The sequence below is a fragment of the Streptomyces sp. NPDC053367 genome (assembly GCF_044545925.1).
Taxonomy (GTDB): domain Bacteria; phylum Actinomycetota; class Actinomycetes; order Streptomycetales; family Streptomycetaceae; genus Streptomyces.
The window spans coordinates 459,590-517,260 of sequence record NZ_JBITYN010000006.1 but is presented as its reverse complement, the minus strand read 5'-3'; the positions used below and the strand labels follow the sequence as shown (position 1 = coordinate 517,260).

General features: G+C 70.5%; 32 protein-coding genes and 12 pseudogenes (2 of these 44 running past the window's edge). 20 read left to right on the top strand and 24 right to left on the bottom strand.

Translation table 11 applies throughout. The features are described from left to right. A pseudogene (locus ACIGXJ_RS19940) lies at positions 1-725 on the top strand (IS5 family transposase); it begins 63 nt to the left of the window's first position. Here ACIGXJ_RS19940 and ACIGXJ_RS19935 read toward each other — a convergent pair. Beyond that, on the bottom strand, positions 625-840 hold the full coding sequence (locus tag ACIGXJ_RS19935) for a hypothetical protein (RefSeq protein ID WP_399646915.1): 216 nt from the start codon (positions 838-840) through the stop codon (positions 625-627). The pseudogene ACIGXJ_RS19940 and the gene ACIGXJ_RS19935 sit on opposite strands and share 101 nt — an antisense overlap. Before the next feature lie 102 nt (positions 841-942). Here ACIGXJ_RS19935 and ACIGXJ_RS19930 point away from each other — a divergent pair. Next, positions 943-1,278, top strand: a pseudogene (locus tag ACIGXJ_RS19930) (transposase); the annotation flags it as partial. 450 nt (positions 1,279-1,728) lie between these two features. Here ACIGXJ_RS19930 and ACIGXJ_RS19925 read toward each other — a convergent pair. Further along, positions 1,729-1,860 carry a hypothetical protein gene (locus tag ACIGXJ_RS19925; protein WP_399646913.1) on the bottom strand — a complete coding sequence of 44 codons (132 nt, stop codon included), beginning with the start codon at positions 1,858-1,860 and terminating at the stop codon, positions 1,729-1,731. A gap of 225 nt (positions 1,861-2,085) precedes the next feature. Between ACIGXJ_RS19925 and ACIGXJ_RS19920 the strand changes: the two genes are divergently transcribed. Continuing rightward, positions 2,086-4,758 carry a tetratricopeptide repeat protein gene (locus tag ACIGXJ_RS19920; RefSeq protein ID WP_399646910.1) on the top strand — a complete coding sequence of 891 codons (2,673 nt, stop codon included), beginning with the start codon at positions 2,086-2,088 and terminating at the stop codon, positions 4,756-4,758. 261 nt (positions 4,759-5,019) lie between these two features. Here ACIGXJ_RS19920 and tpg read toward each other — a convergent pair whose 3' ends face one another. After that, positions 5,020-5,577 carry a telomere-protecting terminal protein Tpg gene (tpg, locus tag ACIGXJ_RS19915; protein ID WP_399646908.1) on the bottom strand — a complete coding sequence of 186 codons (558 nt, stop codon included), beginning with the start codon at positions 5,575-5,577 and terminating at the stop codon, positions 5,020-5,022. Positions 5,578-5,589: 12 nt separating this feature from the next. Continuing rightward, a complete protein-coding gene (tap, locus tag ACIGXJ_RS19910; RefSeq protein ID WP_399646906.1) occupies positions 5,590-7,812 on the bottom strand; it encodes a telomere-associated protein Tap in 2,223 nt (740 codons plus the stop codon). Positions 7,813-8,245: 433 nt separating this feature from the next. Between tap and ACIGXJ_RS19905 the strand changes: the two genes are divergently transcribed. The 4 genes and pseudogenes from ACIGXJ_RS19905 (at position 8,246) to ACIGXJ_RS19890 (ending at position 12,585) form a co-directional block, all read left to right on the top strand. Further along, positions 8,246-8,599 carry a hypothetical protein gene (locus tag ACIGXJ_RS19905; protein ID WP_399646904.1) on the top strand — a complete coding sequence of 118 codons (354 nt, stop codon included), beginning with the start codon at positions 8,246-8,248 and terminating at the stop codon, positions 8,597-8,599. Positions 8,600-9,039: 440 nt separating this feature from the next. Beyond that, positions 9,040-10,992 carry a YncE family protein gene (locus tag ACIGXJ_RS19900; RefSeq protein ID WP_399646902.1) on the top strand — a complete coding sequence of 651 codons (1,953 nt, stop codon included), beginning with the start codon at positions 9,040-9,042 and terminating at the stop codon, positions 10,990-10,992. A gap of 368 nt (positions 10,993-11,360) precedes the next feature. Beyond that, positions 11,361-11,696, top strand: a pseudogene (locus ACIGXJ_RS19895) (hypothetical protein); the annotation flags it as partial. Between the two features lie 82 nt (positions 11,697-11,778). After that, positions 11,779-12,585, top strand: coding sequence for a hypothetical protein (locus tag ACIGXJ_RS19890; protein ID WP_399646899.1), 807 nt, complete (start codon positions 11,779-11,781; stop codon positions 12,583-12,585). Between the two features lie 556 nt (positions 12,586-13,141). Here ACIGXJ_RS19890 and ACIGXJ_RS19885 read toward each other — a convergent pair. Then, positions 13,142-14,524: a hypothetical protein gene (locus ACIGXJ_RS19885; protein WP_399646897.1), complete on the bottom strand. Its 1,383-nt coding sequence runs from the start codon at positions 14,522-14,524 to the stop codon at positions 13,142-13,144. A 432-nt stretch (positions 14,525-14,956) separates the two neighbouring features. On the opposite strand from ACIGXJ_RS19885, the gene ACIGXJ_RS19880 reads away from it, so the two are divergent. Next, positions 14,957-15,952 carry a hypothetical protein gene (locus tag ACIGXJ_RS19880; protein ID WP_399646894.1) on the top strand — a complete coding sequence of 332 codons (996 nt, stop codon included), beginning with the start codon at positions 14,957-14,959 and terminating at the stop codon, positions 15,950-15,952. A 45-nt stretch (positions 15,953-15,997) separates the two neighbouring features. Here the strand turns inward: ACIGXJ_RS19880 and ACIGXJ_RS19875 are convergent, their stop codons facing one another. From ACIGXJ_RS19875 to ACIGXJ_RS19850, 6 genes are all read right to left on the bottom strand, one after another. Next, a complete protein-coding gene (locus ACIGXJ_RS19875; protein WP_399646891.1) occupies positions 15,998-17,203 on the bottom strand; it encodes a hypothetical protein in 1,206 nt (401 codons plus the stop codon). A 947-nt stretch (positions 17,204-18,150) separates the two neighbouring features. Beyond that, complete coding sequence (locus ACIGXJ_RS19870; RefSeq protein ID WP_399646889.1) at positions 18,151-18,621, bottom strand: hypothetical protein; 471 nt, start codon at positions 18,619-18,621, stop codon at positions 18,151-18,153. Positions 18,622-19,914: 1,293 nt separating this feature from the next. After that, positions 19,915-20,037 carry a hypothetical protein gene (locus ACIGXJ_RS19865; protein WP_399646887.1) on the bottom strand — a complete coding sequence of 41 codons (123 nt, stop codon included), beginning with the start codon at positions 20,035-20,037 and terminating at the stop codon, positions 19,915-19,917. Positions 20,038-20,159: 122 nt separating this feature from the next. Beyond that, positions 20,160-20,423: a hypothetical protein gene (locus ACIGXJ_RS19860; protein ID WP_399646885.1), complete on the bottom strand. Its 264-nt coding sequence runs from the start codon at positions 20,421-20,423 to the stop codon at positions 20,160-20,162. A gap of 146 nt (positions 20,424-20,569) precedes the next feature. Then, complete coding sequence (locus ACIGXJ_RS19855) at positions 20,570-21,250, bottom strand: ABC transporter ATP-binding protein (protein WP_399646882.1); 681 nt, start codon at positions 21,248-21,250, stop codon at positions 20,570-20,572. Next, positions 21,247-22,335, bottom strand: a complete 1,089-nt coding sequence (locus ACIGXJ_RS19850) for an ABC transporter permease (RefSeq protein ID WP_399646879.1) — start codon at positions 22,333-22,335, stop codon at positions 21,247-21,249. The genes ACIGXJ_RS19855 and ACIGXJ_RS19850 overlap by 4 nt, the downstream gene beginning before the upstream one ends. 170 nt (positions 22,336-22,505) lie before the next feature. Between ACIGXJ_RS19850 and ACIGXJ_RS19845 the strand changes: the two genes are divergently transcribed. From ACIGXJ_RS19845 to ACIGXJ_RS19830, 4 genes and pseudogenes are all read left to right on the top strand, one after another. Next, a complete protein-coding gene (locus ACIGXJ_RS19845; RefSeq protein WP_399646877.1) occupies positions 22,506-23,732 on the top strand; it encodes a sensor histidine kinase in 1,227 nt (408 codons plus the stop codon). Positions 23,733-23,734: 2 nt separating this feature from the next. Beyond that, the gene (locus ACIGXJ_RS19840; protein WP_399646874.1) at positions 23,735-24,373 is read left to right on the top strand and encodes a response regulator; all 639 of its coding nucleotides are present in this window, start codon (positions 23,735-23,737) and stop codon (positions 24,371-24,373) included. Positions 24,374-24,506: 133 nt separating this feature from the next. Next, positions 24,507-24,605, top strand: a pseudogene (locus tag ACIGXJ_RS19835) (IS5/IS1182 family transposase); the annotation flags it as partial. Between the two features lie 56 nt (positions 24,606-24,661). Beyond that, positions 24,662-25,193 (top strand): annotated as a pseudogene (locus ACIGXJ_RS19830) (GNAT family N-acetyltransferase); the annotation flags it as partial. On the opposite strand, the pseudogene ACIGXJ_RS19825 reads toward ACIGXJ_RS19830, so the two are convergent. After that, a pseudogene (locus ACIGXJ_RS19825) lies at positions 25,163-25,538 on the bottom strand (hypothetical protein); the annotation flags it as partial. The pseudogenes ACIGXJ_RS19830 and ACIGXJ_RS19825 sit on opposite strands and share 31 nt — an antisense overlap. On the opposite strand from ACIGXJ_RS19825, the gene ACIGXJ_RS19820 reads away from it, so the two are divergent. After that, positions 25,450-26,028, top strand: coding sequence for a DUF6896 domain-containing protein (locus tag ACIGXJ_RS19820; protein WP_399646871.1), 579 nt, complete (start codon positions 25,450-25,452; stop codon positions 26,026-26,028). The pseudogene ACIGXJ_RS19825 and the gene ACIGXJ_RS19820 overlap by 89 nt on opposite strands. A gap of 5 nt (positions 26,029-26,033) precedes the next feature. On the opposite strand, the pseudogene ACIGXJ_RS19815 reads toward ACIGXJ_RS19820, so the two are convergent. Continuing rightward, positions 26,034-26,824 (bottom strand): annotated as a pseudogene (locus tag ACIGXJ_RS19815) (IS5 family transposase). On the opposite strand from ACIGXJ_RS19815, the pseudogene ACIGXJ_RS19810 reads away from it, so the two are divergent. Next, positions 26,816-27,267, top strand: a pseudogene (locus ACIGXJ_RS19810) (ADP-ribosylglycohydrolase family protein); the annotation flags it as partial. The pseudogenes ACIGXJ_RS19815 and ACIGXJ_RS19810 sit on opposite strands and share 9 nt — an antisense overlap. A 152-nt stretch (positions 27,268-27,419) precedes the next feature. Here the strand turns inward: ACIGXJ_RS19810 and ACIGXJ_RS19805 are convergent. Further along, positions 27,420-27,911 carry a DUF5949 family protein gene (locus tag ACIGXJ_RS19805; RefSeq protein ID WP_399646869.1) on the bottom strand — a complete coding sequence of 164 codons (492 nt, stop codon included), beginning with the start codon at positions 27,909-27,911 and terminating at the stop codon, positions 27,420-27,422. A gap of 72 nt (positions 27,912-27,983) precedes the next feature. Here ACIGXJ_RS19805 and ACIGXJ_RS19800 point away from each other — a divergent pair. Beyond that, positions 27,984-28,570: pseudogene (locus ACIGXJ_RS19800) on the top strand (ATP-binding protein). A 22-nt stretch (positions 28,571-28,592) separates the two neighbouring features. Further along, entirely contained in the window at positions 28,593-29,189 is a 597-nt protein-coding gene (locus ACIGXJ_RS19795; RefSeq protein ID WP_399646983.1) for a hypothetical protein, read from the top strand. Between the two features lie 399 nt (positions 29,190-29,588). Here the strand turns inward: ACIGXJ_RS19795 and ACIGXJ_RS19790 are convergent. Further along, positions 29,589-29,669 (bottom strand): annotated as a pseudogene (locus tag ACIGXJ_RS19790) (IS5/IS1182 family transposase); the annotation flags it as partial. A gap of 430 nt (positions 29,670-30,099) precedes the next feature. Here ACIGXJ_RS19790 and ACIGXJ_RS19785 point away from each other — a divergent pair. Next, a complete protein-coding gene (locus tag ACIGXJ_RS19785; protein WP_399646866.1) occupies positions 30,100-32,598 on the top strand; it encodes a SpoIIE family protein phosphatase in 2,499 nt (832 codons plus the stop codon). A gap of 211 nt (positions 32,599-32,809) precedes the next feature. Next, positions 32,810-32,932 (top strand): hypothetical protein, encoded by a 123-nt coding sequence (locus ACIGXJ_RS19780; protein WP_399646994.1) that lies wholly within the window; start codon positions 32,810-32,812, stop codon positions 32,930-32,932. An 81-nt stretch (positions 32,933-33,013) separates the two neighbouring features. On the opposite strand, the pseudogene ACIGXJ_RS19775 reads toward ACIGXJ_RS19780, so the two are convergent. Both ACIGXJ_RS19775 and ACIGXJ_RS19770 read right to left on the bottom strand, forming a co-directional pair. Next, positions 33,014-33,224: pseudogene (locus ACIGXJ_RS19775) on the bottom strand (transposase); the annotation flags it as partial. Positions 33,225-33,238: 14 nt separating this feature from the next. Continuing rightward, complete coding sequence (locus ACIGXJ_RS19770) at positions 33,239-34,453, bottom strand: MFS transporter (protein WP_399646863.1); 1,215 nt, start codon at positions 34,451-34,453, stop codon at positions 33,239-33,241. Between the two features lie 103 nt (positions 34,454-34,556). Between ACIGXJ_RS19770 and ACIGXJ_RS19765 the strand changes: the two are divergent. Beyond that, positions 34,557-34,941: pseudogene (locus ACIGXJ_RS19765) on the top strand (transposase); the annotation flags it as partial. Positions 34,942-35,132: 191 nt separating this feature from the next. On the opposite strand, the gene ACIGXJ_RS19760 reads toward ACIGXJ_RS19765, so the two are convergent. The 4 genes from ACIGXJ_RS19760 to ACIGXJ_RS19745 all read right to left on the bottom strand — a co-directional run bounded on the left by ACIGXJ_RS19760 (position 35,133) and on the right by ACIGXJ_RS19745 (position 42,132). After that, on the bottom strand, positions 35,133-35,525 hold the full coding sequence (locus ACIGXJ_RS19760) for a hypothetical protein (protein ID WP_399646861.1): 393 nt from the start codon (positions 35,523-35,525) through the stop codon (positions 35,133-35,135). 221 nt (positions 35,526-35,746) lie between these two features. Next, positions 35,747-36,598 carry a hypothetical protein gene (locus ACIGXJ_RS19755; RefSeq protein ID WP_399646858.1) on the bottom strand — a complete coding sequence of 284 codons (852 nt, stop codon included), beginning with the start codon at positions 36,596-36,598 and terminating at the stop codon, positions 35,747-35,749. 261 nt (positions 36,599-36,859) lie between these two features. Further along, a complete protein-coding gene (locus ACIGXJ_RS19750; protein WP_399646855.1) occupies positions 36,860-37,336 on the bottom strand; it encodes a helix-turn-helix domain-containing protein in 477 nt (158 codons plus the stop codon). A 599-nt stretch (positions 37,337-37,935) separates the two neighbouring features. After that, positions 37,936-42,132 (bottom strand): CHAT domain-containing protein, encoded by a 4,197-nt coding sequence (locus tag ACIGXJ_RS19745; protein ID WP_399646852.1) that lies wholly within the window; start codon positions 42,130-42,132, stop codon positions 37,936-37,938. 206 nt (positions 42,133-42,338) lie between these two features. On the opposite strand from ACIGXJ_RS19745, the gene ACIGXJ_RS19740 reads away from it, so the two are divergent. After that, on the top strand, positions 42,339-42,572 hold the full coding sequence (locus ACIGXJ_RS19740) for a hypothetical protein (RefSeq protein ID WP_399646849.1): 234 nt from the start codon (positions 42,339-42,341) through the stop codon (positions 42,570-42,572). Here the strand turns inward: ACIGXJ_RS19740 and ACIGXJ_RS19735 are convergent. The 3 genes from ACIGXJ_RS19735 to ACIGXJ_RS19725 form a co-directional block, all read right to left on the bottom strand. After that, positions 42,552-43,136, bottom strand: a complete 585-nt coding sequence (locus ACIGXJ_RS19735) for a GNAT family N-acetyltransferase (protein ID WP_399646846.1) — start codon at positions 43,134-43,136, stop codon at positions 42,552-42,554. The genes ACIGXJ_RS19740 and ACIGXJ_RS19735 overlap by 21 nt on opposite strands. 102 nt (positions 43,137-43,238) lie before the next feature. Beyond that, complete coding sequence (locus ACIGXJ_RS19730; protein ID WP_043505857.1) at positions 43,239-43,442, bottom strand: MbtH family NRPS accessory protein; 204 nt, start codon at positions 43,440-43,442, stop codon at positions 43,239-43,241. Between the two features lie 106 nt (positions 43,443-43,548). Next, positions 43,549-57,671, bottom strand: partial view of a non-ribosomal peptide synthase/polyketide synthase gene (locus tag ACIGXJ_RS19725; protein ID WP_399646842.1) — the 3' portion only. It continues 6,121 nt past the right edge of the window; 14,123 of the gene's 20,244 nt are visible here — the last part of the coding sequence; its start codon lies off the right edge, out of view; its stop codon occupies positions 43,549-43,551.

Genomic DNA, 57,671 nt, shown 5'->3' with positions numbered 1-57,671 from the left:
AGGGGTGGGCGGTGGCGAGATCACCGGCAGGTGATCGACGCGATCGTGTTCAAGTACCGCACCGCACGCAGTGGATGGACTTGCCCGAACACTTCGGCTCCTGGAAGGGCGCCCACAACCGGCTACGGATGTGGGCGGCCGACGGCACCTGGGAGAAGGTGTTCACCGCCCTGCTGGCCCAGGCCGACGCCGAAGACGACCTCGACTGGGTCGTCGCGGTGGACTCCACCATCGTCCGTGCTCATCAGCACGCCGCCTGAGCCCGCAAAAAAGGGGCCCCGGCCGGCGAGCCGGACGACCATGCCCTCGGACGGTCCCTCGGCGGACTGACCACGAAGATTCACCTCGCTGCTGACGGACGTTGTCGGCCTCTCGCATTCGTCATCACACCTGGCCAGGCCGGTGACGCGCCCGCATTCGAGCAGGTAATGACACGCGACAAGGCTTATTCGTCCCGGGCGATCCGCTGTCATCTGCGGCGGCGCGGGATCCGGGCGGTGATCCCGCAACCCTCCGACCAGGCGGCGAACCGCAAGCGCCTCGGCCGCCTCGGCGGCCGCCCACCAGCCTTTGACCGCGAGGCCTACAAGCAGCGCAACACGGTCGAGCGCTGCATCAACAAGCTCAAGCAGTGGCGCGGCCTGGCCACCCGGTACGACAAGACGGCCACCATCTACCTCGCCGGACTTCACCTCGCCGCCATCTGCATCTGGTCGGCGAGGTGATCCGAAGGAAAGGCCCTAGGTCGGGTTCGTGGGCGGCAGGATCGTCCGCCGCCAGGCGTCGGCAGATATCCGTGGCCTTCTCGGCGGCGGCGAGGGCTTCGGCCCGCCGCCCCACGTCCGCCAGGTAGATGCCGAGGTTGGACAGCGAGGTGGCGAGGTCGGGTTCGTGGGCGGCAGGGTTGCCGGCCGCCAGGCGACGCCGAATTTCTGTGGCCTCTTCACCGACTGGACCGAAGCCCGGGTGTGGGCCAAGCTCCACCGTCTGGTCCTGGACGAACTCGGTGCCCGGGGCGAACTGGACTGGTCGCGGTGCGCGATCGACTCTTTCAGCGTCCGCGCCCTCAAAGGGGGCAGCTGACGGGACCGAATCCGACCGACCGTGGCAAAAGCGGATCGAAAATCCACCTCATCGTCGACCGCCGCGGCCTGCCCCTGTCCGTCGACATCTCCGCGCCAACCTCCACGACAGCCAGGCCCTCATCCCACTGGTCCGCGGCATCCCGCCCATCCGCTCACGTCGGGCCCGCGACGTCGACGCTCCGGCAAGCTGCACGAACGTCTAAGCGGGTGCGTCGATCCCCCGGGGACGCAGCAGACCCAGCTTGCGGGCCGTCCGTGATGAACGGGGCAGTGGTGGCGAGGCGTGTGTGGAGCGGCATGCTGGAGCAGACCGAGCCCGGCAATGGGGACGAAGCCGCCCGGGACGAACTCACGCGGCAAGCCGGCGGGTATGTGCAGGCCGACGTCGACGGCTGGGGCTCACCCCCGCCCTGGCCGCGCGCCTCGGGCGCACCTGGAGCTCACAGGCGTCAGCCGCAACCTGGGCGTCCTTTACGGCGGCCGACCATGCCCTTCGCCCGACGCCGTACGACGCGGCGGCCGATGCGGGCCGGATCGACCGGCTCGCAGGGGCGCGGTGACGCGCGGGGTGACAAGGACGCACCCGACTCGACGGACAGTGCGGGGTGGCCCGGACCGGAGGGCCGGCCCGGGCCACCCCTACTCAACGGCTTTGGATCCACCAGGTGATCCAGGTCAAGAACGCAGCCCCCGCCGCCGAAGCCAAACCGCGTACGGCACTGAACATCGCTGCTCGGCCGAGCCGTCGAACGGTGCTGTTCTTGTTCTGTTTCATGGGTACCTCCTGAAGTCTGCCCGGCCCGTTTGCCGAGGCGCAGGAGAGAGACTCCGGAGGAAGCCAGCCGCCCGTCCGAAAGGGCGGGCAGAGCGGGCAGAAACGTCCTAGTCTGCTGGTCAGAGGCCATGCCCGCAGTGCCCGCAGCGGGCACGAGGAGGCCCGGGCAGCAGCAAGGAGGCCATCATCGTTGCCACAGGTGACGCCCGCAGGCTGTACGACGAGTTGCGTGCGCTGAGAGGGCGAGCCAAGACTCGCAGGCGCGATGAGGACAAGCTGTTCTCGCAGCGCGAGATCGAGAAGGCGCTCGGACGGCCGCCCTACTCCGTCTCGTTTCGGGGTAAGGCGCTCAGTGAGTGGCTTCCGGATGACGTGGAGAAGGCCCAGGTTCCTCACGACGCTGATGTGGTGTGGGCGCTGGTGCGGTTGTGGTGCGACTGGGCCGGAGAAGCGCAGCCGGACGAGCGTCACTGGCGCAACCTCGTCGAGCGAGCTCAGCCAGTTCGGGCTCCGCAGCCCGGGCAGAGACCTGTGGGGCGGCTGATAGCCGAGTATGCCGACCATTTCGTCCTTGACGACTTGGAGGTCCATCCCTGCATCGAAGTCGGCGAAGGGACCCAACTTGGTCCGCTCCCGGCTTACGTAGAACGCGAGCACGACGCACGGCTGTGCGCGGTAGTCGATGCTGCCAGGACCGGGAAGAGCGGCATTGCGCTGCTGGTCGGCGGATCCTCCACGGGTAAGTCGCGGTCCTGCTGGGAAGCAGTAAAGACCTTGCCGGACGGATGGCGGTTGTGGCATCCGATCGAGCCGGAACCCCCAACTGCCTTGACCGGGAACCTGAAGCAGGTGGCGCCGAAGACCGTGGTATGGCTTGGCGAAGCCCAGCACTACCTACTAGACCAGGACCACAGCGTACAGGTCGCCTCTGGCCTCCGTGAGCTGCTGAACGATGCGGAGCGGGCCCCGGTGCTGGTCCTTGGAACTATGTGGCGCGAGCAATGGGACGCACTCACCGCCATTCCCGCCTCCTGGGACGGGTCGGAACCGGACCCTTATGCGCAGGCCCGCCAACTGGTCAAGAACAAGAGCATCGCCGTGCCTGACGTCTTCACTGCCGATGAGCTGAAGGCCGCGCAGACGGCAGCCCTCGGAGACCCCCGTCTGTCCGAGGCGCTGCAGCGTGCGGAGCAGGGACAGATCACCCAGTACCTGGCCAGTGCCCCGGCCCTGATCGAGCGGTACAACACCGCACCTCCGGGGGCAAAGGCCCTCATAGAGGCCGCCATGGATGCCCTCCGCATCGGCCACGGCCGCGCCCTCCCCCTGACTCTTCTGGAAGCCGCAGCTGAGTGCTATCTCACTGACATCCAGTGCGATCTACTCGACGATGACTGGTTCGGGCAAGCACTCGCCTACACGACCCGCCCCCTGCGTGGCGCCCGCGGCCCACTCACGCGTATCCGCCCTCGGCGCGCTCAGCCCGCACCCGCTATGCCCTCCTACCGGCTCGCCGACTACCTTGAGCAATACGGCCGCAGCCACAGACGCTTTACCCGTTCCCCCGCGCCCCTATGGGACGCTCTCCTCCATTACGTCTCCCCCACGAGCCTTGGGGTTCTCGGGTCAGCGGCCGAGGACCGGGGACTTCTCCACGTTGCTGCCCGCTTCTATATCGCCGCTGCCGAGACCGGCGACGCTACTGGAATGAGACACCTAGCTGGCCTTTTGGAACAGGCGGGGCGTACCAAGGAAGCCATCTACTGGTGGCAGCGGGCCGCCGACGGCGAGCACACCGGCGCCATCGCGGAGCACGTGGCTTCGATGCTGGAGAAGGAGGAGCTCACCGCGGAGGCGCTTCGATGGTGGCAACGCGCAGCTGACGCCGGCAGTTCCGTCGCCCTGGACCGGACCGGTGAACTGCTGGAGGAGCTGGGGCATATCGAGGAGGCCATCTGCTGGTGGCAGCACGCAGTCGACATCACCATCGGCGATGATGCCGTGCGCAGCGCGTACATCGGGCAAGGGGCTCGACTCCTGGCAAAATCGGGCCGAGTGGAGGAAGCCATGGACCGGTGGATGCGTGCCGTCCAAACCGACCACTTCATGGGCTTGCTGACGGGTGTGCCCGATGAGTTGGTTGCGATAGGTCGTGATGAGGAGGCGCTTAACTGGTTGCGCCCTCGCGCGAAGGCCGGAGACGCCAACGCCTTGACGGCCCTGCGCCAACTGCAGGACGCCAGCAACCGCGCCTCCAGAAACGTGCTGCATGAGTCGGTGGAGGAAGACCAGACCAAGGACACGATCCGCCCAGGTCAGGCCACCGACATGACCGACGAACTCTCCGCCGCGCGGCAGGCAGCCGAGCAGTTGCTAGAGGGAGGCCGTATTACCGAGGAGGCCATCGGCAAACTCCACCGTGCTGGCGTCGCCGGCAACAGCCGTGCCCTGGAGTTGGGCAGCGCCGTGCTCTGGTCGTCAGGCAAGACGGACGAAGCCATCCGCTGGTGGCAGTGCGCGGCTGAGCAGCGCGATACCCCTGGCGCCTCCTACACATCTTCCGCCCACTACGCCGCCAGCTACGCAGCCAAACTCATGGATGAGGCGGGTCGCACCGAGGAAGCCATCCGCTGGCTGCAAAACCGTGCCGAGACCGGGGACGCCAACGCAGCGAAGGAGGCAACCCGAATGCTGGTACAAGCTGGCCACCTCACGCGTGCCCTCCACTGGCTGGAGGAATGTGCTGCGGCCGGCCAACGCTACGCGCTCGCCATATCGGTTCAATTGCTGGCAGAAGTAGGCCGCGTCGACGAGAGCAGGCAACTGAAGCTGTACGGCTGGGAGCCCGACGGTTCCATTGCAAAGCCCTGGGAAGCCAAGCCGCAGATCGCCATCTGATCGAGGTTGATCTTTTCAGCAAGCTGCGGGTCCAGGAGCCGCAGGATTTGCTTGACCGTGGGCTCTGCGCGATGCAGCTGCTCATACAGCGCCGCATCCCAGGGCCAGGTCGTCGAACGCCTCAAGCCGCCGACGCATCCAGTCTCGATCCACTGCTGCATCCTAGGGACGGAGTCTGACAGTCCCTGTCTCACGGGCTCGGCAAGGCCAGGAGCAGCAAGGGCCCGAAGATGGCAGTTCGGGCCCTTGCTGCTGGGAGATTTACAGCTCGAACTCCATGTGCTGGACGTCCGTGAAGCGGACCTCCTCGAGGTTGCCGGCGCGGCGCCCGCCGTCCTGGAAGTACACCTCCTTGAGCCCTTCGGCCACGATGCGCTGGAGCTGCTGGTCGCTGGCGCCGGTCTCCCGGGCGTCGAAGAGGCGGGCGGCGTACTGCGGGGGCAGGGCGACGGTCAGGTGCCGGACGCGGTCCTCGTCCGTCGAGCCGATCGGCGCGGTGTAGCCCATGCGGGCGCGGGTGTCGATGACGATGCCGCCGGTGGTGGCCGCCTTCTGCCGGGCCATGGCCCGGATCTGCGGCTGCCACCGCCTCTTCACCTCGCGCTCCAGGCGCGCGGCGAGGTCGGGGCGCGGCTTTTTGATCTGGTCCTTCACGTACCGCTCGACGGTGCGCTGGGAGATGCGCAGCATCTGGGCGACTGCTCTGGTGCTCTTGAGCTGTTTGACCAGGTAGCGCATCTGTGCGGGTGCGCTTTTGGGTGCCGGGCGGGTGAACGCCTTCTGCACTGCGGCGTCGAGTCCGTCCCCGAGCAGGCTCATCGTCGCCTTCTCCTACTCTCCGTTGTCGACGTCGGTGACGGTGCCGTCCTTGATGTACCGGGCGAGGTTGAGCTCCGGGGCGTTGAACCGCTCGCGGACCTCCTCGCCCCACAGCACGTCCTGGGTGCCTTCGTGTTTGACCAGGCCGGGGTTGATGCCGAGCTTGAAGCCGCCGGGCAGCGGCTTGCCGTCCCGGTAGGGCAGGAAGTCGAGCGGTGAGGGCCCGCCTGCGGCGTAGACGACGCAGTCGGACAGGATCGCGATGGGGTACTGGCCGGTGAACACCGCGTGCTTGACGATCTTGCGGTGGAGGTTGATCCGGGTGCGGGAGATGACCGCCGCGCGGATGTCCGGCCGCCACGTCGGACGGGACAGCGCCCGCCATGGCTTGCCGGGCCGCCAGCCTTCGCCGCGTGGGCGCTCGCGCAGCTTGCCGATGCCGCCCTTGACCGTTGCCTTGATCGCCGAGACGACGATCGCCAGCTCCGGGTCGCGCTCCCTGTAGTCGTCCATGGCGGCGAGGAAGTCGGCCGGGGCGAGGTCGGCGTGGACGCCGAGGTCGGCCATCGTGGCGAGGTAGGCGTCGCGCAGGCGCTGGTACCAGCCGTCCAGGTAGCGGCCGTTCTCGTACCGGACGTACGCCTCCAGCGGGCGCACCTCGTAGCCCAGTTCCTGGGCGTAGGCGACGGTGGGGGTCGCGTACCAGGCGGGCCCCTCGGGACGCTCGCCCTTCGGTGTGAACGGGCTGGGCAGCAGCGAGCCGTCCAGCTCCACCCACTCCTTGGCGACCTTCACCTTCGACAGGTCGACGTGGGACAGGTCCACCAGCCACGAGCCGGGCAGCTTCGGGTCGAACACCGGGTTCTTGATGTGGGTGGGCGCGCCGAGGCCGACGATCAGGCCGTTGGCGCCGGCGGCGAAGGCCATGTTCACGTCGATGCCGACCAGGTGGCGCAGGGCGACCTCGTCATCGGTCATCGGCCGCGCCCAGTCGTACGCCTCCTCGAACAGCTTCTCCTGCGGGCCGCGGACGTGGAAGCGCGGCAGGTCCTTAAGCAGCGGGTGCCCGTCGGGGGCCTCGCACGGGGCGCAGTCCACCGGGTCCTTGCCCAGTGAGCCGGGGTTGTGCTCGGGGTGCCGCTTGCCCGTCGCGTCGGGTTCGGAGGCGCGGGTCGGCGGGTGCAGAGCGGTCATCAGCTCCAGGCCCGTGACGGCCGTGGAGCCGCGCGGCGTCATCACGCGGGAGGCGTATACGCCCAGTACGCGGGCGAGTTCGGCCGGCGGGAGCTGTGCGGCATATCCCCAGTGCCGGGAGTCGAGCGCGTTCCAGGAGGGGATGCAGAGCTGGACGCAGGCACGCTCCGAGCCGGTGGCGGGACGGTAGATCCTGGCCCACGGCCCGAACCCGCGCTTCGTCAGCTTCCAGTCGGCACGCGCCAACTGCTTGACGACCTTGTGGGTCTCCGGGACCCGCCCGGCGAGCCGCTCCTCGTCGGTGAGGGTGACCGGCAGGCCGTAGCGCTCACACGCGGCCTCGGTGAGCACGAGCAGCGGGTCGGCGTCCTTGCCCGGCCCGGACAATCTGGGCTGCCCGAGCTTCGCCTCACGCAGCGTCCAGTCCACCAGGGCCGGGATGCTCTTGGCGGGCACGTCCAGCACCAGGCCGCCGGTGCAGTACGCCAGTACCTTCCCGTCCTCGACGTCGACGACCGCCAGCGGCCCGTTCTCGAACCGCGGGTCACTGCCGCCCGCCGGCGTACCGGCGCAGGCCGCCCTCTTCGCGCCCGGGCGGCGTGATGTCGACGACGTCGGCCCGGTGGTGCCCGCCGGACGCGGCCCGGCCGCCGGAGGGGCGGAGCTGGTCTCGGGGTTCTCGGTTGCAGTCGTGGCTGCAGCCTCGGACGCCGACCCTACGGACAGAGTTTGTGACTCCGTCGGGGCGGCGGTGAACGCGGCCGGCACCGCAGCGTCCGGAACCGGCGCGGGAGTGGGGTCGGCGGGGTAGAACTCCGCGAGCTTGTCCAGCAGCCGTGCGTACGCGTCGCGCTCCGGCGGGCGCGGCTCGGTCTTGCCAGACTCCCAGCCGGACACCGTGGCCCGGCGCACCTTCAGCGCGGTGGCCACTTCGTCGATCGTCAGCCCGTGCGCGGCACGCAGCCGCTTGCGCTCCGCCGGCGGTGGCAGCTTGGCGCGGGACGCGACCAGTGCATCGACCGCATCGAACAACTCGGACATGAAACACCTCCCGACCCACACTCTACCTTAGAAAGCGTACGAATCCCGTACTTTGCCCGCACGAAACACGTACGAATACCGTTCGGTGGCCTTTTCCGGTACCTGTGCCAAGTTGTCAGAAGGGGCGGCCTTGCTGCGAGGCCGCCCCCTCTCCGCGAGCGGAGGGCGCACGCCGCCGCAATGCCCCGTTGGCACATCACGCTGCACGGCCGCCGCCCGGATCGCGGTCTTGTTCCGGGGTGACGAGCCGGGCGTCGGCTTCGTGACCGGGCCGAGGCAGGCGTCTGGCCCCGCCTGCATGCCCGGAGGGCGGTGCCGATGTGGGCTGTTGCGAGTGGCAACTCCAGATCTGCTCTGTACGACCTTGGATGAGCACGGGCACCCCTACTGTGGGGGGATTGTTCCGCTTCCAACCGGCAAGGAGCCTGTGACCGTGAACGTCGAGATCGATCCGCTCGTACGCAACGCCGCCGCCGAGTTAGGGGCCGGGGTGCCCTATGCCCTGAAGGCCGTGACCGGCTGGCTGACCGACGACCCGGACATCGGCGAGCCGTCCGGTCTTCCCGGCGTCCTCACCGTGAGGATCGACGGCGACATGATCGAGGACTGTCCCGCTCTGGCCATCGGCTATGTTCGCGGTCCCGACCGGATCGATCGCTCGGCCATCCCCTGCTCGATGCGCTCGATGCGCTCGATGATGCGGACGCCAACGGCGCCGGCGCCGCAACCCCCAGTTGGTCCCCGACCGTCCGCGTCAGGTAGACCGAAGGCACGCAGGAGTGCCTGAACGAGCTGGTGAAGGTGACGTTCGCCCGGTAGCCGCCCGTGTCGGCCCGCAGCGCGGGGCTCGAAGGGCGGGAACGTCGCCGGGGACGCGCCGGCGGATCGCTGCCCCGCTGACGACGGTTCAGCAGACCACGGCATGGTGGCGGGTGATGACCGGCACGGCTGGAGGGTTCGTCTGGTTCCTGCTGGCACACGTCGCTGGGGGTACGGGCTGGGACCGGCGGATAGGCCTCCCCTGGAGGCTGCTGACGAGGTGGCGGCCGATCCCTTCCGGTCCGGCGGGAAACCTCGTTCCCATCTGTCACAGGCATGCCATACGCTGCCCCCAGCAGCCGCGCCCCAGACGCCGCCGCCCTCATGAGGCCGCGTCCAGGTGCTGCGCGGCGCACTCGACATCACCCGGCTAGGGGGCCGGGTTTCCTGGTGGGGGTATACAGCACTGTGCGTACGCGCAGCATCTCGACCGCGACAGCGCTCGCGGTTTTCTTCAGCTCGGCGGCCCTGACGGTCGTCACCGCCGGATCGGCGTCGGCGGTGACCGTCGGCTCGACGTGGGGCATGGTGGTGGACGCGGCCCGCCACCGCGTCTTCATCGGTGACGACTCGCGGGGTAGGGTGGTCGCGGCCGACTACACCGGCAATCTGGTCGACTCGGTGAGCGGTATCGACGGTGTCGCCGACCTGGCTCTGTCCGAGGACGGATCCACGCTGTACGCAGCCGCCCGTGTCAGCCACGAGATCGTGGCACTGGACCCGGCGACCCTCGACGTCAAGGCCCGTTACCCCGTGGCCGCCGGTATGGGCCCGCTGTACGTCGAGGCCACCGGGGGCAAAGTCTGGTTCACCTACGGCGAGTGGGGCGGCCAGACAGAGGCCGGCCTGGGGTCGATCGACCCCACTGTGGACCCTGCCAGTGGGAGTGACCCCGTCACGCTCGGACAGTTGCCGCTGCAAAACCACGGCGTCACGAGCCCCGCATACCTCGACACAGACCCCTCCGCGCCCGGGCTCCTGGCGGTCGGTCAGCGGGACTTCTACGACTCGTCCAAGCAAGTCCTGGCCGTCGTCGACGTCTCCGGCTCCACACCCCAACTCGTCGCCTCTCAGAACGGCGGCCCCACGCTCTACGTCAACGACGTCGACCTCCTGCCCGGCACGCCGGCGGTCCTGGGCGGCTCAACGAAGCGGTACGCCTATGCCGACGGGGCGTTCACCGAGACCGCCTCCTACCCGTTCGGGCAGCGCGCCGACGTCGCGGCGAACGGCACGGTCGCACAGGTCGGATCCGTCGAGGAGAACCGGGTGTCGGTCTACCGGCCCGGCGAGAGCAAGGCGGTCCGCACCTACGCCCTCGACGCGTACCAGGTCGCCTGGGCTCCGGACGCCTCCCGCCTCTTCGCCCTCGTTTCGTCGCCCGGCGGTTTCACCCTTCAGGCGCTCACATCCCCTTCCCTCAGCGTCCCCACCATCACGGTGGATGCCCCCTCCACGGCTACCCGCGCCAAGCCGCTCACCGTCCGCGGCAAGGTCACGGCGACGGTGAAGCTCCCGGCCGGGGCCCAGCTGAAGGTCATCCGCGCCGACATGGAGCACCCGGACGGCACGACGCTGCCCGCGGTCACCGTCAAGGCCGACGGCACCTACTCCTTCTCCGACACCCCCTACTCCGGCGGCACCGTCACGTACCGGGTGTCCTACGCGGGCGACGCCGAGCACACCGCGGCGACCGCCTACGACAAGGTCGCCGTCTCCCGCGCCACGCCCGCGCTGACCCTCACCAACAACGGCAAGATCTACTCGTACGGCGCCGACGTACGCTTCACCGCCCACCTGGGGACGACCTACAAGAACCGCACCGTCGAGATCTGGGCCGACCCCTTCGGCTCCGACCGCGCCAAGCGGCTCGTCAAGTCCGGCACCGTCAACGCGTACGGGAACATCTCCGGCGTCGTCGACATGAGCCGCGACACCACCGTCTACGCCGTCTTCAAGGGCGACTCCCGCTACAAGCCCCGCACCGTCAAGGTCACCGCCTACGCCAAGGTCCGCGTGTCCACCGGCGTCTCCCGCCACTACAGGACGGCGAAGATCGGCTCCACGACGTACTGCTGGTTCCACAAGAGCACGAACCCGCTGCTCACGACGACCATGACGTACTACCCCGGCCGCAAGCAGCGCTTCGACCTCCAGGCCTACTACCAGGGCGGCTGGCACACAATCGGCCAGGAGTACTTCGCCCTCGGCACGAACGGCAAGTCCGTCGTCGAGCTCGGCGCCCCCGGCGAGGCCGGCGTCAAGGCCCGTATGCGGTCGGTATACGTCAACGGCTCCTCCGGCGACTCCGTCAACTCCACGACGTACGGGAGCTGGAAGTACCTCTACTTCAGCAACTGACATCCGACCCGACCGCGCTCGGCCATCGCTTCGATGCCCGCGACCAGCAGGTCCAGGGCGCAGCCGAAGTCACGCTCGAGTATCTCGGCTACGGTGTCGCCGCCCGACGAGGGGTTCCGTGGCGGGCGGCGTCGCGAGCGTCCACAGCCCCTGCGCGTATCCGACTTCTACTGGCCACCCTGGCGTGAGTTCGGCGTCGATGACTGTCCCTCTGGGTCAGCACGATCCGATATCCGACATGAGAGGACGTGAATAGCCATGGCCCGTTGGATCGTGATGGCCACCCGCTTCGAGGCGGAAGCATCCGACTTCCACACCCTCGCCGAATCGGACGGCAGCGCCGAGAGAGCGACAGCAAGGACATCGCCGCCACAGTGAAGGTCAGACGCTACGCCCAGCTGACGGCCAACGCCGCACCCGAGCCGGTCAAGGAGGGGAAGACCCTCACCGTCACCGGCAAGCTCACCCGGGCCAACTGGGAGACGTACACCTACACGGGCTACACCGGCCAGCCGGTGAAGCTGCAGTTCCGCAAGAAGGGCACCAACACCTACACCACCGTCAAAACAGTAGCCACGACCACCGGCGGTGTCCTGAAAGCAACAGTCATGGCCGTCAACGACGGATACTGGCGCTGGTCGTTCGCCGGCACCTCCTCCACCACCAACGCCACCGCCCCGGGCGACTACGTCGATGTGCAGTGATCCACGGCAATGCATCCGCCTCGTCCGCAGCGACGGTGCATACGAGCGATCGCTCGATGCCGCAAACAAAAAGGGATGGGACATGAAGACGCCTTCACGGCGCACATCTCCAACCGGTCGGCGCACGACGACCGTTCTCACCGCAGCGGGCACCGCACTCGCCATCACCGTACTAGCGGTGCCGAACGCGCACGCGGCCGACAGCGACATCACGTTCTCGAGCGTGGTGTGGAACAACGGCCGGCCGATCGTCGTAGGGACCGGTGCCGATGTCCGAGCGCCGTTGACCTACAAGGTCAAGACCGACGTCAAACTGGACGGCTTCTGGGTCGACGCGTACCGGGGCACCTGGTCCCAGAACGAGGACCGCATGGAGCCCGCCGTCGAGCAGTACTGCCCGCAGTCCAGCACGGGCGGATACACCTACTACAACTGCAGCGACACAGTGATCCTGAACGCTGCCCACCTCGCCAACAGCGACGCCGGCACGTGGAACACCTACGGCACCGCGGTTAAGGCCGGGGGCGGTTGGGACGACGACCTGCTCTCCACCACAGTCGGCTTCAGGCGCGCCTCACTCATCACCAGCGCCGACGCGAGCCCTGAGCCCGTCACCAAGGGCCAAGCGATCACCGTCACGGGCACGCTGAAGCGCGCCAACTGGGACACGCACCGCTACGACCCCTACGGCGGCCAGAAGGCCACCCTTCAGTTCAAGGCCGCGGGCACCACGACGTACACGAACATCAGGACCGTCACAACCTCCTTGACGGGGCTCGTGAAGACCTCAGTCACCGCCACCAAGGACGGCACATGGCGCTGGTACTACGCCGGCAACGTCGTGACGGGCGCCAAAGCCACGGGCGGTGACTACGTGGACGTGCGCTGACGGTGCCGCCCTGCTGGCTCTCGGCGTACTGCTGAGCTGCCGCCGCGGCCGTCCACTCCCGCCCGGTCACCGACCGGCTCGGCGAACTCTGCGCAGAAGCCGCCACCTTCACGACACCACAGCCGGCAGAGAACTGAGCGAGCAGATCCACGACCAGCTGACCGCCGCAGGCTGAGTGGCTCTAACACAAGCGAGTTGATCATGTGACTGTTTGGCCCTGCGGCAGCGCCGCAGGGCCAAACAGTGGGGTGGTGATCAGGCCTTCGGTCCAATTGTGGCCCTGGTTTCGGGTTCCGTGGTGGGCTCTGTTGCGTGGCTGCCGGTGCTCGGGAGGAGGAAAGCGACGACCGTGCCGAGGACGAAGAAGCCGGCGCAGACAATGAGGCCGCCGCTGAAGCCGATCGAGCCGGCCAGTCCCGCGAGGGCGAAGGGTGCGAAGGCGGAGACGCCGCGGCCGATGTTGCAGCAACCCGGCGGCCTGTGGTGCGGGCCCGGGTCGGGAACAGTTCGCCGAGGTATGAGCCCCGGGGGTGCCTCCGCCAGTGCCGCTCGCCGTTCAGCCGCGGCTCTGTCCCCGCATGACGTCGACGAGGTCGGTACCGACCATCCGTCCTCCGTACAGGACGGTCCATGCTAGTAGCGAAACGACCCCGATCAGCGGTGTCGCTGCCGCGTCCGGCAACCCGGCCGTCAGTGCGCCTGTCACAGCGCCGGTGACGATCAGGCCGAGGGCGAGCAGGCGCACCCACTCCCGGCTATGTGCGGGAGTCACGTTCGCCAGGTCGTCGGGGTCCAGCAGCGCGAGCGTGCGTCCTTCGGCGTACCGCTGGGCGATCTTCAGCAGCATCACCGCTGTGTCCTCGAAGACCCTCGCCGTATCGGCCTCGCTGTCCTGTCTCGCTTCCATGGCACGCAAGGCTCCCACCACCTCTGCGGCATGCCTTTTCAAATCATTGCGACGGGCCCGTCGAGCGCGACCATGCCGAGTTCGCCAGGCGGACCAGACAGCCCGCTCGGCCGTCTTCAGGCTGACCCGTGGTGCGGACAGCGCGTGGCGGGACTCCAGCTGCCTGTACGCCAGCCCCACACTCCTGCAGACAGCCAGGAGGACAACGACCGGCTGCCACCGTGCTGTCTCGCCGCGTAGCGAGGGCGCGCGGCGTAGGTCCCCAGCCGCCGTGCTCTGAAAACCGGCCCGACGATACTTACGTGAGTCGCCAGCATGATAGACAAGGGACATAGCGACCCATAAGGTCAGTATGGCCATCACCAGCAAGGCGAAGGCGATGATGACTTTCGTCGTGGCCACTGGGTCGCTCCACGGATCGGCCACCACAGCCGCGAGCGCCGACCACACACGATCTGCCGCCTCACGCCCTGCGTTCCCCAGTGGGGCGAGAGGGTTCGGACCGGACCCCATGCACTTGTCGAAGAGGCCGCCACCAGCCGCATGCTCATGGTTGTCAGCAGGGCCGAACCCTGCGCAGTTCCGTTGGCGCGGACGCTCACTACCTGACGGGTGCTCCACCAGATATCTGGCGGCGGCAACGATCGTCCCCAGGTTGAACAGGGCCAGAGCCAGCAAAACGATCTTGAATAGCTGTGCGACGAGCATGACGGGCATGAAGGCGGTCCATGCCTTGGTCGCTTCGACCACAGCGAACCACCCCCGTGTCGGGACCCCGGGCGCCGCGGGCGGCAGGTGGACCAAGGTGTTGCTCACGCGCTGCGTCGCGTGTGCGGTGACCCATGCGTCCCCTCCGCGGACCAGCGACTGCGCTCCGCGCTCGATCGACTGCGCTCCGCGCTCGATCACGCGCTTTGCCTGGGAACCCAGTACGGACCGAACTGGTCCGGACCTGGCCCAGGCCACCGCTGCTCCGCAGCCGAATGCGAGCAATCCCACGGTCTTGGCCAGGAATACGAGCATGTCCATCACCAGGGCAGTGTGATCCAAGGCGCTGGTGCCTCGCAGGCGGATCCGTCGACTTGCGTTGAGCGAATCGGCGGTTTATCAAGCAGCCTCTGGGAGCCGCGCTGGTGCAGGCGTCAGGTCAGTGAATCCGTGGCCCGTCGAGCCGCTCGCTGGGCGAGCCATAACGCCGGTTCGCACTCCCAACCGGCCCAAGCGGGACAGGAACCGGCACCTGGCAACCGCCCAGATCGGCGACCGCCGCAACGCCGACGTCGTCGACGCAGGAAGAACGCACAGCTGCGACCATGGCCGTAGAGATCTGGTCGACTTGTCGCCGATCGTGTGGCGCCATGGCGGGCCTGACGTGACTGGTGCGCAGTGCGAATCCGCGACTTCTAACCGGTCGAAGCCGGTGTTGGCTGCCGCCGACGTAATCCGCTGTCGCTGCCGTGGCAGATGGATCTGCACAGCGGCAACCTCCGTGCTCTCGTCGAGGCGCGCCGTCATCCCGACGGCTTCGACCGCTTGAAGGAGATCGCTGGCTCCGAGCGGTGGGTGTCGGCGGGCGGCGGCCGGGCTCGCCGCGTACTGGCGCGGATCAGGGTGGTCAAGGGTGGCAGCTTGGCGGACATCACCGTCGGCGACGCCCTGGAGTACGACGCCGAACTACGCAAAACCGCTTGCGGCGTCAGCAGCGGCGAGGCCCTCTACTACGCGCGGCTGCGCGAGCTCGGACATCTGCCGGCCGACGCCCCGACCGCCTTGCGGTTCTTGGAGAAGGTCACCGGCCAGCTCACCTGCACCCAGCTCATCGACCGCCACCCGATCGCCTCGCCGGGGATCCGGGCGCTGCTTGGGCGAGTTCTCTACGGCGCGGTGCCCCGTTCGCTCCCTGCTCAGCTGGCACTGCTGCTGCAAGCATCCCGGATACGATCGCAAGTCCGTTGCAGGCACCAGGGCGTGCGGTGGGGAGGAGCGGTCGTGGCCAAGCTGATCCGGGACCAGGAGCTCGATGTGGAGGTCGACTTCTACGGCTTCGCGTTGCAGGACGTCGACGACACGCAGGTGCCGCTGGAGTACCCGGAGGGCCGGGTGAGTGAGGGTCCGTTCCTGACTGCCCGCGAGGGGCGTCTGGACATCGAGAGTGCCGGACACACGCACACGGCCACCATGACCGCGGAGATCTGGGACGGCCCGCCACCGGTTGCAGAGGACCGTGGCGATTGGGAGGAGCGCGGTGAAGCTGAGCTGCATTGCGTTTCGGGTGAGCTGGCGGTGTGGGGTGTGGCTGGCGGCCCGATGGACACCTATCTGCACCTGTCCGACGGTGAGGGGATGTGGCGGGTGCGGGTGTACTGCGAGGGCCGCGCGGAGGTGCGCCGACTGGCCACCGAGGGCGTGCCGGAGGGCATCGAGCACTACCTGGTGCAGTTCTGGCCTGCCCATGCATGAGGCGGGCGGACCGCTGGGGCCCGCCCGCTGCTGCTCAGTGCTCCGTCATGACGTGATCTTGACGAGGAAGCCGTCGTCCATGCCGTCGATGATCCGGTTCTTCTTGTAGAACTGGGCCAGCAGAAGGCCGGCGTCGCTGTTCTGCTTCTTGATCACCGGCCGGACGGAGAAGTTCTTCTTCTCCGAGTACGGGTCGTACTCGGCCTGGGCACACCCTTCGTAGGTCGTGGCGAAGGGGAACTCGTCGCAGTCCTTGGTGTTGTTCTCGCTGTAGCCGGTGCCATAGTAGCGGCGGCAGTTGCTCAGGGCGCGGGCGCGGTTGTCCTTGCGGCGCTGGGTGTCGAGGAAGAGGCGGTGCAGCGGGTCCGAAGCCTTCTGGCCGGGGATCCGTTTGTCGCCGTTGGGCGGGTAGGTGGCCTGGGGGCGGGTGTAAGCAGTCTTGATGTGGGCGGCTACGCCGCGTTCTGGCGCGGTGGCCTTGGTGCTGTACACCAGTGTCGCCAGGTAGCTGAAGGAGGCTCCTCCCTTGTTGGCGGGGTTGCCTCCGCCGGTCGGGTTGGACAGGTACTTTCCGGCGTCCCAGCGAGGGGCGAGCATGGGCAGCTTGCCGACGGCCGGGTTGTCGCCGGTCCAGCCGGGAGGCAGGGTGGAGGTGACGATGGGGCGATAGACGCCGAAGACCACGTCCGCGGCCCCGGATCCGGTGCCCTGCCCGGGCGCGTAGCGCACGGTGTGCGTGAAGTGCGCGGACGGCATGAGCTGCAGTTGGTCGAACGTCCGGGTCACCGGCAGGTTCCCGCCCTGGGCGGCTCGGGCGGCCGAGGGCCAGGTCCGCTCCAGCTTGCCCTCCAGCTTGATCTTCAGACCGCTGGTCTCGGTGGTGTTGATCCGCGTGAAGTCGGTGACGTCGTAGTCGTAGCGGATCGTGCGGTCGTTCTCCCTGGCCGTGCCCCGCACCAGCAGCACGAAGCTGCTAGTGCCGACCGGGTTGTTGCCGCTGCGCAGCCAGATGGTGGTGACCTTCAGACCGGTGCACACCGTGAACCGCGACTTGATGTAGACCGCGGCGCCCGCCTCCAGCTTCTTCTTGCACTCGGCCACCGACATCGAACGCGGCGGGTCCGGGTACTCCACCGGCGGAACGTCAGCCGGGACCTGCTGCGCCGACGCGGGCACCGGGGCCGGAACGGCGGCCGGCTCAGACGCCCGGGTGCCGTAGCCGGCTGCCGGGCCGACCGTCTCCTGAGCCATCTGGCCGGGCGTCGTCGAGCGGGACTGTACGGCCAGTGCGCTGCGTACCCCTTCATCCCGCAGCTCCTGCGGACCGGGCACCGGCGTACCAACCGGCAGAACGAACGTCTGGGCCGACGGTCCGTCGTCCACCCCGGCTGCGGCTGCCGGCGCAGCGGCCGCCGTGAGAATCCCCGCCGTGAGCAGTGCAGCTGCACGTATCAGGGCACGGCGAAGCAGTCCTCTTTCCTTGAGCATTGCACCCCCGAGTTGTGGGTGGCGGCAGGCACTCGCCTGCCGCCTGGTCTCCACCATCGATACCGAACCTGTGATCGATTTTCGGGGCGACATGCAGGCCTGGCGTGAACGCATCCTTGTTTGGCCGAGGCGCCGTGCGCCCGTGTCGCTGCTGCCCGGCCGGCAGCAGCGGCACAGGTGCAGCGGGCATTTCTAAGGGGTTCGACACGCCGTTGAGCTCGGCGGAAGCGGAATCAACGGAACCGGGTGCGTGGGGTCTGCCCCCGATGCATGATTCTTGCGCCAAGTCGGGCCAGCCGACTGGGTGCCGTGGGGGAGCCTCGATTCAGTAAGGAGATTTCTGGACCCTTCGAGGTGACAATTCACCTGTTGTCCAGGGCCCGGGACAACGATCCCCGATGCCATGACAGCCAGTCGACGCACCCAAGGAGTACGGCGCGCGACCGGGCCCCCTTGACGTGCGCCGAACTACACCATGCACGACGTCCTGAGGGACGCCCTACCCGAGTTCATCGGCAGTCTTGCTGCAGCTCTTGTCCTGGCAGTCGGGACGTGGGCTGCACAGAAAATCTGTCGTCGCCGCCCCACGCGAGGCGGCACAGGGATGCCTGCTGCTCCGCAACTGGACCGATTCAATCCAGATGAGGAACAGGCTGCCTGACGAGGTTTCCGGTCAGAATGACGTTAGAGGCCTTGAGTCGGTTGTCGCCTCAAGGCCTCTGCGTCGGACCGTTCCGTCCCCCGTCCGGCGTCGTGGAAGGTCGACCGTCGTTTCGACGCGGGACGTGGCTGTGAATCCTCAAGTGCGGACGAGGGCCGATGAGCTGCGTACTGCCGTCGCCGACCTCGTGCTTCCCGCAGCTCACCGGTGCTGGCGGGCTCATTGAGCTCATCCGCAACCACCGGAGGCAGGCAGCCGTGCTCAGCCGGCCTTCCGGGCTGAGCACGGCGTGCGGCGCGATACGCCCCGGCGCGGCGTCGTGAGACGTGCCGGCGACGGGCTGCCAGATGGCATACGGAGCACGGTAGGGGTGCCGGCGCCCGTCGGGTCCGTATCTGAGCTGGATGCCGGCGGCTTCGTCGGTGAGCCGGTTGTGTTCGAACACGATGGCGGCTGTGGCTGCGGCCAGATCGTCCAGCACGGTGTCCTCGTCGATAACCTGCGCGGTGAGTCGTTCCATCCGCGCCGGGTCGGGGCCGCTGCCGGGCCCGGCGTTGCCGGCACAGGCCGCCCGGCGGGGGACCGATGACCTGGTATCGGGTGAGCTGCTCATCGAACCCTACGACCGGCGCTGCTTCTGGAGACGTCGGAAGCGGGCGGGATGACTGCCCGGCACCGTGCAGGGCTTGCCTGCTGGGGCCTTGCAGGTAGGGCATGGCACGCGTGTGGCGTTACGGGCCGAGTCCTCGGTAGTGGTTCTTGCCCTGCGCGGAGGCGCAGCCTCATGGGCGGGTCCTGGTGCCGGTTGTGGTTGACGGGTTGCTCGCCGCTTCCCGGACGCCACGACCAGGAGCAGCCGTTCTTCATGGCCGCCAAAGCGCCGCAGTCGTTGGCCAGACGGAAGGTTGTCGAAGCACTCCTGGCCAGGCCTGGCCTTGCACTCCGGGCAGGGCCGCTGAAGCCATATCTTGCGTACGACCTGGTCGTGGAGCACACCTACCTTCTGACCGTACACACGGGATCTGGCCGTCTGCAGCAGGGTGACCTGCGCCCGGGTAAGGCGCACTCCGCTGTCCGGCAGCTGGGCGATGGCTCTCAACAGAGCCCGTACATCACCGAAGCGCTCCTGCTCGAGCGCCGGTACGAGCTCCAGCAGGTATTCCTGCCGCCTGGACGCAGCCTGCCGACGCTCTCGCTTCTCTTTCTGCTCCGTATTGCCGGTCAAGACGACGACCTGGGCTGTGCGGCCGCCGCGTGTAACGACTTCCTTTGTGTGTTCCAAGAGCCACCGTTCGGCAGAGGCGCGGGCTTTCGTCAGCACATCGGGGGCCGAGTTCCTACGGCTCAGCAGGTCGTCGCATTCCTTGATCAGCCTTCGGGTGATGGCGATGTCCTGGCCTCGGCGTGCGGTGGCCAGGCGCAGAAGAAGACGGCGGACCTCCTCAGGCGTCGACGAGCGGGGTGCCGTCGGCGCCTGCCGTCGGCGCCAATGCCGCTCCCCGTCGCCCCGTGGGTGAGGCCGCCAAGCGCCGTGAACGGAACTGCGGCGTTGTCTTAACGCCTGGAGCTTTGACCGATGGTCGTCGACGTCTCGCTTCGGCGTCCTGGCCAGGATCCCCGCACATGGCAGGGGCCGCATCTCGGAGCAGGCAGTTGAGGTGGGCTGCCAGCGCCCACGGGAGGACAGCACCGCAGGCCCGGCTGCGCTACCTGATCAAGGGCTTCGTCACCCGTCTCGAGGTGATCCGGCTCGAACTGCCTAATGCGGCCACGAACGGCAGGCGTGTCCCGGCGGTCGAGCACAACGCTCAGCTCAAGCAGACCATGAAACATGAAGCACGCCCGCATCGAACTCGAGCAGGCCGTGAGCACCGCACAGCGGAAGATCATGCATGACGTCGTTGACCTCGGCTGCGGTGGTGATGACCTTGAACACCACGACGGACCGTACAACTCGTCGTCCACGATCCACGACCGATTCCCCATACCCCACGAACGGCGGAGTCGTCCTACTGGTCACGCACGCCAGTACGCACATGCAAGATCGCGTTACGGGCTCTAAGCGATGTCGAACGTGTCGAGCCAGTACGACCAATCGCGTATTCCCAGGGCACTGGAGAACCGGTAGTTCAACTGCCAGCGGACCCACTGCCCGGGAAGCAATCGAACTGCCGGTGGCCTGCGCGGCCGAGGCGGCAACTTGAAGAGCGGCTCCACACGAGCGAGCACTCGGAGCCGATCGCCCTTGTCTCGCATGCTGACATCGATCTCGCGAAGGTCCTTCTGGCTCGAACGTGGCTCGAAGCCGTCAGGCTCGGACATCTGGACGAAGTATCTCCACCGACCTCGTCGGCCAGGTCCTGGCTGCCCTGCGCACCCACCTCGCCGCCGGCGACGTCGACGGTGCCGCCGAAGAGACCGCCCGGTGCCTGGACATGCTCGGCACGTCCGGGGCCGCCCGGGTCGAGTCAGGTGTAGGCGGGCAGGTGCAGGCGTCCGTCGTGGACCTCGGCGATCTGGTCGACGGCGGTGAGGTGGGCGCGGTCGTGGGTGACCAGGACGGTGGCGGTGGCCTGCTGGTGGGTGAGGCGGGTGATCAGGTCGACGACGGCGGCGCCCCGTTCGTGGTCGAGGGCGCTGGTGGGTTCGTCGACCAGCAGGACGGTGGGGTCGTTCATCAGGGCGCGGGCGATGTTGATGCGCTGGCGCTGGCCGCCGGAGAGCTGGTGGGGGCGGCGGCGGGCCTGGTCGGCCAGGCCGACGGCGTCAAGGAGTTCCATGGCCCGATCTTTTGCGGTGCGGGGCTTGCGACCGTCGATCTGGGCCATGACCTGGAGCTGTTCGGCGGCGGTGAGGGAGGGCAGCAGGTTGGGCTGCTGGAAGACGATGCCGATCTTGTGGCGGCGCAGCTCGGTCAGTTCACCGCGGGTCAGGCCGGTGGTGGCCTGGCCGTCGAGGGTGACGGTGCCGGTGTCGGGGGTGATGAGGGTGGCGGCGACCGCGAGGAGGCTGGACTTGCCGGAGCCGGAGGGGCCGACGACGGCGGTCAGGGTGCCCTTGGGCACGTCCAGGGTGACCTGGTCCAGGGCGGTGAGGCGCGAGTCGCCGTCGGGGTAGGTGAGGGTGATGTCGGTCAGGTTGAGGCTCATCGGGCGCTCCCCAGGGCGGTCAGCGGGTCGACGGAGGTGATGCGGCGGATGGACAGGGCGGCGCCGAGCGCGCCGAGCGCGATCGTCACGGCGGCCGGGATCAGGACGGTTGCGGGGGCGAGGACGAAGGGCACGGCGCTGCCGGCGACGAGGGCGCCGAGGCCGGCGGCGATGCCGGTGCCGATCAGAGTCCCGCCGGCCAGCAGAATGACGGCTTGGCCGAGGGCGTCCCTCAGCAGGTTGGCGGTGGAGGCACCCAGCGCCTTGAGGACGGCGACGTCGCCGCTGCGCTGGATGGTCCAGACGGTGAAGAAGGCGCCGATGACCAGGGCGGAGATGGCGAACAGAAAGCCGCGCATCAGTTGCAGGGAGCCGTTTTCGGAAGTGTAGGAGCCGATCGCGGACAACGAGTCGTCCCTGGAGACCGTTCTGGTGGTCGCTGCCTGGTCGGTGGCCTTCACATCGGCGCCGGAGGTGGTGTTCAGGGCGATGACCGTGGCGGTGGGCCCGTTGGTCTTGCCGGTGGGGGCTGCGGTCTTCTGCCAGGTGTCGAGGCTGGTCCAGATGACCGGGGTGTGGCTGAAGGAGGCATCTCCGCTCACTGCGGCGACGGTGATCTTCTGTCCGGCCAGGGTGAAGCTGTCGCCGGCGCTCACGCCGAGGTCATCGGCGGCGGTGGTGGACAGCACCGCCGACTGGTCGTCGAGCTTGTTGCTGTCGGGGGCGAGCGCGGAGCCGGGCTGCACGCCGAAAACGGAGACCCCCGTGCTCTTGTTTCCGGCGCTCGCCTTGGTGGTGGTGATGCCCAGCGGTTCGGCGCTGCGCACACCGGGCGCCTTGGCCCACTGCCGCCACTGCTTCTCGGTGACGGTGGAGTTGGCGTACGAGACGTCCTGGCCGCTGCCGGGTGCGTTGAACGCGATCTTGTTTGCGGGCAGACCGGTGATCGCGGAGGTGTTCTGCCGGCCCAATCCGGCGGTCAGCCCGGACAGCAGCCCGACCAGCAGGGTGATCAGCACGATGACGGTGCCCATCAGGGCGAAGCGCCCCTTGGCGAATCTCAGGTCTCTCCAGGCGACGAACACGGCGTGGACTGCCCTTTCAGATGGAGGAAGCGGTATGTCTCCACCCTCGCCGCCAGATGCCCGGCCGGACATCTGGCCCGGGACAGCACTTGCCGCACCGAAAGACGGCACGCCGGTTGTAACTTTTGATGGAGGCCCGGCCGGTGGCTTCTTCATAGGCTGGAGGGACTGTGAACACCACCGCTCCCACCCTGACCCCCACCACCCGCGCCATGGCCTGGTGCCTGCACGTGTTGGTCGTCGGCCTCCTCGCCCTGGCCGCAGGCCGGGCCGTGGCCGATCACCGTTCGCACGTCGGCTGGATCCTCGCCGCGGCCGTAGCGTGCGGCCTGGTCTACGCGGCCGGCCCGGTACTGCCTCGGGTAAGCCGCTCACGACAGGCCGCCGCACTGTGGCTGGCCGCCGTGAGCACCCTCTGGCTGGTGCTGCTGGCCCTGTCCGCCGATGGGGTGTGGTTGGCCTTCCCGCTGTACTTCCTCCAGCTCCACCTGCTGCCCCGCCGCGCCGGACTGGCCGCGGTGGCGCTCACCGCGGCGGCGGCCATCACCGGCTTCGCCGCACACCAGGGTTCCTTCAGCGCGGCGATGGCGATCGGACCGGCCCTCGGTGCCGCCGTGGCGGTCGCGGTGGTGTGGGGGTATCAGGCCCTGTACCGGGAGAGCGAGCAGCGCAGGCGCCTGATCGAGGAACTCACCGCAACCCGCGCCGACCTGGCCACCGCGGAGCACACCTCCGGGGTGCTGGCCGAACGCGAACGCCTGGCCCGCGAGATCCACGACACCCTCGCCCAGGGCCTTTCAAGCATCCAGCTTCTGCTGCGCGCCGCCGAACGCGCCCTCCCGCAGACCCCCGAGAATGCTGCCCGCTACGTCGACCAGGCCCGCCAGACCGCCGTCGACAACCTCGCCGAAGCGCGCCGCTTCGTCGCAGCCCTCGCCCCACCCGCGCTGGAAGGCACCACCCTCGCCGCCGCCCTGGAGCGGCTGTGCGCCACCACCAGCGCCCGCCACCGGATCACCGCACGCTTCCACCTCACAGGCGAGCCCGTACCACTGCCGACCGCGCACGAGGTCGCGCTGCTGCGGATCGCCCAGTCCGCCCTGGCGAACGCCGTCCGCCACGCCGACGCTTCGACCGCCGAGGTCACCCTCAGCTACCTCGGCGATCACGTTGCCGTCGATGTCGTCGACGACGGACGCGGCTTCGACCCCGCCCACCTGCCCGTCCTCGACCCCGAGGCCGGCGGGTTCGGGCTGTCCGCCATGCGCGCCCGCACGCAGGCCCTCGGCGGCACCCTCGCCGTCGAATCCGGCCCCGGCCACGGCACCGCCCTGGCTGCCCAACTGCCCATCGACCTCACCCCCGACACCCCACCCCACACCACACCCGAGGCGTGACCGTGACCGACACCCCCATCCGCCTGCTCCTGGCCGACGACCACCCCGTCGTGCGGGCCGGGCTGCGCGCCGTACTGGAGACCGAGCCCGGCATGACCGTGGTGGCCGAGGCCGCCACCGCGGAGGACGCCATCACGCGAGCCGCCCAGGGCGACATCGACGTCGTCCTCATGGACCTCCAGTTCGGCAAGGGTATGAACGGCGCCCAGGCCACCGCCGCGATCACCGCCCGCGCCGGGGCGCCCCGCGTGTTGATCGTCACCACTTATGACACCGACGCCGACACCCTGCCCGCCATCGAAGCCGGCGCCACCGGCTACCTCCTCAAGGACGCCCCGCCCGAGGACCTGGCCGCCGCCGTACGCACCGCCGCCACCGGCCGCACCGCTCTCGCCCCCGCCGTCGCGGACCGGTTGATGAACCGCTTGCGCACTCCGGGCACCGCCGTGACCCGCCGCGAGAGCGAAGTCCTGACCCTGGTAGCCGAGGGCCTGTCCAACCAGGCCATCGGCGCCCGGCTCCACCTCACCGAAGGGACCGTCAAGTCCCACCTTGCCCGCATCTACGCCAAGCTCGGTGTCGACTCCCGCACCGCCGCCGTCGCCACCGCCACCGAACTCGGCCTCATCCGCCGCCAGTAAGCCCGCACCCGCATAGCCCGGCCCTTCGCCCGCCACGTGCCCTGGCCCGAGTCCAGACGACCTCCCACAGATCACCCGGTGCAAGGCAGCGTGCTCACCGGGGTCGGGCCGCCGAATCGGTGACATTCAGCATGGCCGCCTGCACGAGGTCGTGCCGCACCAACTCGACGACGTCGGCCTCCTCGACGTCACCCGGGTCGTCCTCGACACCGCCCACGTGAGGGCCGAAGAAGTCAAGAGGGACCACGGGTCTTGATCGCTACCGAGGCCGCTGATCGGCTGGCCGACATGAATGATCTCGGACCCGTTGCGTGGCCGCCTGCACCGATCAGGACCGAGAGGCTCGTGCTGCGTGAGCCCGAGGCCAGGGACCGTGCGGCGTTCGTCGAGCTGCACGCCTCGCCGGAGGTGCACACCTACCTCGGCGGCCCCCGGCCGCGTGACGAGCTTGAGGGCGGCGAGATACCCGAGGTGCCCGGGCGGTCGGTCCGGGAGTTTCGTCGTCGATCTCGACGGGGTGATGATCGGCCAGATCCTGCTCCGGAGAGTAACGGAGCACGTCTGCCCCTCTGCCGTGGGGAAAGTCGATCTCGGCTACCTGTTCCTGCCGCAGGCGTGGGGATTCGGGTATGCGGCCGAAGCGTGCGCGGCGGCTCTGGGCTGGCTCGAAGACGTCCTTCCGGGTGAGCCGGTGGTGCTCGCCACTCAGACCGCCAACGTCCGTTCGATGCGCCTCGCGGCCAAGCTGGGGTTCATCGAAGCGGATCGGTTCCGGGCCTGGGACGCCGATCAGTGGCTCGGCTTGCGGGCCCCTGTCACGGTCTCCAGTTGCGCTGGAAGCAGTGGCGCGAAGGCGCGCTGTTCGTCGAACGGCTGCCGGGTCTGGAGACAGTGGTGGAGCTGGCCGAGGAGGCGGTTGAGCAGGTGGCGTTGGGCGGCGTTGTGCCAGTCTCCGTGTTCGCGTCGGCGCCGGTAGTGGGCGTTCGCTCGTGGTGAGGCGGTGAGGCGGTGAGGCGGTGAGGCGGTGAGGCGGTGAGGCGGTGAGGGATGAGAAGGCCCGGAGAAAGCCGGCGTGCATGAGCCGGTTGTTCTTGACGAAGCGGCGGCCGACGAAGTGTTTCTTGCCGAAGGCCCGGGTGATCGGGGCCGAGCCGGCGTACGACTTACTGATCGTTTCAGAATGCCGCCCTGCGGAGACGCTTGCGGCCCATGGAACAATCCCCTTCAACCACGGGCTCAGGGGACGACGTATGGAACGGGTTGGGGATGCACGGGGGCTCGTGCTTGGTTACGTCGACGCTCTGAACGCGGTTGACGAGGCCATGAGGGCGGCGATCCCCTCGCTTGAGCGACTCGCAGATGTCCTCGGCCTGGTCCGTTCTCACGGGATCATCAACCGGAGTGGGCAGGTCGGCACCTACTCCTACTCGGTTCATGGGGCCGGGTGCCGCTTCGTCAGCGACAACGGCATCGAGGTCGATGTCGACTTCGCACCCGACGGGAGCGAGATCTTCGACCTCTGGCGGCTGCGCTGGTACGGGCTGAGCCTGCCTGAGCCTCTTGACGTCACGGATCAGGACCTGCGGACCGCCGTGCGGTCCCTGCAACCGCTTCTGACCGAGGTGCGACCGGGGTGGTTCAGCGTCGCCAGCTGATCGCTTCAGGATGAGGTTCGCAGGCGGCGCGGGCATATAAGGCTGCAGGCCAGTGCGAGCAGGCCCTGGTGGAGATCGGCGCGGCGCTCGTAGCGGGTGCGGAGGCGTTTGAACTGGTACCGCCAGGCGAGGCACGCTCGACAACCCAGCGCACCTTGCCCAGTCCGGAGCCGTTAGCGACGCCGCGTCGGGCGATCATCGGCTTGATGCCGCGCTTCCACAGCAGGGGGCGGTACTCGTCGAAGTCGTAGCCCCGGTCGGCATACAGACGCCGGGGCTTGCGGCGGGGACGCCCCGCAGACCCCGGATCGACGGAACGGCGTCGAGCAGGGGAAGGAGCTGGATGACGTCGTGCCGGCTGCCACCGGTGAGCGTGACGGCGAGCGGGGTTCCGTGCCGGTCGACGATCAGGTGGTGCTTCGAGCCAGGGCGGACCCGATCGAGGGGCGAGGGTCCGACGTGGTCCCCCCTTTCAGCGCCCGGACGTGCGATCCGTCCACGGAGCAGTCGTCCAGGTCCAGCAGGCTGGCAAGACGAACCTCGGTCAACAGGGCGGCGTGCAGGCGCGGTCAGACGCCGGCCTCGGTCCAGTCCCGCAGTCGGTGCCAGGCCGTCACCCGGAACAGCCCACTGCCTCCGCGGGGACGTCACGCCACGCGACACCGGTCCGCAGTACGTACATGACGCCGGCGAGCGCCACCACTCGATCGGGAACACGCAGCCGCCCCGGGGGGGGCGATGGCGCCGTTCGGGGGCGGGCGGCAGGGTCAGACCTATTGGTGGGGCGGTTGGTCATCGCGCAGCAGGAAACGGCTCGTTGATACGCGCATCCGCCTCCGCGATCCGCTTCGCACGTGCTGACCGGGAAGCCACCATGGATGCGGCCCGCCGCGTCGCCGCCCTCACCCACGGCGACTGCGCGGCTTGCGAGGGCACCGCGATCTTCCACGAACTCGTCCGCGTCATCTTCGAGGTCGGCAATGGGCGTCGCGCACCCCTCACCGCGCTCCCGGATATCCAGGCCCTGGTCCGCCCAGACCACCGCATCCTCTACGCCACGGTCCTCCCGCTGGCCCTGCCTGGGCTCCGCCGTCCGGGCCCTGCGCACCAACGCCATCTTCGAAGACGCGCTGCGTGCGGCGATCGGCCTCGGCGGCGACACGGACACCGTCGCCGAGGTCACCGGCCGGCCTCGCGGGGGCGTACTACGGGCTGGACGCAACCCCCGCTCGCTGGACGTAGACGCTCCACGTCCCCTGCCCGGTACGGACGCTCAGCGTGTGCAGGTCGGCCGAGTGAGCGCGCTCCAGTGTGCCCAGGAGACCAGCCGGGGCGTAGGCGAACCACGTCACCTTGTCGAGCGAACCTGCGGTCGGCGGTCGGCGGTCGGGTCAGCGATCGCGGAGTTTGCGGGCCGGCAGGACGACCTTGGCGGACAGCTTCAGTGTCTCCTCGTCGTTGGCGAAGGCGGCCAGCGCGTCGTTGTCGGTCAGTTCGCCGCCCGGCCACGTGCGCGTCGTGAGAAGGAGACAGGCGTACCCGCGCTCGGCGACATCCGCAAGCCACTTGTTCGAGGGGACGATCTGTGCGTTGATCTGCGGCATCGTCAGGACGACGGACCCGTCCACAACGAGCAGGCTGATCGGCAGGCTCGGCCGGGAGCTGCCGTCGACCAGGCCCTCCTCGGTGGAGAGTTGGCAGTTCCGCATCAGCTGCTCGACGGCGGCGGCGGAGCCTTCGGGACCGTTGTCACCGTCACCGAGGGAGAAGGCGAGGACGTAAGGGATGGCGCCTTGCGGCGTCTCACGGCTCCACGACATGGCGACGAAGGTCCCCACCTCGGCGGAGCGTACGGACTGCGTTTGTGTTGAATTCGAGGTCACGGCATGACCGTATCGGCGCAGCGGCGGCAGCCTCCGTCCCCGCTCACTCGACCGGGGGACACCTCACAGGTTCTGTACCCGAACGAAGGACGGCCGGCGGTCAGGCTGCGGCCACACCTGGCCGAGGCCCTGACCCGGTACGCGCAGCGGGCCGATGAGGCCAAGATGGGCTACCTCGACTTCATCGGCCTGGCCCTGTCCGCAGAACTCGCTGTCCGTGACGACCGCCGTTTCCGCCAGGGCCTGAGGCTGTCGAGGCCGCCGCACCACAAGACGCTGGAGGACTACGACTTCTCCTTCCGGCCCGAGCTCGGCCCTCGCAAGGTCAAAGACCTCGCCAGTCTCTCCTTCGTCGAGGCCAAGGCCTACTTGCCGCCAGCGGTCCTCGTCCTGGACGAGGCCGGCTACCAGCCCCTTGCCCGCGCGGAGGCCAACCTGGTCTTCCAGGTCATCTCCAAGCGCTATGAGAAGGGCTCGATCATCCTGACCTCGAACAAGACCAGCAGCGAATGGGGACAGGCGTTCGGTGACGAGGTGCCGGCCACCGCCATCCTCGACCGCCTCTCCACCACTGCGGAGTGATCTCCATCAACGGTCCCAGTTACCGGCTCAAGAACCGCCTGGCCGCCATCGGACGAGAGCGGGCCGACTCAGCCTGACGACGTGGTCGACAATGACCGCATGGATGTCACTGAGCTGCTCGAATCGGCTTCCCTCCTGGTCCCGGAAGAGGTCGCTACCGAAAACGACATCTCGGTGCGCGACGTCTGGGACTACCTCGCCCAAGACGAATGGCAGATCGCGCTGAGCCTGCTGGAGGAGCTCGGGGACGGGCATCCGCTGCCCTTGACGTTCTGGGAGCAGCTCACCGAGGCGGCTGAGCAACTCGGTCTCGAGCGGAGCGCGGCCTGGTGCCGCTGGCGATGTTCCGAGATCCGAAACGGAGTGATCCGGGCGGATCTGACGCTCCGTCCAGCCACGGAGGCGCGACGCAAGACACCAATCTCCGGTCACGGTGTTCTGCGGCCCATGTGGGACATCGGGAACCTCTCACCCACCGGGGGTACTTCGGTGAGCATTGCCAGGCTCTGGGTTGAGGACATGCCCGTTCTGGAGCCTGGCGGCCGAGCCACTGTCCGCCTCATCCCCCTCACCCCCACTCACTGGGCGCACGTCGAAACCGGCCGACAGATCAACATGCACGAGGACCGGACCGTGGCCGGCACCGCAGTCGTGCTGGAGGTTCACCTCCCCGACTCCACCATGCCCACGGGATAGGGACCGGCTGTCGCGCCCTCGCGCTGGTGCAGATATCTCCGTACTTGGTGGAGCTCTCACAGGAGTACGTCGACACAGCGCCTGAGCAGCGACTTGTCGATCACGTCTCGAGCCAGATGAACGTGCCGGCCAGGGTGATGGCGGCAAGGTGGCGATCGGGCTGTTTCTCGTATGCAGCCGTTGCGGGTCCCGGCCGTGACCGCGAAGGACAACGGCCGGCCGCGTCCGTCGCAGGCCAGGGGGATTTTGCTGGTCAGCCTGGCGCGGGAACGTCCGAGGCCGCGTTTCTCGAGCCCCCTTCATCAGCGGTCGGCTGATGGGCCCGGACGATCGTGGGGTCCATCGGACCGCCAGTCCACCTCGGGGCCGCCCCTGGGCCGCGGCCAGGAGCCGGTCGAAGGTGCCGTCGGCGGTCCAGCGGGCGAAGCGCCCGTGCACGGTCTGCCAGGGTCCGAATCGCTCCGCCAGATCTCTTGAGGGCGCGTTGGTGCGGAACTCCTACACGATGTCCTCCGGCACCTGGCGGTGATCCCGCCACCTGTCCCGGGCCAGGCCCGCAGGCGGCGCACAACGACTCGATCACCGCCCAGGCGACGTCAGCCATCGCCCCGTCCCTCACGACCAGCCAACGACCGGATGATCGGATGACCGGAAGGACGCTGCCTGGCGCGTGCGGGGCCTGCCGGCGAGCACCTACGGGGCGTGCGTCTTTGCGCGTGCGGGGGCCTGCCGGCGTGCGCGCGCGGAGCTTCGCCGCGAACGTACGGGTGCCGCCCCTGAGCCGGTGCCGCTGTTGTTCGTAGGGTTCCGGCCGCTGTGCGGCACCCCGCATCGCGCCGGGCGCGGACCGTCCGCAGTACGTAAGCTGATGGAGGCGGGCGGGGGTGTCATCCGGCAGGGACAGAATGCGGTGACGAGCAACCAGCAGGTGCCCGGGCTGCCTGGCGCCCATCGAGCGAAGCGGGCCGACGGCCTGCCGTTCCAGCCGCACGCACTGGCCGCCACTCGGGCGGCGGCCGGTGCGGCGGCGCTGATCGCCGCTCTGGCGGGCCTGCTGAGCCTGACCGGCTGGATCCTCGACGCCGACGCGCTGAAGCGCGTCCTGCCCGGCGTCACGACGGCCATGAAGGCCAACACCGCGGTGGCCGTCATCGCCCTCGGCCTGTCCGTCTACGTCGTCGGCCGTGATCCGGTCCGCTCGCGGACGGCCACCGCGGCCCGTGCGGCGGCCGCCCTGACGACGGTGATCGGCGCCCTCGCCCTCGTGGAGTACGCGACCGGGGCGAACCTCCACATCGACGAGCTCCTCTTCACCGACAACACCGGCGACGCGGGCAGACCCGGACTGATGGCACCGAACACCGCCGCGGCACTGATCCTCGGCGGCCTCGCGGCCCTGTGCGCGAGCATCCGCCGCGTCCCCGCCTGGATCAGCCAGATCGCGGGCCTCGCCGTCCTCGCCCTCGGCACCCTGCGACTGTACGGGGCCGCGTACCGGGTGCCCGAGCTGGAGCGGTTCCGCCCGTACACGGGTATGGCGCTGCACACCGCGCTGGCCCTCGTGCTGCTCGGCGCGGCCCTCTTCCTGGTCCGGCCGGACGTGGGGCCGGCCGGACTGCTGACGAACGCGGGAACGACGGGAACGCTGGGGCGCCGGCTGTTCGTCACCGCCTTGATCGTGCCGCCGCTGCTGGGCTGGGGCGTCCTCGTGGGCGAGGACGCGGAGCTGTTCGGGCCCCGGCTCGGCACCGCGCTGCTGGTGTGCGGCCACACGGTCGCGTTCACCGCGCTGATCTTCGCGGCGCTGACCGTGGGCCGCCGCGTCGAGGTGGCGCACGCCCGTCTCGAATGGCAGGTGCGCCAGAACCAGCTGCTCCAGGCGTTCATGGACAACACGCCCGCGGTGGTGTTCGTCAAGGACGTGGAAGGCCGCTACCTGGCGGTCAACACCACGTTCGAGAAGAGCCTGAACCTCTCCCGTGAGCAGGTGCTGGGCCGCCGTGACAAGGACGTCATGCCGTCGCCCCTCGCGGAGGAGGTGCGGGCCTCCGACGAGGCCGTGCTGCGGGCGGGCAAACCCCTGCAACGGGAGGAGCTGCTCACCCTGCCGGACGGCCCGCGGGAATTCCTCTCCACGCTCTTCCCGCTCCCCGACGCCTCCGGCACCCCCTACGCCGTGTGCGGCGTGGTCACCGACGTCACCGAACGGGCCGCCGCACAGCGCGAGCTGGAACGCGCCCACCGGCGGTTCCGCGCCCTGCTGGAGTCCGCGCCCGACGCCACCCTGATCGCGGACGGCAAGGGCATCATCGTCATGACCAACGCGCAGGTGGAGCCCTTGTTCGGCCGGACACCGGACGACCTCGTCGGCACCCAGGTCGTCGATCTGGTGCCCGAGTCGTGGCGTCGGCGGCACGGCGCGCTGCTCTGCGCCTACCTCGGCCTGCGTGACCCGCAGCCGACCGTCGTCGACCGGGACCTGTACGGGCTGCGCCGCGACGGCACGCACTTCCCCGTCGAGGTGAGCATCAGCAGCCTCCAGGCCGAACTGCAGGCCGAACGGGAGACGCTGGTGGTCCTGTCCGTCCGGGACATCACCGAGCGCAGACGGGCCGAGGCCGAGCGCGCCGAGCGCTACGAACAGCACCGGCGCATCGCCTACACGCTGCAGCACAGCCTCATGGGGGAGCCGCCCAGCCTCCCGTACCTGCCCAGCGCGCACCGGTACCTGGCCTCCCTCCAGGACCCCGGGGTGGGCGGCGACTGGTTCGACGTCATCCTCCTCGACGGCCGCCGCACCGGCGTGGTCGTCGGCGACGTGATGGGCCGGGGACTGGAGGCGGCGGCCGTCATGGGGCAGCTGCGGGCCGCTTCCCACGCGCTCGCCCGCACGGGGGTGACGCCCAGCGGGCTGATGACCGCGCTGGACAGCTTCGTGGGTGACCTGGCGACCCAGCTTGTCACCTGCGTCTACCTGATTCTGGACCGGGACACCGGCGACGTCACCCTCTGCTCGGCGGGCCACCCGCCCGTCCTCGTCCGGCCCCCAGACGGGCCCACCCGCCGGCTGCCGGCGCCGATCGGTGTGCCCCTGGGAGTCAACGACGCGAGCGGCGGCGGGGTGCCGTTCGAGGAGGCCACGTACGCGCTGCCGCCGGGCAGCCTCCTCGTGCTCTACACCGACGGACTGGTCGAACGCCCCGGCACCGACATCGAGGCCCGGATCGACGTCCTCGCCCGCACCGTGGACCGCGCACCGAAGAACGCTCCCGCGGACCCCGAGCTCCTCGACCAGGAGGCGGACCGGGTGGTCGGTACCCTCATCCCGGACATGTCCGCGCACGACGACGACGTGACGCTGCTGCTGATCGGCGTACCCGGGGCGGACGGGGCGCGGGGGCGGAGCTGAGGGGGGCTTCCCTCCGGTGCAGCACGGTGGACTGTCCTACTTCCGGGCCCCGGCACATCTGCCCTCTGGGGCTGTTCGTCGCCTCGGCCCTCACCTACCCCCACCTGCTCTCGTCCCTCGTCGCCTCCGACTACAGCGTCACCGGGTCGGACAGTCGGAAGGTGACGCCGCTGCTGGAGAGGAGTTCCCCAGCGCCGTAACCGAACAGGACGTGATCGTCTTCGACTCGGACACCCTGACGATCAAGGACAAGGAGTACGCCCGGACCGTCGACCGGGTGGTGAAGGCGGTGCGGGACGAGCCCGGCGTCGACCGGGCCCGCGGGAGTTCGTGACAGGTCCACTTGGGGCGGGCTTCCCAGATCTGGTCCGCGCCCCGCGCGGTCTGCTTCTTGAGGACACTGGCGGGGCAGCTTGGAGCCTGCCTGCCGCGGTCAGCTCAGCCAGCAGGACCTCGTGCAGCTGCTGCCAGACCCGGGCCTCGTTCCAGTCCCGCAACCGCCGCCAGTACGTCATGCCGGAACCGAACCCCGGCTCCTTGGGCAGGTACTCCCACTGGATGTCCGTGTGCAGCACGTACAGGATCCCGCACAGCACCTGCCGGTCCGGCAACGGCTTCAGGCCCGGATACCAGTGTGTGTTCAGGGCCGCTCGTTGCGGTCCGGCGCGACGAGGTGTGCCCCGACTGCCAGGACCATGAGCACTGCGGTGCAACCGCCTAGCAGCATGACCGCGGACGGAGAGGTGCGGTCCAGGATGACTCCTCCTACGAGTGCACCGATCGAGATCGTTGCCTGAAAAGAGGCGGTGAACAGGACCGATGCCGCTTCCGGGGCATGCGGTGCCGCCTTGTGGAACCAGGTCTGCGACGCGACTGGTACGGCGCCATACGCGATGCCCCACACGATCAGCAGTGCCGCTGCGCCGGTCTCCCAGCGGCCCAACGCTGGAAGGAGGAGGGTCACCGCGGCGATCAGGGCGGCCGCGAGCCCGAAGACGGTTCGCGGACACCGGGCCACCCAGGCGCCACCCAGGAAGTTGCCGAGGATGCCGGCGACACCATAGAGCAGCAAGAATGTGGTGATCAGACCATCGCTGGCGCGGGTGACCTGTTCCAAGAACGGTGTCACGTAGGTGTAGGTGCCGAAGTGAGCCAGCACAACGAGGAACGTCAGCAGGAGTGCCAAGCGAGTGTTGACGCTGCGGAGCATGCCGTTGAGCACGCCCAGCCGTGTGGCCTGGAGCGGAGGAAGCGGCGGCACGAACAAGAGCAGCATGACCAGTACGCCGACCGTCAGAGCTCCCACGACGGTGAAGGCCGTTCGCCATCCAGCGAGATCTCCGATGAGGGTGCCCGTCGGCACGCCGAGGACGGATCCTAGCGGGACGGCAGAGAAGATCACAGCAGTTGCCCTGCCGACCGAGCCCGGCGGCACCAGTCGTTCCGCCAACCCCGCTCCGATCGACCAGAAGCCGCCAATCGTGATCCCGACCATGATCCGGGAGATCAGTACGAGCCAGTAGTCGGGTGCCGCGGCGGCTAGGAAGTTCGCCACTGCCAGCAAGAGCATGAAGAGGCACAGCATCAGTCGGCGGTCGAAGCGTGCCGTGGCCACAGTGACCAGTGGAGCGGCGATCGCCGCCAGAAAGCCCGGCATGGTCATCACCAGTCCAGCCATCCCGTCCGAGACGGTGAAACTGGATCCGATCGAGGTCAGCAGACCGATCGGCAGGATCTCGGTGGTGACGATGACGAAGATCCCCAGCATCACCGAGACTACGGCCAGCCACCCCGCCAGCGGGGACCGAGGAGGTGAGAGTTTGCCGTTGACTGAAGCGGTAGTGGTTGCCTGCATGGCGTTCCGTCCTGTGAAGGCAGCGCGTTTCGCGATCAGTCCAGCAGGTGTGATCGAGAGGTGGCTGGCAGATCCGCGACCGCACCCTTGCTCTTCAGGGGTGATGTCGCATTCCGGCCGACAACGGTCGACGCGGTGCGACGCCTTGCCCCTGGTTGTCCGCAAGGGGGTTGCGCATTCTGATCACATGGGGGCTTCACCGTGGATCGTGTCGGATGAGCCGTGGGAGCGGATCGGACCGCTGCTGCCGTTCAAGCAACGGCGGTTTCGGTATCCGGGACGCGAGCCCGTGCCGGTTCGGAAGGTTCTGTGCGGCGTCCTGTACGTGCGGCCCCCATGGCATTCAGTGGGATTACCTGCGCACCGAGATGGGCTTCGGGTCGGGCATGACCTGTGGGAGACGACTACGAGACGGGAATGAGGCCGGAGTCCGGCAACGACTGCATGAGGCACTACTTGCCGAGCCCAATGCCGCATCGCGGCTCGACTGGCGCGCTGCGTCACAGGGAACCAACGAGGCTCCCGCGTTGATGAGTTGAGACGTCGAGCACCTCTCTCAACAACACAGGAGCCTCATGCGGCTTCCTACGTCTCCGGGTGCGCCGGGAAGGGCGGGCCGACGTCCACGAGGCGCTCCTCAAACTCGCCTGCTGCCTCGATCACCCACCGGCAACTCACCTCATTGTGTCAGCCGCTGGTACTCGCTCTCGCGGACCAGATAACGACGGCCATCCCTGCGACTCGCCTCGAGCGCCTCCTGAACAGCCGCTTCCACTTCCTCCTGCCCCCTTCTCTCTGTCCGGCGGAGCAGCGTGGCGGCAAGGAACACACAGGCGAAAGTGTGATGCAATTGCCCGGATATATTGACGCCTTCGAACGGATGCGTGATCGACTTCTGCTGGTCTATGCGCATGATCGATTTCGCGTCCTTGACGATGGTCATCCCGTCCCGGGAGAAGTCGGCATATTTGCCGGTCAGCCGAGAGACCAAGGAGCTGAATGTCTCCGCCTGCTTCGAGTTGAGTGATGGACAGTCCGGGATGACTTCGAATTTCTGCACAAGAATGACCATGATGATTCGAACCCCGCTTCCGACTACCGGATCTGTGCGCATGACCGTTCGCGGCCGCGTGTTTGGGTCCGGCGGCCTGCCTGGGGGCGCTGCATCGTGGTGCTGCAGCGCCCTCGCGGTCAGGAAGGCAGCCGACCCCGACTTTCGGTGATCGATGCTTGGGAGGGGGGTGCTGCTCAACGCCGGAGATGAGGCGCGCACCACCCCCCGAGGGACCTCCTTCACTCCTGCTTATCGCTCGGCTTCGAATCGAAGATGTCGTCGAAGTAGTTGTCCGATTGCTTGATGGCCGCCCCGGTGTGACGCTTGATGAAGTCGTCCACGTCCTTGCGGAAGTCCTCGTTGTCGCGCCACGTCTGAATCTTGAACGGGGCCACGAACTTCTCGACCGCGAAGTTGAAGTTGAACTTGCTCGCGGAGGCGCATCCCGCGGTCACCTTGAAGGTCGACCGGGTGAAGCGGGTGAAGTAGCAGCGGATCTTGGGGAGGTAGACCCACCGTTCGTCAGCCAGCTGGAAGATCTCGTGGACCATTCCGATGCAGGCGTACTGGTAGCCCTCTTCCTTCCCCTCCCCCTGAAGCCTGATGGTTTCCCCTTGCCCCGCCAGGAACCTCCGGAATGAGTCGAGAGCGGGGCTTTCGCGGGTCACGGCGTTCATCAGGATGTTCAGGAACTGATTCGCCACTTCGACTCCTACAACGTCGCGGTTGTAGGTGACCTGTTCGGAGTTGATGCCGCTGATGAAGGGTCCCAGCCCTTTACGGACGGGTTCGGCCCACGCCTCCGGCTCGTGCTTGCCGTGCTTTCCCTTCTCCGCGCCCGCGAGCACCGCTGCCGTGACGAGGCCGGTCAGTCCTTCGAGCACCGTCGACAGCCTTTTCTGTTCTTCGACGAGATGGGCCGGGGCCGGGTTCGTGGAAGCGTTGATGTACGAGACGAGGCCGTCACCGTCGGCGATGTCGGGGTCGGGCGGGCTTGCAGCCAGACCGACGCCCTCGAAGTAGCGGTATGCGCCGCCGAGGAGCGCCTGATGCTCTGCCTTCGTCGTGCCTGGGACAAGGATGCTGGACATGCATTTCTCCTCTGCTGGTCCCCGATCGGGACTGGTTGCAGGCCGCCGTCGCTGAACTCGCGCCACTGCTGCTCGGTGCTCTGCGCTGAGTGCGAGCCGAGCGACTTCAGACCTCGGGTGGCATCGAGAGCCAGTTGTGTTCTGGCTTCGACGGGAGCGGTGGCGCTCCGGTAACCATTCCCGCACCGACGCAAGGCGCTCGCGCATCGAGCAACAGCGATTCAACCGGCGGAGTCGCTGGTCCATGAGTGGGCCACGGGGTCACCGGCGCCTCGGCGATGTGATCTTCAGCCACCCGCTCACCCGGTACGGCTCATCGGCCTGTTGAGCCGGCATCTGGCAGTACCAGCCGTGTCGGCGCAGAAGCTTCGCCACCCCCGGCACCGTGTACTCCTGGTTGAAACGTCTGGCGATCAGGAGCCGGACGCGCTCCAACGTCCAACGTTCGTCAGGCCAGCCATAGGCCATCGGCCCCATGGCCAGATCTCTTTCCAGCCGGTCGAACTCCTCGCTACTTAACCGTGGCCGTGACGAGGGACCTTGTGAAACCAGCGCCGGAGCCCCTTCTTCGGCCCACTTGCGACGCCAGCGCTGAACGGATCGCAGACTCACCCGCAGTTCCTCGGCGATCGCCGAGGTCGTCGCGCCCTGAGCAAACCGCTGAGCGGCAAGGAGCCGTACCCGTTCCCGGGCCCTCCTCTGCTCATCGGTCAGACCTCCACCTTGTCCATACCGCATACTCCTCAGATAGCGGAGAGTGCAACGATCATCTATTCGTCAGCGACAACGCGCGTACGCCCAATTACTCCATACGGGTGAATGACAGATGATGGCGGCATGCGTGCTTGAGTCCGCCGCATCAGGTGAGGACAAGTACCACCCCCGCCGGCCGTCCTGCCTCCACCGCCGCGGCAAGCCGGATGCGATGACGGCTTCGCGCTGCGGGACGTGGACGACACCCAGATCCCGCTGCACCATCCGAAAGGACACCTGAACGCCCGTCCGCTTCCGACGGCCCGCCCGCAGGATGCCCGGACCTCGGAGTGCCGGTCCCACCCCAAGGCCACCATGGCCGTTTGAGACACGGGACAGCCCACCCGCAACCGTGGAGGCGTCGCCGAGCGTGAGGCACGCGGCGCAACTCGACCTGCGGTCGGCCCTCGGGATCGTGCTCCGTCCGTCTGCACCAGTATCGGAGTCCGCGCACCCAGGCGACCGCTACATTGCGCAACTGCCGTGCCCTGCCTGCGAAGTCGGCCGTCATGCCCGCACACGCTCCGGCCGAACGAGCTGCACGAGCCGCCGGGTGTCCACACGCAGGCCGACAGGCGGGACGGTCAGGCCCCTGCGTGCAGGAAGGCGGCCCAGAGGTACGGCACCTTGATCCGGTCGTACGGGCCGCGCAGGTCGCGGCCGTCGCGCAGGTCGCGGACCGCCTGATGGATCGCCCACGCGGCGCGACCGGTGTCGATCCGGCCGTCCGGACCGCGCAGGTGGGTGTAGAAGCTGTCAGCCACGGTCTTCGAGACCTGGTCGTTGATCTCCCAGAGCGTGCCCACGACGCTCGGGAATCCGGCCAGTTGGAAGGCCGAGGTGAGGTCGACCGACTCGTCGAGGAGCCACGCGGACCCGACGGCGGCGGTTCGGCAGGCCGACAGGTAGGCGAGCCGGACGCCGTCGAGGTGCACCGAATCGAGGCTCTTGACGGTGAGCGGATCGTCGACGTGGTCGTGGAGGAGCAACATGCTGCGTGAGGGGTCGGCAGGGTGCGCGGAACCGTGGCAGGCGAAGTGCGCGATGGCGACGCTCGGCAGCAGGGACAGCACGGCGGCCTTGGTGGGGGTGCCGGCGGACGGTGTGCCGGGGGTCGCCCGGCCGGACGGGGCGGGTTCGCGGAGCAGGACCGCGTCGCCGAGGTGCCGGCACACCAGGTCGGCCTCGCCTCCCACGTGCGCGAGTCGGGTGCCGTCGGGGAGATCGGGCGTGGTGGGCATGGCGACGACCAGCCCTCTTGGGGAACCGGCGTGCGAGGCCGCGCGGGCGCGGGCGTATTGCAGGGCTCGGACGGTGGGCGTGTAGGAGGAGACCACGCGGTCGAGGACGGTGCGTCGGTGCGGGTCGTCCGGTGCATCGCTGTGGTGGCCTGCGGCGTGCAGCGGCAGCATCCCGAGGAGGCCACCGGCGACCCACCACACCCGCGGCCACGTCTCGCCGGGGCCGGGCTGGCGGGTGTGGCCCAGCGTGGTGAGGACCGGTCCGGTCACGACGTCCCACAGCCAGCCCATGAGGTCCGTGAGCACGGACTGGATGCGGATCCGCTCGTCGGGCGTCGTGCCCGTGGCGGCCCTCTCCAGCGCGTCACCGAGGTCGGCGGCCCGGGCCTGCAGGGCGTCGGCGGTGAGGCCGGGAAGTTCCAGGACGTCGATCCCGTGGTCGGTGAGGAGCAGGGCGTGGCTACGGCGGGCGCTGACGGTGAGGACGACGACAGGTCCGTCCTTGGCCTGCGCCTGCAGGGCTTCGGCCGAGGGCGGCTCGCCGAAGGTGTGAAAACCCTTCAGGCCGCGGATCTCGGTCAGGACCGCTTCGAAGTCCCGGGCGGCGCGGTGCCGGTCGGGTGTGGTCGTGTCGACTGCGGGTCGGGACCACAACGGCGGTGGGTCGGCCATCCGGTCGAGGTCGTCGCGCAGCCGGACGAAGCGTGTCGCGAGGTCGGGGTGGTGCAGGCGCAGTTCGGTGAGGTCGTTGCGGGTGTCGAGGAACTGGCTCAGCAGGACACCGCGTCCGGTCTCGAGAAGCGACAGTGCGCGGGCGGCCCGTTCGTCTCGGGGACGGCTGGTGTCTTCGAGCGTGTAGGCGACCGCGTCGGCTGCGAGGCCTCCGAGGTTGGCGAGTGCGTGCTGCCGCTCGGCGCGCCCCAGCTGCCTGGGCGCGGTCAGGGGCATGAGCCGTACGGCGGCCTCTGCGGCCTGCGCCGCCCGCGCTGGGGCGACGTCGGCGAGTAACTGGGCCGCCAGGGCGGCGGCGTGGATGCGTGTTGTCGGGCTCCCGGTGGTGCTCCACGCCAGTTCGCAGGCGGACGCCGCCGCTTGCAGGTCGCGGCGCCGGCCGGTGAGCTGGAATTTGTCGTACAGCGCCTGCGCGCGGTTGAGCCGGTACAGCACCAGGTGGAGGCTGTCGTCCGTGGCTGTCTCGGCAGCCGCGTCGAAGAGGGCGATCGCTTCGTCGAGGTCGGCCGGGTCCTTGGCGGACCGGAAGCGCTCCGCGAGGATGCTGCCCAGACCCGACAGGGCCGAGGAGCGGGACCGGGCCTCGTGGTGGAGGGTGGTGCGGACCGCCTCGCGGAAGCATGCGACTGCTCGGTCCAGGTCCGCAGGGTCGCCGAACTGCACGAAGCGGCGTCCCAGCATCCCCCCGAGCGCGGTGAGGTACCGGCCCCTGTCGGGGTGACCCGACGGCAGCGCATCCACTGCGGCTTGTCCGACGACAACCGCGTTGTCCAGGTCGGGTCGGTGCCCGAACAGTTCGTGGCGCAGGTCGGTTGTGATGGCGAGGTTGCACAGCATCGCGGGTCGCTGCGGGTGCTGCTCGGGGATGATCTCGACCGCCGTACGCGCCCGGGAGCCGGCCTCGGCCAGATCGGCGGCACCCCGCAGTCGCTCGTAGCGGTCGAGGAGGGCGGCGGTCAGGTTGGCGAGGATGTGGGCCCGGAGGGCGGGATCGTCGGGTGCGATCGACAGGGCCTCGCGCAGGTCGGTGATGACGGCGTCCAGTTCCCCGTGGTCGGCCGTGAGCTCGGCCCGGACGTGACGGGCGAGGGCGAGGTTGGACATGCACATGGCTTGGTCTCGGTGGCCTGCCGGGAGGGCGGCAAGCGCCGCCCGGCCGAAGGAGACGGCCCTGTCGATGTCGGCGAGGTCGCCCGTATGGTCGAAGCGCTCCTTGACGCTCACGCAGAGATCGTTCAGATGGCCCGAGCGGCGAATGGGATCTCCGCCGGCTGCCTCGGCCGCGGCTTCGAGGAAGGTGATGGCGCGTTCGACGTCTGCCCGCTGCGAGGTGCACGCGTGTCGTTTCGTCAGCACAAGGGCGAAGTCCGACAGCACCGTGGCGCGGTCGGCGAGGTGCGCCGGGACCGAGTGCGGCGACGCGGGTACGAGGGAGGCGGCCTCGTTCAGGTCGTCGCGGTCGCCTGTGCGCTCGAAGCGTTCGCGTAGTGCCGTCAGCAACATGTGCTCGAAGCCGTACTGGAATGCGGGGTGCTCCGAGACGTTCTCGGTGGCCGCGCGGTAGTGGTCGATCGCTGCGTCGAGGAACCCGCGGTCGTCGGTGCATTCCAGCAGGCCCAGGTGGGCCGTGCCGATCCCGGCCAGGACGAGGGCGCGCTCGGGGCCGGTCCGCTGCGTCAGTTGCAGCAGTGCCCGTCCGACGGCGATCGCCTCCTCCAGGTCGGACCGGGACGTCCGGAGAGCGAAGCGAGCGCGTAGCGCGGTCGCCAGCTCACCGAGCGTCTCGCGAAGCTCCGGTGTCGCGTGCTCCTCGGCTTCGGCGCTCGCCCTCAGGGCGGCGACGGCCTCGTTCAGGCACTCGGCGTCGTCGGTGAGGCCGAAGAGCGCCAGCAGCGCGCTTCCCAGCCCGTACAGGGCGGGCGCCCGGGACGGGTGCCCGCCCCCGAGCGTGCCCGCGACGGCCCGGAAGTGGGAGACGGCGGCCTCCAGATCGCTGCCGTCGCCGTCGTGGTCGTAGCGCTCCCGCAGCGAGAGGCCGACGGCGAAGCGCAGGCCCGCCAGACAGCTGTCGTCCACGGCCTGCGCCGGCAGGGCCCGCAGACACGCGAGGGGATCGGCGGGCTCGGCGTTCGGGCCGGTGTGCCCGCCGGTCAGTACGAGGCTTCCCATATGCACCAGGAGCTCGGCCTGCCGGGGGAGGTCGAGGGAGGTCAGCTGGACGCCGAACCGCAGGACCTGAAGTGCCTCCGTGAGATGGCGCGCGAGGCCGGTGCCTTCGTACAGCGCGCTCAGGATCTCGGCCAGGTTCTGCAGGATGTCGACCACGCGGGGATGGCCGGGTACGACCCGCTGCACGACCCGGCGCAGTATTTCCGCTGATCGTTCGAGGTCGGACAGGTCGCCCGTCAGCTCGAACCGGGCCTCGAGCGCCTCGGCGAGGCACAGGACGAACATCTCCCAGGCCGGGGCGTCGTCCTCGGTGGCGTCCACCACGAGCTGCAGCCGCGCCACCGCGGTGCCGCGCGCTGCCGGATCGGGGGCTTTGACGAGTTCGTGCAGGGCGTCGAGCACGGGCGGCTGCGAGGCGACCACGTACAGCAAGGGGGCGGGGATCTCTCCGTAACCGGCCAGGAAGCACGGCCCGAACGACTCGGCCGCGGCTGCCAGTTCCTCATCGGCCCGGCCGGGTGGCACAGCGAGGCAGCGGCGCCAGTGCAGCCACCCCCGGGCGTGGAGGTCGCGCAGAGACGGCTCTTTGGCCGGCTCCTGAGGCACCACGCCCCGTGGCCCGTCGTTCTCGTTCGGCATCTTCCCCCACCCGGCCATGTCAGCCACGTCGTCCCGGCCCGGGGTCATCCTAGGAAAATCAGCAAGGACCCAGGAAGGAAAGAGAGGTAATGGTGCATCACGGGCGCCATCACGCCGGCGGGGGAGCCAGGCGTGACGGGAGGGGCGCGTCGCTCGCGCTCCATGAGCATCCACCCGCCCGGGGTTCCCGTCGAGAGGAGCCTCCCGTGTTCGGGCAGGTGAAGGCGATCGGGGACAAGAAGCCGATCTTCATGATCAAGGGCAGTGTCCGCGGTGATCTGTCTCTGATCGACCGGGACTACGCCCATGAGGAAGGCCGGTACGAGGTGGAGGTTCCCGCAGGTGAACTGGTCACCGCAGGGTTCGAGCGTGCACCTCTCCGGCTGGGTACCCGCCGGCGAGGGCGTACTCTCCCGTGGCTATTCCGGGTGCTGATCTGATCCGTGCGACGGCAGCCCGGGGTGTTCTTCGGGCGGCAGGCCGTCTTGGGCGTACGCGTCCGTCGTCGAGATCACCAGCAGCTTCGTGACGGTGCCGTCGTCGCCGGTCACGTCCCGTACGTGACGGAAGCCCAGGCGGCGGCACATGGCCAGGCTGGGGGTGTTGTCGGCGCCGACCATGCCGTAGGCCTCCTTCAGGCCCAGGTCGTCGGCGGCGTGGCGCAGCAGGGCGCGGACCACTTCGGTGCCCAGGCCCCGGCCCCAGTACGGGGGTGCGAGGGCGGCGATCAGTTCGTGTCCGTCGACGTTGCCGGTCTTCTTCACCTCCGCGTGTCCGACGAAGGTCTCCCCCTGCCACACCCCCCATACGTCGAACAGGCGTTGTGGGTAGATGTCGGTGAGGATGGCGCGGAACAGCGTGCGGATGTCCGCCTCGGGCACGCGTTCCTGGCCCATCCAGCGGCAGACCTCCTCGTCGCGCAGCAGCTCCACGAAGGCGTCCTCGTCCTCGGGGCGGTAGGGGCGGAAGGTGAGTCTTTCGGTGTGCAGGACGGGTGTGGTCATGAGGGCTCCTCGGGAGGTACGGAGAGGACGGCGGAGCCGGGCCGGGGCACGCGCCAGTGGGACGCACCCCGGCCCGGGCCTTCGTGCCTGCGCGTGAGCGCGTCAGGCTTCGGCGTTCTCCATGCGCTCGCGCAGGCTGCGGGGACGCATGTCGGTCCAGACCTCGTCGACGTAGGCGGAGCACTCCGCCTCCGTGCCCTCCTTGCCGACGGGCTGCCAGCCGGCGGGCACCTCGATGTCGACGGGCCACAGCGAGTACTGCTCCTCGTCGTTGCGCAGCACCTGGTAGCGGGTGTTCTCGTCCATGTCTGTCGGTCTCGCTCTCTGGGTCGTGGCGGGTGGGCCTTTTCGGTGGGTCACGGGTCGGTCGTGCGGTGCGGTGGTGGTGGGGCCCGGCCCACGGGGCGGGGCGTCACCGGCGGTCGCGGGCGTGGTGGGCGATGTGGCGCAGGGCCCGGGCGAAGTCCTCGGCGACGGCGCGCACGGTGGCGGTGGGATGCAGGGCGGGCCGGTGGTGCCAGGTGAAGGACAGCCGGCCGCGCTGGACGGCACCGACGATCTCCAGCGGGTGGGAGCCGCTGTCGCGCGGGTCGTGGTGGCGGCCGAACGACCCGTGTTCGGCGCGTATCAGGCCCTCCCCGGGGTTCTCCGGGCGGGCGTCCCACTGTCCGAGGTAATTGAAGACGACCTGTCCGTGGGCGGCGCGTCCCAGGCGTTCGCGCACCTCGGGCGGGCCGAAGGTGCGCAGGGCGCCGAAGCCGAGGCCGTTGCCGGGTACGGCGCGCAGCTGGCGGCGTACGGACTTCACCAGGGTGCGCCAGTCGCGGTCGGGGCCGAGGTCGGCGGGTTCGGGGACCTGGAGGGCGACGGGGTGGACGGTGGTGAACCAGCCGACCGTGCGGGTCAGGTCGACGCCGTCGAGGACGTCCTCGCGGCCGTGTCCCTCCAGGTCCAGGCGGACGTCCTCGTGGCCGGTCCAGCGGGCCAGCGCGAGGGCGAGGGCGGCGAGCAGCACGTCGTTGACGCGGGTGCGGTAGGCGGTCGGTGCGGCGCGCAGCAGTGCCTCGGTGTCCGCCTCGTCCAGTTCGACGGTGAGCGTGTCGACGGCGCCGGTGTCGGGGCCGTTCGGCGTCTCGGACGGGAGCGGCTCGGTGCCCACGGCGTTTTCCCAGTAGGGCAGTTCGTGGTCGAGAGCTCCGGAGGCGACGTGTGCGGCGAGGCCGCGGGACCAGTCGCGGAAGGAGGTGGTGCGCTCCCCCAGCGTGACGGGTTCGCCCTGGGCGGCCTGCCGGTAGGCGGCCTCCAGGTCGTCGCGCAGGATGCGCCAGGAGACGGCGTCCACGACCAGGTGGTGGCCGACCAGGAGGAGGAAGTCGGGCCGGTCGGCGGCGCCGGTGAAGAGGGCCGCCCTCAGCAGCGGGCCGCGTGCGAGGTCGAAGCCGGTGTGCAGGTCGTCGGCGGCCTTCTCCATCGCCGTGTCGGCGTCGGTGGCGGTGAGGCCGCCGAGGTCGTGGCGGGTCAGGAGCCCGTCGCGGTCGGTGTCGTCCGCGGGCGGGTTGTACTGGTGCCAGCCGTCCCGGTCGGCGGTGAAGCGCATGCGCAGGGCGTCGTGGTGGTCGAGCAGGGCGTTGAGGGCGGTCTCCAGGGCGGTGGCGTCGACGCCGGGGGCGAGTTCGACCAGCAGGGACTGGTTGAAGTGGGCGTGGCCGGCGCGCGGGCCGGTCAGGAACCACTCCTGGATCGGGGTGAGCGGCACGTCCCCGCTCACCGCCTCCTCGCCGGTGTGGCTGGGGGCGGCGGTGACGACGCCGGCCAGTTCGGCGACGGTCTGGTGGGTGAACAGGTCGCGGGTGGTCACGTGCAATCCGTCGCGTCGCAGCCGGGAGACGACCTGCATGCTGAGGACGGAGTCGCCGCCGAGGTGGAAGAAGTTGTCGTGCGCCCCGACGTCGGCGACGCCGAGGACGTCGCCCCAGATGCGGGCGACGCGGCGTTCGGTGTCGGTGCGCGGCGGCGTGTGCGGGCCGGTGGCGGTGTGCGCGGGCCCGGGTTCGGGAAGCGCGTTGCGGTCGGTCTTGCCGTTCGGGGTGAGCGGCAGCCGGTCCAGCGGCACGAACGCCGAGGGGATCATGTGCGCCGGGAGCAGTCCGGCGAGGTGGTCGCGCAGTTCGGTTGCGGGCAGGTCCTCGGGGGTGCCCTCGGCGGGTACGAGGTAGGCGACCAGGCGCGCGCCGGAGCGGCCGTCCGGGTCGCTGCCGCCGGTGCGTACGGTGACCACCGCGTCGCGCACCAGGGGGCTGCCGCGCAGCGCGCTCTCGATCTCTCCGGGTTCGATGCGGAAGCCGCGCAGTTTGAGCTGGTCGTCGGCGCGTCCGGCGAAGCGCAGGTCGCCGTTCGCGTCCCAGCGGGCGCGGTCGCCGGTGCGGTACATGCGCTCCCCGGGGGCGCCGAACGGGTCGGCGACGAAGCGGGAGGCGGTCAGGCCGGGCCGGTGGAGGTAGCCGCGGGCAAGGCCGGGTCCGGAGACGTAGAGATCGCCGGTGACGCCGGGCGGGACGGGGCGCAGGGCGGCGTCGAGGACGTGGACGCGGGTGGCGCCGGCCGGGCGTCCGATGGGCGGGGCACCCGCGCCCGGGGTGAGCGGGCCGGTCCAGGTGGCGACGACGGTGGCCTCGGTCGGGCCGTACGAGTTGATCATCCGTCGGCCGGGCGCCCACCGTTCGACGAGGTGGGCGGGGCAGGCCTCGGCGCCGACGATGAGGGTGCGCAGATGCGGCAGGGCGTCGGCGGTCTCGGGGGCGACGGTGGCGAGGGCGGCGGGCGGGATCAGGGTGTGGCTGACGCGCCGCCCGGCGAGGGCCTCGGCGAGGCGCTCGCCGACGAGGGGGCCCTCCTCCCCGGTGAGCAGGGTGGCGCCGCTGAGCAGCGACACGCACAGCTCCAGCACCGAGGCGTCGAAGCTGGGCGAGGCGAACTGCAGGACGCGGTCGCCGGGGCCCGCGTCGTAGCGGTCGGCGGCTGAAGCCGCGAAGGAGGCCAGGCCGCGGTGCGTCACGGTGACGCCCTTGGGGGTGCCGGTGGAGCCGGACGTGTAGATCACGTACGCCGGGTGGTCGACGGTCAGCGGGGAGGCGCGGTCGGCGTCCGTGGGCGCGGTGTCCGGGCCGTCGGCGTCCCACACGGCGGCGGGGTCGTCCAGGACGAGCCGGGCGCCGGCGTCGCGGAGCATGAACTCCCGGCGCTGCTCGGGGTAGTCGGGGTCGACGGGCAGGAAGGCGCCGCCGGCCTTGGTGACGGCGAGCTGCGCCACCACCGTCTCCGCGCTGCGGGGCAGGGCCAGCGCCACGATCCGCTCGGGGCCCGCGCCCCGGGCGATGAGGCGGTGCGCCAGCCGGTTGGCGGCGCGTTCCACGTGCGCGTACGTCAGTTCGCGGCCGTCGGCGTCGGCCAGGGCGACGGCGTCGGGGGTGCGGGCGGCCTGCCGCTCGAACAGCTCGGGCAGGGTGGCCGGCGCGACCGGGCGGGCGGTGGCCCGGCCCTGGTCGAGCACGGCCTTGAGCGTCTCGTCGGTGGCCAGGGGCAGGGCGCCGAGCGGCCGGTCGGGGTTCTCGGCGACGGCGGTCAGGAGGGTGACGAGCTGGTCGGCCATGCGTTCGGCGGTGGCCGCGTCGAACAGGTCCGTGTTGTAGGTGAGGACGCCGTGCAGTTCGCCGGTGCCGGTCTCGGCGAACTCCAGGGTGAGGTCGAACGCGGCGTGCCGCAGCTCGGTGTCGACGTCGGTGACCTCCAGGCCGGGCAGGTCGAGGGCGCCGGCCGGGGCGTTCTGGAGGACCACCATGACCTGGAACAGGGGGGTGCGGCTGGTGTCGCGGACCGGCTGGACCTCGTCCACGACCTGCTCGAACGGCGCCTCCTGGTGGGCGAAGGCGTCCAGCACGGTCGCGCGGACGTCGCCGAGGAACTCGGGGAACGGGCGGTCGGGCGTCACGCGGGAGCGCAGCACGAGGGTGTTGACGAAGAACCCGACCAGGTCCTGGACCTCGGCGCGGTCGCGGCCGGAGGTGACCGTGCCGACCGTGATGTCCTCGCCGCCCGTCAGGCGGGCCAGGTAGGCCTGGGCGGCGGCGACCAGCGTGGTGAACAGGGTGGCCTGCCGGTCGCGGCCCACCCGGGCGAGGCGGCGGGTCGTCTCCCGGGGCAGGGAGAGCCGTACGGAGGCGCCGTGGTGGGTGCGCACCGCGGGGCGGGGCCGGTCGGTGGGCAGGTCGAGTGTCTCCAGCCCGGCCAGGTGCTCCTTCCAGTAGGCGAGGTGGTCGTCGGTGCCGCGCCCGCGCTGCCAGTGGGCGTAGTCGGCGTACTGCACCGGCAGCGGGGGCAACGCGGCAGTCTCCTCGCCGAGTTCGGTGCGGTAGAAGTGGGCGAGGTCGCCGGTGAGCACGCCGGTGGACCAGCCGTCGGTGACGATGTGGTGCAGGGTCAGCGTCAGGACGTGCTCCTCGTCCGTCAGCCTGATCAGGCCCGTGTGCAGGAGGGGGCCGCGCCGCAGGTCGAAGGTGCGGGCGCGTTCGGCGTCCAGCAGAGCCGCGAGCCGGGCGTCGCGTTCGCCGCCGGTGAGCTGCGACAGGTCGTGCAGGGTCAGCGGCACCTCCCCGGCCGGGTGGACGATCTGCACACCGTGGCCGTCGACCGCGTCGAAGGTGGTGCGCAGCGCCTCGTGCCGCTCGGCCAGGGCGCGCAGGGCCGCGGTGAGGGCGGGCACGTCGAGCCTGCCGCGCAGCCGCAGGGCCGGCGCGGTGACGTACTCGCCGCTGCCCGGCGCGAACTCCTCCAGGAACCACAGGCGTTGCTGGGCGTACGACATCGGGGCGGGCGTGTCGCGGGTGACCGGGGCGATCGTCGCGGGCGCGGTGTCGCCGGGGCGTTCCTCGGTGAGCAGGGCGGCGAGGGCCTCGGGGGTCGGGTGGGTGAACACCGCGCGCGGGGACAGTTCGGTGCCGAACGCCTCGGAGAGGCGCAGGGCGAGGCGGATGCTGAGGATGGAGTCGCCGCCGAGCTGGAAGAAGTCGTCCCGCACGCCGGGGCGCGGCGCGGACAGGACGTCGGCGAAGACCTCCAGCGTGCGGCGCTCGGCGTCGGTGCGCGGCTCGGCCGGCGCGTCCTGTGCACCGCTCGCGGGTTCCGGCGCGGGCAGGGCCGCCCGGTCGACCTTGCCGTTGCGGCTGAGCGGCAGCGCGGGCAGGACGACGAACGCCGACGGCACGAGGTAGTCCGGCAGGGAGCGCCGGGCGAACTCCCGCACGGAGGAAACGTCTTCGGTGCCGACCACGTAGGCCACCAGGCGGCGGTTGCCGGGGCGGTCCTCCCGGGCGAGCACGGTCACGTCGGTGACGCCGGGGTGTCCCGCGAGGACCGCCTCGACCTCGCCGGGTTCGACGCGGAATCCGCGGATCTTCACCTGGTCGTCGGCGCGGCCCAGGAACTCCACGGTGCCGTCGGGGCGGCGGCGGGCCAGGTCGCCGGTGCGGTACATGCGGCTGCCGGGCGGGCCGGCCGGGTCGGCCAGGAAGCGGGCCGCGGTGTCGCCGGGGCGGCCCAGGTAGCCGCGGGCGACGCCCTCGCCGGCGAGGTACAGCTCGCCCGGGCAGCCGGGAGGCACGGGTCGCAGCCGGCCGTCGAGGACGTGCACGCGCATCTCGTCGAGCGGGTGGCCGACGGGCACGGTGTCGGGGACGGTGGCCGCGTCGGTCAGCGGGAACGACGTGGCGAACGTCGTCGTCTCGGTGGGGCCGTATCCGTCGACGACGGCCAGGCCCGGGCAGGCGGCCAGGACGCGGCGTGCGGCCGCGGCGGGCACGACGTCACCGCCGGTCCACACCTGGCGCAGACCGGTGAAGCAGTCCGGCGCGTCCTGCGCGAGCAGCCGGAACAGGCCGGCGGTCAGCCACAGCGCGCTCAGACCGGTGTCGCGGACCAGCCGGCGCAGCAGCGCCGCGTCCAGCGGCTGCGCGGGAGCCACGACGACGCAGCCGCCGGTGAGCAGCGGCGCCCACACCTCGAAGGTGGCGGCGTCGAAGGCCACCGGGGAGTGCAGCAGCACCCGGTCGCACACACCGCCGGTGAAGCGGCCGTCGGTGGCGAGGGCGGCCACGTCGCGGTGGCGTACGGCGACCGCCTTCGGTTCGCCGGTCGACCCCGAGGTGAACATCACGTAGGCGAGGCGGTCGGGGTCCGCGGGCGCGGCGACGGGCGCGTCCGGTATGGGGGTGCGGGCTGCGGTCACCGGCGCGTCCGGCACGGGGGTGTGCGCGGCGGTGACGTCCTCGGCGGACAACCGGACGCTCACGCCCGCGCGTTCGAGCAGCGTGCGGCGCCGGTCCTCGGGGGCGCGGGCGTCCACGGGCACGTAGGCGCCGCCCGCCTTGAGGACGGCGAGCTGGGCGACGACGAGGGCGGCCGAGCGATCCATCAGCAGGGCCACCCGGTCCTCGGCGCGCAGTCCGCCGGCGAGGAGCCGGGAGGCCACCGCGTCGGACCACTGGTCGAGTTGACGGTACGTCAGGTGTATGTCGCCGTCGCGCAGCGCGGGGGCTCCGGGCGTGCGGCGGGCCTGCTCGGCGAACAGGGCGACGGGACTGCGCGGCTCCGTGCTGCGGGCGGTGGCGTTCCACCGCTCCAGCAGGGCGCGGTCGTCATCGGTCAGCGCGTCCAGGCCGGTCACCTCCGCGTCGGTCTCCAGCGCGTCGGCGAGGGCACGCAGGACGACCGTGAGGCGGTCGGCGAGGCGGTCGGCGGTGTCCGCGTCGAACAGGCCGGCGTCGTAGGCGAGGTCGAGGCCGAGGCGGTCGCCGAGGTGGGCGCGCAGGCACAGCGGGAAGGTGGGCGCGTCCTCGGCGCGCACCTCCTCGACCTGCACGCCCGTGCGGGCGGTGGCTGACTCGTCGACGGGGTAGTTCTCGAACACCACCATGCTGTCGAACAGCGCCTCGCCGGCCGGGATCTCGCTCAGCGCCTGGATGCGGGGCAGGGCGAGGTGGTCGTAGCGCCGGGTGTCGCTCTGGTGCTCCTGCACCGCGCGCAGCCAGGACGCCGCTCCCCCGCCCCCGACCCGGATCCGGGTGGGCACGGTGTTGATGAACATGCCGATCATCGACTCCACGCCGGGCAGTTCGGCCGGGCGCCCGGAGACGGTGGTGCCGAACACGACGTCGTCGCGGCCGCTGTGGCGGGCGAGCAGCAGCGCCCAGGCGCCCTCGACGACGGTGTTCACCGTGAGCCCGGCGCGGGCGGCGCCCTGCCGCAGCCGCGCGGAGAGGTCCTCGTCCAGCTGTCGGCCGGTGAGGGCGGCGGCGCGGGCGCGGTGCTCCTCGGCCGGTGTGCGGTCGTAGGGCAGCGGGGTGCGGGCGGTGAACCCGGCGAGGGTGTCGGCCCAGTGGGCCTCGGCGGCGGACTCGTCCTGGTCGTGCAGCCGGCGCAGGAAGTCGGCGAACGGGCGCCTGACCGGTGCGGGGGCCGCACGGCCGCCGATGAGGGCGGCGTAGCGCTCGCACACCTCGGTGAGGAGCTGTCCGGTGCTCCAGCCGTCCAGGATCAGGTGGTGGGAGGACCACAGCAGCCAGACCTCGTCGCCGGGCAGTGCGGCCAGAGTGATGCGGGTGAGGGGTGCGGTGGTCAGGTCCATGCCTGTCGCGCGGTCGGCGGCCAGCAGGTCCTCGGTGGCCGCCGTGCGTTCCTCGGGTGTCAGTCCTCGCCAGTCCAGGTGGGTGACGGGCAGCTCCACATGCCGGTGCACGACCTGCACGGGGTGCGGCAGGCCCTGCCAGTGGACGCTGGTGCGCAGGGCCTCGGTGCGGTCGGCGACCTGCTGCCAGGCGGCGGCGAAGCGCCGCGGGTCGCTCACCCCGGACAGGCGGACGGCCACGCGGTCGGAGTAGGCGCCCGCCGTGTCCACGAGGCCGTGGAAGAGCATGCCGGCCTGAAGCGGGGTGAGCGGCAGGACGTCGGCCACGTGCCGGCCGTCGCCCACGAGGCGGTCCAGCTCCGGCTGGCCGAGCCCGGCCAGCGGGAAGTCGGACGGGGTGCGGCCGCCCGCGTCGGGGCGGGCGCAGTGGGCGGCGATCTCGCGCAGCGCCGCGCACATCTCGTCGGCGAGGGCCCGGACGGTGGACTCGTCGTAGACGGCGGGCGGGTAGGTCCAGCCGAGTTCGAGCCGGCCGTCCTGCACCACGCCGGTGATGTCCAGCAGGTAGGGCCGGGCGGCGTCGGGGTCGGTGTCGGAGCCGGCCGGGGGCAGGGCGGCGGCGTACAGGCCGCTGCCGCCGCCGTCGGCGTCCCACTGGCCGTGGTAGTTGAAGCCGACCCGCGGCGCCGGGGCGCCGGCCAGCGGGCTGTCGGGCAGCAGGTGGCGCAGGGCGCCGTGGCTCAGGCCGTGCAGGGGCACCGCGCGCAGCTGCTCCTTGACCGAGCGCAGGGTGTCGTGCCAGCCGGCGTCGGGGGCGACGGTCAGCGCGAGCGGGAACTCGGCGGTGAACCAGCCGACCGTCCGGGACAGGTCCAGGTCGTCGAAGAGGTTCTCGCGGCCGTGGCCCTCCACGCCGACCAGCACGCTGTCGCGCCCGCACCAGCGGGCCAGGGTGCGGCCGAGGGCGCTGAGCAGGACGTCGTTGACCTGGGTGCGGTAGACCTCGGGGACCTGGCGCAGCAGGGCCTCGGTGGTCTCCGGCTCCAGTTCAACGGTGACCGTGGCGGCGGTGCCGTGGGTGTTGGGGCCGGGCCGGCCCGCGGGCAGGTCGGCGGGCGCCTCGGCGGTGCGCCGCCAGTGGGCGAGGTCGCCGTCCAGGGCGCCGGAGCGGGTGTGGGCCTCCAGCCGGGCCGCCCAGTGGCCGTAGGCGGTGGTGGCCGGGGGCAGCTCGACGGGGTGTCCGGCGGCGGCCTGCCGGCGGGCGGTCTCCAGGTCGGCCAGCAGGATGCGCCAGGAGACGCCGTCGACGGCCAAGTGGTGCACGATGAAGAGTAGTTGGGCAGGCGCGTGCGGACCGCGATCGAGGACCAGGACGCGCGCCACCTTGCCCTCGGTGGGGTCGAGGGCGGCGCGGGCCTCGTCCGCGAGGCGGGCCGCCTCGGCCTCCAGGGCGGAGCCGTCGAAGCCGGTCACGTCATGCAGGGTGACGGTGCCGTCCGGGACGCCGGGCAGGACCTCCTGGAGCCAGCCGTCCTCGGTGCGGCGGAAGCGGGTGCGCAGCGCCGGGTGGTGGCGTACGAGGGCGTCCACGGCGGTGCGCAGGGCCGACAGGTCGGTGCCGGGGGCGAGTTCCAGGCGCTGCGACATGGTGAAGCGCAACGGGTCGCCGGGGCCCCGGCCGTCGAGGTACCAGCGCTGGATGGGGGTGAGCGGTGCCTCGGCGGGGGCGGTCGTGTCGGTGGTGACCGGCGCCGACTCGGTGACACGCAGGGCGAGTTCGGCGACGGTCTGGTGGCGGAAGACGTCCTTGGTGGTCAGGGCGAGACCGGCCTGGCGGGCCCGGGAGACGATCTGGATGCTGAGGATCGAGTCACCGCCGAGCGCGAAGAAGTTGTCGCGTGCGCCCACCCGTTCGACGCGCAGGACGTCGGCCCAGATCGTGGCCAGCGTCTGTTCGGTGCCGGGGCGGGGTGCCACGTAGCCGGCGGTGGTGTCGGGCTGCGTCGGCGGGGCGGGCAGGGCGCGCCGGTCGGTCTTGCCGCTGGTGGTGCGCGGGATCCGGGTCAGCGGCACGAACGCCGCCGGCACCATGTGGTCCGGCAGGGTGCGGCGCAGCGCGAGGCGCAGGTCGTCGGCCGCCGGGGCGGTGTCCCCGGCGGGCACCAGGTACGCCACGAGCATCAGCCGGCCCGCGTGCTCGCGTGCCGTGACGACGGCGTCGGCGACGTCCGGGTGGGTGAGCAGCGCGGCCTCGATCTCGCCTGGTTCGATGCGGAAGCCGCGGATCTTGATCTGTTCGTCGGTGCGGCCCAGGAACTCCAGCAGCCCCTGTGCGTCGCGGCGGGCGCGGTCGCCGGTGCGGTACATCCGCTCCCCCGGCGCGCCGAACGGGTCGGCGAGGAACCGCGCCGCGGTCAGCCCGGGCCGGTTCAGGTAGCCGCGGGCGACCTGCGCGCCGGCGAGGTACAGCTCGCCGGGCGTGCCGGGCGGCACCGGGCACAGGGCGCCGTCGAGGACGTAGGCGCGCAGGTTGGCGCCGGGCCGGCCGATGACCGGCCGGTCGGGGCGGTCGGTGACGCGGCCGTAGGTGGCGTCGACGGTGCACTCGGTGGGGCCGTACATGTTGTAGGCGGTGACGCCGAGTTCGGCGGCGGCGCACAGTTCGCGCCAGGTGTCGGGGCCGGTCGCCTCGCCGCCGACGAGCAGGACGCGGGGGTGGTGGCGGCCGGGGACGAGCAGGCCCGCGGCCAGGAGTTCGCGCAGGAAGGACGGGGTGACGTTGACCAGGTCCAGGTTCCGGTCGGCGATCTGCGCGCGGAACGCCTCGGGGTCCAGGCGCACGTCCTCGTCGACGAGGTGCACCTCCTGGCCGAGGGCGAGCAGCAGCGGGCCCTCCCAGGAGGTGTCGAAGGAGAACGAGGCGCTGAGCGCGGCGCGCAGCCGCCGCCCGTGCGCGGTGTGCGGGGCGACGAGCCCGTCGCGGTGGTCGTGGCAGAGGTTGACCAGGTGCCGGTGTTCCACGACGACGCCCTTGGGGCGGCCGGTGGAGCCGGAGGTGTAGATGATGTAGGCGGCGTGCTGCGGGAGCAGCGGGGCCGGGCGGTCGCGGTCGGTGGTGTCGTGGGCGGGCAGCCGCTCCCACGGGGTGGCGCGCAGCGCGTCGTCGGTGAGCACGGTGTGCGGGGCGGCGTCCTCCAGGAGACCGGCGGCCCGCTCTGCGGGCAGGTCGGGGTCGAGGTGGAGCAGGACGGCGCCGGCCTTGGCGACGGCGAGCACCGCGACCACCAGCTCGGAGGTGCGCGGCAGCCGGACGGCGACCACCCGCTCGGGGCCCGCGCCCAGGGCCAGCAGGTGGTGGGCGAGCCGGTTCGCGCGCTCGTTCAGGGCGGCGAAGTCGAGGGTGGCGTCCCGGGCGACCAGCGCGGTGGCGTGCGGGGTGCGGGCGGCCTGCGCCTCGAACAGAGCGGGGAAGGTGGTGTCCGGGACGGTCAGGTGGGCTCCCTGGCCGTCGTGCAGCACCCGCCGCCGCTCGTCGGCGGTCATCAGCTCCAGCGCCCGTACGTCACGGTCCGGTTCCCGCACCGCCGCCTCCAGCAGCAGGCGCAGGCGGCCGGCCAGGCCGCGGACGGTGTCCTCGTCGAACAGGGCGGTGTCGTAATCCAGGTGGCCGGTGATGCCGTCGTCGCCCTCCACGAAGTCGAAGGCCAGGTCGAAGGTGGCGTGCCGGACCGGCGGCAGGAGCGGCTCGGCGTCCAGGCCGGGCAGCGCGGGTGCCTCGGCACCCAGGTTGTGCAGGGCGACCATGACCTGGAACAGAGGGGTGCGGCTGGTGTCGCGTTCGGGCTGGAGGGTGTCCACCAGCCGCTCGAACGGCACGTCCTGGTGGGCGAAGGCGTCCAGGACCGTGCCGCGCACCTGCTCCAGCAGCGCGCGGAACGACGTGCCGGGGCGGACCTGGTTGCGCAGCACCAGCGTGTTCACGAACATGCCGACGACGTCGTGCAGTTCTGGGCGCTCGCGGCCCGCCGTGACGGTGCCGACGGCGAAGTCGTCCTGGTCGGCCCAGCGGGACAGCAGGACCGTGCAGCCGGCGAGCAGGGTCATGTAGAGGGTGGCGTCGGCCTCCCGGCCCCGCTCGCGCAGCCGGTCGGTGAGCTCCGCGGGCAGCGTGAAGGTCACGAGGGCGCCGTCGCCGGAGCGCACGGCGGGACGCGGCCGGTCGGTCGGCAGCTCCAGCGGCGGCACACCGGCCAGCTGCTCGCGCCAGTGGGCGAGTTGCCGCTCGACCTGGTCGGTGCGGGCGCGCTGCCAGGCGGCGTGGTCGGCGTAGCGCACGGGCAGCTCGGGGAGTTCGGGGCGGCGGCCCTCGCGGGCGGCCGTGTACAGCTCGCCGAGGTCCCGGCCGAGGACGCCGAGGGACCAGCCGTCGGTGACGATGTGGTGGACGGCGAGGGCCAGTACGTGCTCGTCGGCCGCGGTGCGGGCCAGGCGGGCGCGCAGCAGCGGTCCGCTCGCCAGGTCGAAGGACGTGGCGGCCTCGCGTTCGAGGAGCTCCTCCAGCGCGGCCCGCGGGTCGGGTGCGGCGGTGAGGTCGTCCACCGTCAGGGCGGCCGGGTGCGGCGGGTGCACCACCTGCCGGGGCTGTCCGTCCTGTTCGGCGAAGGTGGTGCGCAGTGACTCGTGGCGGGCGACGAGGCCGTCCAGGGCGGTGCGCAGGGCCGGCTGGTCGAGCGGGCCGCGCAGGCGCAGCACGGACAGCGTCGTGTACTCGGTGCTGCCGGGCTCGAACCGGTCGAGGAACCACAGGCGTTGCTGGGCGTACGACAGCGGCGCCGGGGTCTGCGGGGCGGTCGCCGGGATCGCGTCGGCGGGCGCGGCGGAGGCGTCGCCCACCGGGTCGCCCAGCTCGGCGGCGAGCGCGGACACGGTGCTGTGGGTGAACAGCACGCGCGGGGACACGTCGGGGCCGAACGCGGCGCGCAGCCGGGCGGTGACGCGGACGGCGAGGATGGAGTCGCCGCCGAGCGCGAAGAAGTCGTCCCCGGCGTACACCTCCTCGACGCCGAGGACGTCCGACCAGGCGGCGGCGACGGCCCGTTCGGCGGGGGTGCGCGGTGCGGTGCGGTCGGTGTCGGCGGCGTAGCCGTCCGCCGTCGGGGCGGGCAGGGCGCGCCGGTCGAGCTTGCCGTTGACGGTGAGCGGGAGGGCGTCCATCGGGACGTAGGCGGCGGGCACCATGTGGGCGGGCAGCAGCCGTTCCAGGTGGGCGCGCAGCTCGGCCGCCGGGGGTGTAGCGCCGCCGGCGCCGACGACGTGCGCCACCAGGCGGCGGGTGCCGGAGGTGTCCTCGAACACGCCGACGGCGGCGTCGGCGACAGCGGGGTGGGCGTGCAGGGCGGCCTCGATCTCGCCGGGCTCGATGCGGTAGCCGCGGATCTTCACCTGGGCGTCCGCGCGTCCCAGGTACTCCAGGGTGCCGTCGGGCCGCCACTTCGCCCGGTCGCCGGTGCGGTACATGCGGCTGCCGGCCGGGCCGAACGGGTCGGCGAGGAACCGGGTCGCGGTCAGCCCGGGGCGGCCCAGGTAGCCGCGGGCCAGGCCCTCTCCCGCCACGTACAGTTCTCCGGTCGCGCCCGGCGGCAGGGGCGCGAGGTCCGCGTCGAGCACGTACACCCGGAGGTCGGGTATCGCGACGCCGATGGGGCTGGCGGGGCCGTGCGCGGCGGTGTCGGGGTCGAGCGGGGCGTGGGTGACGTGCACGGTGGTCTCGGTGATGCCGTACATGTTGACCAGGCGCGGGGTGTCGGCCGGGTGGCGGGCCCACCAGTCGGTGAGCCGGCCGGCGTCGAGGGCCTCACCGCCGAAGATCACCGTGCGCAGGGCCAGACGGGCACTCGTCTCGGGGTGCTCGGCGTCGGCGCGCACGAGCGGGTGGAACGCGGACGGCGTCTGGTTGAGGACGGTGACGCCTTCGTCGGCCAGCAGCCGCAGGAAGTCCTCCGGGGAGCGGGCGGTCTCGTCGGGCACGACGACGAGCCGGCCGCCGTGCAGCAGCGGGCCCCACAGCTCCCACACGGAGAAGTCGAACGCGTAGGAGTGGAACAGCGTCCACACGTCGTCCGGGCCGAAGCCGAACCACGGGCGGGTCTGGGTGAACAGCCGCACCACGTTGGCGTGCGGGATCACCACGCCCTTCGGGCGGCCGGTGGAACCGGAGGTGTAGATGGCGTAGGCGGGGCTCTCCGGCAGGGGGCGGCGGGCCGGTTCGGGTCCGGTGGCCGGGCGCCGGGCGAGGCCGGCCTCCTCCTCGGGGGTGTCGAGGAGCACGACGGGCACACCGGTGCCGTCGACGCGGGCCGCGGTGCCGGTGGTGGTCACCAGGGTGACGGGGCCGGCGTCGGTGAGGAGGTGGGCGATGCGTTCGGCGGGCGAGTTCGGGTCGATCGGCAGGTAGGCGGCGCCGGTCTTCAGCACGGCCAGGACCGCGACGACCTGGTCGGTGGAGCGGGGCAGGGCGAGGGCGACGAACCGCTCGGGTCCGGCGCCGAGTTCGGCGAGCCGGTGGGCGAGGCGGCCGGCGCGGGCGTCGAGGGTCGCGTAGTCCAGGTGCTCGGTCCCGCAGGTGACGGCGACGGCGCCGGGGGTGCGGGCGGCCTGCGACTCGAACAGGTCCACCAGCGTCTCGGCGGGGCGGCCGGACGCGGTGCCGTTCCAGTCGGTGAGGATGCGGTGCCGTTCCTCGGGCGTCGTCCAGGGCAGGGCGCGCAGCGGCCGGTCGGTGCCGTCGGCGAACCCGGTCAGGAGCAGGCAGAGCCGGCCGGCGAGGGCGCGGACGGTCGCCGCGTCGAACAGGTCCG

What these genes read in the sequence shown, in the direction of transcription:
- ACIGXJ_RS19795 (WP_399646983.1), top strand. Translation starts at nt 28,593, where the DNA reads ATGGATGTCACTGAGCTGCTCGAATCGGCTTCCCTCCTGGTCCCGGAA.
- ACIGXJ_RS19880 (WP_399646894.1), top strand. Translation starts at nt 14,957, where the DNA reads ATGGATCTGCACAGCGGCAACCTCCGTGCTCTCGTCGAGGCGCGCCGT.
- ACIGXJ_RS19760 (WP_399646861.1), bottom strand. Translation starts at nt 35,525, where the DNA reads ATGGTCATTCTTGTGCAGAAATTCGAAGTCATCCCGGACTGTCCATCA.
- tpg (WP_399646908.1), bottom strand. Translation starts at nt 5,577, where the DNA reads ATGAGCCTGCTCGGGGACGGACTCGACGCCGCAGTGCAGAAGGCGTTC.
- ACIGXJ_RS19875 (WP_399646891.1), bottom strand. Translation starts at nt 17,203, where the DNA reads ATGGCTCAGGAGACGGTCGGCCCGGCAGCCGGCTACGGCACCCGGGCG.
- ACIGXJ_RS19855 (WP_399646882.1), bottom strand. Translation starts at nt 21,250, where the DNA reads ATGAGCCTCAACCTGACCGACATCACCCTCACCTACCCCGACGGCGAC.
- ACIGXJ_RS19770 (WP_399646863.1), bottom strand. Translation starts at nt 34,453, where the DNA reads ATGCAGGCAACCACTACCGCTTCAGTCAACGGCAAACTCTCACCTCCT.
- ACIGXJ_RS19870 (WP_399646889.1), bottom strand. Translation starts at nt 18,621, where the DNA reads ATGGAACGACTCACCGCGCAGGTTATCGACGAGGACACCGTGCTGGAC.
- ACIGXJ_RS19755 (WP_399646858.1), bottom strand. Translation starts at nt 36,598, where the DNA reads ATGTCCAGCATCCTTGTCCCAGGCACGACGAAGGCAGAGCATCAGGCG.
- ACIGXJ_RS19890 (WP_399646899.1), top strand. Translation starts at nt 11,779, where the DNA reads ATGAAGACGCCTTCACGGCGCACATCTCCAACCGGTCGGCGCACGACG.
- ACIGXJ_RS19820 (WP_399646871.1), top strand. Translation starts at nt 25,450, where the DNA reads ATGAGCCGGTTGTTCTTGACGAAGCGGCGGCCGACGAAGTGTTTCTTG.
- ACIGXJ_RS19750 (WP_399646855.1), bottom strand. Translation starts at nt 37,336, where the DNA reads ATGCGGTATGGACAAGGTGGAGGTCTGACCGATGAGCAGAGGAGGGCC.
- ACIGXJ_RS19735 (WP_399646846.1), bottom strand. Translation starts at nt 43,136, where the DNA reads ATGACCACACCCGTCCTGCACACCGAAAGACTCACCTTCCGCCCCTAC.
- ACIGXJ_RS19745 (WP_399646852.1), bottom strand. Translation starts at nt 42,132, where the DNA reads ATGCCGAACGAGAACGACGGGCCACGGGGCGTGGTGCCTCAGGAGCCG.
- ACIGXJ_RS19730 (WP_043505857.1), bottom strand. Translation starts at nt 43,442, where the DNA reads ATGGACGAGAACACCCGCTACCAGGTGCTGCGCAACGACGAGGAGCAG.
- ACIGXJ_RS19860 (WP_399646885.1), bottom strand. Translation starts at nt 20,423, where the DNA reads ATGTCCGAGCCTGACGGCTTCGAGCCACGTTCGAGCCAGAAGGACCTT.
- tap (WP_399646906.1), bottom strand. Translation starts at nt 7,812, where the DNA reads ATGTCCGAGTTGTTCGATGCGGTCGATGCACTGGTCGCGTCCCGCGCC.
- ACIGXJ_RS19925 (WP_399646913.1), bottom strand. Translation starts at nt 1,860, where the DNA reads ATGAAACAGAACAAGAACAGCACCGTTCGACGGCTCGGCCGAGCAGCG.